We start from the raw sequence: 44,959 nt of genomic DNA on the forward strand, positions 1-44,959 counted from the left end.
GCGGGTTTATCCGGTCATCTTTGATGACCCCAACCCGCCCGCCTTTATTTTCGTAGGGGCGAACCGATGTGTTCGCCCGTCCTTGTTTTTCCTCTTTCGTAGGGGCGTATTGCATACGCCCGCCTTTTTTGTCCCCCTTACCAAGCCTGTCCCGAGCGTAGCCGAGGGAGGGGACGAGGCGCTTTGCGCCGGAGGGGGGATTTCGTAGGGGCGAACCTTGTGTTCATCCATTTTTTTGTTTTTCGTCTTTCGTAGGGGCACAATATATTGTGCCCACTTCCCAATCAGCAAAATCACTACAAAAACGGAGTGAATGGTGCAGGGTGGGCCTATAGTAGAGGGACGTGGGCGGGTTTTAAGGATTTTCACTAATCCATAATCCCCAATCCCTGATCCCTGTATTTGTGAGACGCGGGATTTAGCCTCGGGGAAAGAGCCGGTGTGCACACCGGACTCTCCCCGGGGCCCAAAGGCGTAGCATGATACCCCCCCGGCCGAGTGCCGGGGGCAAGAAACACACCACGCAAGCCCCCTTTGACGAAAGGGGGCGAAAAGCCAAAAAGCCCCTCCCCCATCAGGGCGGGGGAGTCAGGCAGTTCCACCCGGCCCCTGAGGCCAAGCCATTCCATCGGCTTGCCAACCATAAGGCGCGCCCAAAAGGCCCGTCGGCAAAAGCCGCCGCCCGTTCCGGGCTTGGGGCGGACGGCCAACCGTGCATCCTACTTCTCCCCTCCTTACGAAGGAGGGGATTAAGGGGAGGTTGCACTAAGCCGGAATAGAACACCAAAGCGCCGCGTAAACGGCGCAGGGCAGCTGCCTCTTTGAAGGCAGCCAACCCAATAGAGCTGAAGAGGAGGTGGCGCCTCCCCTTCACATGCCGCCCAATCCCGCGAACCCAAAGCCCTAAGACCCAAGGGCAGCCAAAAGGGTCACGAAGCCCCAAACCCGCCAAAAGCGGGTTGAGGGGAAAAAGGAAAGGCAAAAGGGGCGGAACGTACGCTCCGCCCCTCCCTTCCCTTAAAATAATCTTTCTGTCCCCCTGTACTTAAGGGGGACGGAGACGAAGTCCCGGGGGGTGGTTTTCTCTCTTGTCCCCTCCTTACGAAGGAGGGGATTAAGGGGAGGTTACATTTCCGCCTGCAAAATCCCCCCGATTTTGCAGCCCGCCAAAAATTAGAGGGGGTTTTTTTTTCTTTTTTTCGCAAAATCGCAACAACTTCAGAGTGAATATTGCAAGGGCCCTTATTATAGGGGGACTGGGCGCCAAAAAAAGAGGCCCGGACTTCTTCCGGGCCTCCTGCATCCCCTCCCGTAGTTACTCGGCCACCCTCCTCATTTCTCTTTTGATTAGTACGCCTTCCAGGCTACCTTTTCATACTTGATTTTGTTCCGGTTTATTTTCAAAAGAGAGCGATCAAAGTGGATGTGCGCGCCGCCATTTCCTTTGACGCTTTTTCCGATGAAGGAGCCGTACGCGTCGGAGCCCCCGTTGATGGTAATGGCGGCGTTCGGAGCGTAAATAACGGCGTACATGGTCGTCCCGGAATTGAGAGAGACGGACGAACCGGTCGAGTAAATTTGAAAGTTCTCGGCCTTGAGGCTGCTGTTAACAATGTCTCCTTTGGCATCGATGTTACCGTCGGTATAGATGATTACCTTGGCACCCGGCGCAATGATGATATTGGATTTCATACTGATGCTGGAAAAATAGTAGATGCCGGAGCTTAGGGTAACCGTTCCGCTATTGCCGCTTAGGGTCTTTGTGGAGGGATCATAGGAAGCCCCTCCGCTTAGGATCAACCCTCCGGGAGCATTGCTGTTTGCTTTTGCATAATCCATCTCGGCTGTGGTGATAGGGGGGAGGTAGGTGGTTGAGCCGGATGAGGAGACGGTTCCATAAATATTGGCGCTGCCTATGACAACGGTATCCGGGGTGATGACGTCTCCATGCACACTGGAGTTGCCGGAAGCGTCAATCTGGCCGTTGCCGCCCACATTACCGCCCAGCGGGCCGGAGTACATGTTGCCATCAGCGTCCGGGCCGTGGATAGCCTGCGAGATATACGTCCCGGAGTCGGAATCGTAGGAGTCGAAAAAGGCGCCGCCCGTTACTTTCACGGCCGTATCGCCAAAGGCCGCCCACCTGAACTGCCGCAGTTTCACTTTTGCCATAAGCACGTCAATCTGGCTTTCTGTCCCTTTGTCGCGGCCTACGGCACGGAGCATGATGCTGTCCTTAAGGCTGGCGTAGCCCGAAGTTAGGCTGTCAATGACGCGCACGTCATACGTGGCGTTGCCAATGCTCTGATTGGTGAAACCGGCGCGCCACATGGAGTCCACCAACATGCTGGTTGCCCGGATAATGCCGGCCTCGGCCGCATAATAAGATCGGGTCGTGTTCAAATTGTTGGAGGCGATCTGGCGGTCCGTATCCGAGGTATTAAAAGCTACGATGGCCAAACCGGTAACCAAAATCAGAATGCCCAAAACAACAATAAGCGCAAAACCGCTTTGGTTGCGGCAAGTGTACATCTTTCCTCTGTATTGAAAAGTGGTAGTTAAGCGCATAAAAATACCTCCTTCTTTGCGTTACGGCGAATTAGGAACGAAAATTTGGGTCGAAACCGTCCGGCGGCGGTAGTCGTTCAGGCGTTTGTCGATATCCTCCGTGCGCGCGGTCAAGCTTACCGTACAGGTTTTGGTACTGCCGCCTGCCCCGTAAAAGAAGTCAATATCCTCAATGTTTTCAGCATACACTTCTGCGCTTCCGGTATTGAGCTTCTTCATCAAGGCGGGGTGGGCCGCATCGGTGGTGTGGTCCAAAAAGAAACGGATGGAATCGATTGAGTTCGTTCCTGTATAATTGAAACTGTAGATAATCAACGTATCATGCCCGAGCGAGCCGGGTTGTATCCGGTAAACCTTGCCGCCGGCACGGTAGCCGGCATTGCGCACCGCCTTGGTGATTTCTGCCAGGGAAAAGGTGGCCGCCTGCTGAACATCGGAAACCTGTGCTTGCATGTTGCTCGCTTCCTTTTGGCCCAAAAACGCCTGCAGGGTGACGGCGCTGATTAAAGCCAGGATGAAAGCGCCGATTAAAAGCTCGACGATGCTGATGCCATTGGTATTTTTTAGAAGTGCGGGAATTTTTATCATTTTCTCTCTCTGTTCTTATCGGTCTCCTTTTTAAAATCTACAATCGTTTTGAAGAGCAAGGAAGATGCCCGAAAGCCCATTTGAAGGGCAAAGTATTTGCCTGGGAGACAAGGGGTTATTTTTGCAGATTCAAGGCTTGAATGGGAGACGGACGTATTTGTGTGGGAAAAATCCAATAGTTAAAGGGACGGTTGCCAGACATGGATAACTGTTTTCAGAAAAAACGTACCTTTATAAAGAAAAGAGGCCCCAGAACCCGGGGCCTCTTTTGCTTTTTGGTTGTTCTTCTGCCTTAGAACAACTGCCGCCAGCTTAAAATCTCCCAGGCGCCCGCCGAGGATTTCCGTTTGGGAAGCCCCGGAAGTGTCAAGGAACCGTTCTGAAGACGGGAGTCGTAATTAATCGTCATTTTGGCGTGCCCCTTCGGATAGTCCCGTTGAATGTCAAACAGATTTCCGGCGGATATCATCCCGTTCACGCCGAAATCCTGCGGCGTGCCGTCCGTGCCGGTCATATCCTTGGCCTGGAAGTTGTTTTCCGCATACAGAAAGCCGTTGACCATTCCCAACGGGCCGCCGTTCGGGTCGCCGAAAACGATGTTGCCGCTTCCTTCGCTGTTCCCTTCGTAAATGCCGTCGCCGTCATCGTGCAGAATCGGCTCGCCGGCATCGTAGCGGTTGTCCCGGTCCAAATCGGTGTAGCTTTCCCCGTCGCTCATCGCCACAAAGGCAATCCCGTCCTGGGCGGCGTTTTGATAGAAGAGGTTGTCGGAGAAATAAATGTTCCCTCTCACCACGACCGTAATATGGGTGCCGCCGGAGGGGCTGTTGACCAGCCGCTGGTCCGGACCGTCCGGTTCAATCCAGAGATTGCCGTCTATATAGTAGGTTTTGTTGTTTCCGGCCGAGCTTACGGAAACGTTGGAGAGCCCCGAACCTTCCCACGGGTCGCCAAAGAAATAATTGGTGTTGTTGAAAGTGTACCCCAGCGAAGCGGAAAGGTCCCCCCGGAACTCCTTGACGAAAATGTGACGGGGATCGCCGGAGGCAATCCGCCCGCTGGCATCCCAGGGGCTTGAGCTGTTGACAACGTAGTCGGCTATCGAGGCGTAGTTCATGCTCGCCAAGTCCGGCGGCGCCAGATAATCGACGTTCTCGGTGGAGGTGCCGGTGGCCGGGTTGCCGGTAATGTCTCCGCCGGCGTCGATGCTGCCGTTTATGACGGCGTTGCCGGTGACCGCCACGTTTCCGTTCATCCACACATCCCCTTTAACGGTGTCTTTTTTGGAGCCGGTGCCGCCGAAGCTCATCGTATAAGTCCAGGTCTGCGAGTCGGCCGTGGAATCATACTCGTACGAGTTGCCGGCGTAAATGGCATGATTGAAAAGGGGGTGGTAGCCGGTCGGCTTCAGAATGACCTCGATGGCGCTCTGGGTCTGGTCGGAATGGCCGGTGGAGACCATCTCCAGATTCTTCCCCAGCGAGGGTTTGGCCGTGCTGTCCTTGACCGTGAGGCCGAAATACCCTTTGCCGATGGTCGTGGAGGAATAACCGGCCCGCCAGTTCGGGTCGGCTTTAAGCTGGGCCATCGCGAGACGTATGCCCCCTTCGGCGGCGTAGTAAGAGCGGGCCTGCCCCAAATTGTTGGAGGCAATCATCCGGTCGGTGTCCGAGGTGTTGAAGGCGACCAAGGCCAGCCCGGTTACGATCACCAGCACCGCCAGAACGACGATGAAGGCAAACCCCTTCTGGTTTTGAAACGCGTTAGAGTTGAACATAAAAATACCTCCTTTTTTAAAGGGTTGTGTTCGCCATTACGATATTGGAAGAAACCGTCCGGCGGCGGTAGTCGTTCAGGTGCTTGTCAATCGATTCCGTGCGGGCGGTCAAGCTGACGGTAATGGATTTCACGGGCGCTCCTACCGGAATGAAGTCAATGTCCTCGATGTTTTCGGCGAAAACCTCCGCTCCGGCCGTATTTCTTTTCCGTTTCAAAGTCGGGTGTGCGGCGTCCGTGGTGTGATCCAGAAAGTATCGGGTGGAGTCGGTGCTGCCGCCGTTCTGGCAGTAAATGATAAGCGTGTCATGTCCCAGCGTGCCCGGTTTAATACGGTAGGGGGGAGTCCCCATCGGAACCCCGCATCCGGCATTACGGACGGCCACAGTAAGCTCTGTCAAAGAGAATGCGGCGGCCTGTTGAGCTTCCGATACCTCCGCCTGTATGTTGCCGGCCTCCTTTTGACCCACAAAGGCCTGAAGGGTGAAGGCACATACCATGGCCACCAGAAAAGCGGCAACCAGGATTTCTACAATGCTAATACCCTTGGTATTGGATAGAAGTTTAGAAAGTTTTAGCATTTAGGCTCCTTGTTTTTAACCTCCTTATATTTTGTCCGAGTAATTCTAATGCAAACGGAGTGCCTTCAACTGCTTGTTTTAGGCAGCGATTAAGCCATTGACGGACAAACAATTGAAAGAGCAAAACAAATAAACCGGTGGACAAGGTGCGGCGAAAGCATGGATATTTGCCAATAGGGTAGGGGAGTGCAAGGCCTGGATGTTTTTATTGCAAATTGCGAAAGATATATTAGTTTACATAATATTTCTTATAGGACACACATATTCGGCTTGATAAACACTGCATTCTTAGCGAACCACTACGTTTATCAATTTCTCCGGGACATAAATCGATTTGACAACGCTTTTCCCTTCGAAATGCGGCGCCAGCTTCGGCAGCTCCTGCAAATGCTTCAGGATTTCCGGTTCCGGCATCGTTTTGGGCAAAGTCACGGTATGCCGCAGGCGGCCGTTTATCTGGACTGCAAGGGTCATTATGGTTTCTTCCAGGGCCTGCTGGTCGTGGGCTGGCCAGCCGGAGTGAAAAATCGAGGGCTTGTGCCCCAGAATCTGCCAGACCTCCTCACAGAAATGCGGCGCCACGGGGGCCAGAAGCTGGGTGGCCTTGGAAAGCGCGTAATGGGCCACCTTGGAGTCCTTGGGAACCTCCCCAAAAGCGTTTAAAAGCTCCATAACGGCTGAAATTACGGTATTGAACTGATAGTCGGCGTAATCATCGGTGGCCTTTTTGATGGCCCAGTTGAGCTTCTTATACAAGGCCCGGTCGTATTCGGACGAGGTGTGCATATCCACCTTGTAATGCAAAGGCGCCTTAAAGTAATCCTTTAACTCCTGCGCCAGCCGCCAAAAACGGGAAAGAAACCGGGACTGGCCCAGAATCCCGTCCGTGGTCCAGAGCATTTCCTTGTCGCCGGGGGCGGCAAAAAACATCGCCAGCCGTAAAACGTCGGCGCCCTCTTTTTGGATTTCCTCAATGGGAGATACCGTATTGCCAAGCGATTTGGACATTACCCGGCCTTGGGCGTCCAGAACCATCCCATGGTTGAAAAGATTAAGAGCCGGCTCGTCAAAGTTTACATAACCTGCATCCTTCAAGACCTTCGTGAAAAACCGGAAATACAATAAATGCCCGGTGGCGTGTTCAATGCCTCCCACATAATTATCAATCGGCAGCCAGCGGTTTGCCTTGGCCGGCTCAAAGGGGGCCTTTTCGTTTTTCGGGTCGGTATAGCGCAGGAAATACCACGAGGAACAAAGAAAAGTGTCCATCGTATCCGGATCCCGCTTGGCCGGCCCGTGGCACTTGGGGCAGGTGGTGTTGATATACTCCGGCACATCCGCCAAAGGCGAACGTCCTTCCGGAATAAAGCTCTTCACCTTCTTGGGCAAAAGAACCGGCAATTGGTCTTCTGAAACGGGGACGATACCGTCCTTGGGGCAATGAACGACCGGAATCGGGCTTCCCCAGTACCGCTGGCGGGAAATCAGCCAGTCCCGCAACCGGTATTCGGTTTTGCGCCTCCCCTTCCCTTCCGCCTCCACCTTATCCGCAATCTTCTGCCAGCCCGCTTCGCAGGGGAGCTCGGAAAAGTTGCCGGAGTTTATCAGCTTGGCCTTTTCGGTATAAGTGTAGGGCAGTTCGACGTTCCCCTCCATCGGCGCGATGACGGGACGAATTGGCAGGTTATACTTCTTGGCGAACTCGAAATCCCGCTCATCATGCGCCGGCACGGCCATAATCATCCCCGTGCCATAGGTTGCCAGAACGTAATCCGCTATCCAGATGGGGATTTTTTCCCCGTTCAATGGATTTACCGCAAAAGCGCCGGTGAAAACGCCATCCTTTTCCCGTTCCAGAGAGGTACGCTCGATGTCCGATTTCCGCTTTGCCTTTTCCTGATACGCTTTGACCTCTGCTTTCTTTTCTGCCGGAATCGGCAGTTTTTCCAAAACCGTATGCTCCGGAGCAAGGACCATAAAAGTGGCCCCGAAGACGGTATCTGGCCGGGTAGTAAAAACGGTCAGAGGAACGCCATTTTCGGAAGTAAACTGGATTTCCAGTCCGACCGACTTCCCAATCCAGTTCCGCTGCATCGTCTTCAGCCCTTCCGGCCATCCCTCCAGCTTGTCGATATCAGCCAAGAGCCGCTCGGCATAGGCGGTGATTTTGAAATACCACTGCTCCAGTTCCTTGGTCTCCACCGGTGTGTCGCAGCGCCAGCAAAGGCCGCCGACAACCTGCTCGTTGGCCAAAACGGTCTTGTCCTTCGGACACCAGTTCACCTTTCCCATCGCCCGGTAGGCCAGCCCCCGCTTGTACATCAAAAGGAACATCCACTCCGTCCATTTGTAGTAATCCGGCAGGCAGGTCACAACCTCCCGCGTCCAGTCAAAGCTGATGCCGATTCGTTTAAGTGTTTTGCGGGAGGTGTCCACGTTCTTCAGCGTCCATTCTTCGGGATGAATCCCCAGCTTGATGGCGGCGTTTTCGGCCGGCAGCCCGAAGGCGTCGAACCCGAAGGGGTGCATCACGTCATACCCCTCCATCATTTTTTTGCGGGCCAGTGCGTCCGTAATGGTGTAGTTGCGGAAATGCCCCATATGAATGTCGCCGGAGGGATAAATGAACATCGGCATGACCATATATTTTTTCTTGGGCGGCTCGGAAGCAAGGAAAAGCTTTTGCTCCTCCCAAAATTTCTGCCACTTGGGCTCGATTTCCTTAAAGGGATAATTTGCCGGCATGGATTAACAATTTATGAAAATTGGTGGGTTTGACAAGAACGCTAAATCTTCAGCTTCCAATTCTGGAAATAGGACAACGCCGCATAGTCCGTCAAATCCACCTTGAGCGGCGTGATGGAGATTTTGCCGGCGTGGATGGCGGAAAAATCGGATTGCCGTTCGTGGATATAGGTCGGCTCCCCCCCTATCCAGTAATAATGCTTGCCGCGCGGGTCCGTTTTTCGCACCAGAATGTCGTTGTACACCCGGCGCCCCAGCTTGGTAATTTCTGCACCCAAAAACCGGCCTTTTCTCAATTTTGGAAAATTGATATTCAAGAAAGTCCCCGGCGGCAGTTTTTCCTTTGTCAGTTGGCGGACGAATTTCGCTACCCACCGCGCCGCCGGGCCGAACTTCCCCGGCTCCCAGCCGGAATGGGAAACGGCGATGGAAGGAATACCCAAAATCGTCCCCTCGATGGCCGCCGCCACCGTGCCGGAATACGTCACGTCATCCCCCAAATTCGGCCCCATATTGATGCCGGAGATGAGCAAATCCGGCTTTTTCCGTTTCAAAAGCCCGTGAAAGGCGACCATCACGGCATCTGTGGGCGTGCCGTCCACGGCATATCGGTCGGCTTCTATTTTGTTAATCCGCAAAGGCCGGTGCAAAGTCAAGGAATGGCTGGTGGCCGACTGCTCCCGGTCCGGGGCTACGATTAAAACCTTGCCGATTTTTTTGATTTCTTTGGCCAATGTCAAAAGCCCCTCGGCCCAAATCCCGTCATCATTGGTTAAAAGCAAGTTCATCCGGTTGAATATATAGGAGGGATGGCTGCGGTCAATCTAACTACCAAATTCGGCCCGAAGCGGACTCGATGTGGCTCCCGAGGTCGATTACAGTTTCTTTAGCTGTTCCACTTCCACCACACCGCTGCTTGTCGATCCCTCGCGTAGCGCCAGCCATGCGATCATTCCCTGGCCGAGATCTAAGAGGACGTGCAGCGCGATCGCCGGCCAGAGGGAGCCGAAAATCGCCACGACCAGCGTTATGAGGGCGCCGACGATGCCCGTGCGGAGGACGCCATTCCACCCCTGGTAAAGATGCGCAATCGCGAAGAATGCAAGGGAGAGCGCTGCAGCGCCCCACCAGCCGAGCCAGGGGGAGAAGAACCAGATGAAGTAGCCGCGATACAGAAACTCCTCGCAGAACCCCGCGGTCAGCGACACCCCACCCCACCAATACATTTCTGTCCGCGCGTGCGGCGCGATGGCGGTGAGCGTCCCGATCTGTTGCCGCAGGCTCGCCCTTTCCTCGGAACTGCGGACGAGAGTCGCGACCGCAGAGGCGTGGTAGACTGCGAGCAGCAGGACCAGGGCGATGGATATCCACAACCGCCAGCCGTCGGGCACGGAAAATCCGAGCGATGCCCAGGATCGGTCGTTCGCCGCCCACAGTGCCGCCCCGACGGCGACCACCGGCCATGCTCCAAGGATCGTCCATGCCCAGAGCCACGTCCGCGCCCGGGCCGGATCGGCCTGCGACCGGCGGCGAAACGCCGGCCAGAAAACCAAGTAGTCCACCAGTGGCAAGACGACTGCAAACAGCGCCACGTAGAGCAGGTCGGGGAGTGTCGTCATTCCGGATTCTTCGCGACCCGCTCGGCGGTGGGTTGCCAGCCAGCCCGTGTGGTGAAAGGAGTCATTGCCGCAGAATCTTCTCCATCGCTTTTCCTTTTGCGAGCTCATCAATCAGCTTGTCCAAATAGCGAATTTTTTGCATCAGTGGGTCGTCGATTTCTTCTACGCGCACACCGCACACCACGCCCTTGATAAGCGCGCTATTCGGATGAATGCTTGGTGCTTGGGCAAAAAAGGTTTCAAGATCGTTTTCCTGTTCGATTTGCCGCTGTAATCCCGCTTGGTTATAGCCCGTCAACCAGCAAATGATTTTATCAACTTCCTCTTTAGTACGATTCTTGCGTTCCGCCTTTTGAACATACAAGGGATAAACCTTTGCAAATTTTATCGCAAAAATGTGATGCTTAGGCATCGTCATTCCCCCTAGTGAAAATGCACCATAATCTTCCCTTTTCCCATCAACCATTGCCATGCCCCCACCCCTACCACCAAAAGCTCTTCCACAGCAACCGTATGAACCTCATCGTATCCAAAGCCGGGCGCATAAAGGAGCGCTCGCCGTCATAGCGGGTGGGTATCGGCAAAAACTGGGGGATGTAGCCCAACCGGGCGGCTTTCAAAAGCAGTTCGGATTCGGTCTCAAAATGGTCGGTCTCCAGTTCAATTTTTGCGAGAATTTCCCGGCCAATTAGACGGTAACCGGATTGGGAATCCCGCAGCTTTGCTCCGGTGAGCATGGAAAGCATTGACGAAGTGATTGTATTCGACAAAATCCGCGGGAAGGGCATTTTATCCACCCGCACCTCCCGGCAACCGATTATCATAGCGTTTGGCGAGGCCATCTTCAAAAACTCCGGAATCCTTTCCGGGTCATGCTGGCCATCGGCATCCAGCGTCAAAACGGCGGTCGAGCCGTTTTCAAGAGCGGCTTTAAAGCCGGTTCTCAAAGCATTCCCCTTCCCTCTATTCTTTTCAAGCCGAATTACCACAACGCCGGCCTGCCGGGCGACTCCAGCGGTGTTATCGCTGGAGCCGTCATCCACAACCAAAATGTTGGGAAGATGCTTTTTGACCTGCGGCAGAAGATTTGATAGAGATTGACCGGCGTTGTAGGCGGGAATCAGGGCTTGAACGGGCATTGGAAAAAAATGGTCGGGGCGACCCGATTTGAACGGGCGACCACTCGCACCCCAAGCGAGTGCGCTACCAGGCTGCGCCACGCCCCGGCCTCTTAAAAGTTATGGGGCGGAAGGGGCCAAATCAAGGGAAAAGTTTTAACAGCTCCTCGATTTCCGACTTCAGTTCCCGGATGGTCTTGATGATTCGTTCCTTCCGCACATCCTCCGGGGCGTCGCCGTTCATGCTCGTGGCGGCCTTCAAAAAGTTCCGCGCCCCGTCGATGGTGAATTTCCGGTCGTAGAGCAGGTAACGGATTTTCTCCGCCATCTCGATTTCCCGGGTTTGGTACATCCGCGCCCCGGAACGCCCCTTCTTCGGCTTCAGCGCCGGAAACTCCTTTTCCCAAAAACGCAGAACGTACGGCTCCACTCCGATTCGTTTCGCCACTTCCCGGATAGAGTAATAAATTTTGTCTTCCATAGGCCTCCCCTTAGTGCCAGACTTCCGTTTTCAATTCCCGTTCCATCAGTTCCTTCAACGCCAAAATCGCCGGTTTGTTTTCAAAAAGCATTTCGTAAACTTTCTGGGCAATCGGCATTTCCACACCGTGCTTTTTGGCCAGCGCCACGGCCGCCTTGGTGGTGTTCACCCCCTCTGCAACCATTACCATCTTGGCCAAAATCTCCGGCAGTTTCTCCCCTTTTCCAATCCGTTCCCCGACGAAGCGGTTGCGGGAATGCCGCGAAATGCCGGTGGTAATCAAATCCCCCATTCCCGCCAGCCCGGCAAAGGTCTGCGGCTGGGCTCCCATTTTAACGCCGAGCCGGGTGATTTCCGCCAACCCCCGGGTCAAAAGCGCCCCCTTGGTGTTGTCCCCAAATCCCAATCCATCCGCCACCCCACAGGCGATGGCAATGACGTTTTTCAACGCCCCTGCCAGTTCGACACCCAGCGGGTCGGAGTTGGTATAGGTCCTTAAAGTGGAACTTGAAAAGAGGGTTTGAACTTTCTCCGCCGCCACCGGATTTTCAGAAGAAGCCACGATAGCCGTCGGCAATCCCGCCGCAACTTCCTCGGCGTGACTCGGGCCGGAAAGCACCACAATTTGGTCCCGCACGGCCGAAGGCAGCGTTCTCTTCAAGACCTCCGAAATCCGTTCCATTGTTGGGGTCAGCCCTTTCGACAAGCTAACCACAAGCATCTTGGATTTGATAAACGGCGCCACCTTTTTGGCAACTTCCTCGATGGTGTGCGAAGGCAAAACAAAAAGCAGAACTTCACATCCGAGCAGCGCTTCGGCCAAATCGTTGACGATGCGAACGGAGGTTGGCAGGGTAGTCCCCGGAAGGCGCGCTGAATCCTGACGGGACTCTTTCAGCTTCTTAAAATTGGCCTCGACCCCTTCCCAAAGCCAGATATTGGGTTCCTTTTTTGAGAGATAACAGCTAATAGCCATCCCCCAGCTTCCGGCCCCAAGGCAGCTGATTTTAGGCATAAAGCGGCGTTTTAAGCAATGGGCTTATCCTTCTGTCCTATCTTGCGTTCCATTCCGGTTAGAATCCTTTTTATGTTTTGCCTGTGAGTGTAGAATAAAAGCAAAGTTAAAAGAAGGCAAGCAAAAAAAACGGGCATTTCCACTTTTCTTCCAAAGATGTTGGACAGCAACAAGAAAAAAGTGATGGAACTGGCCGCCGCCAGCGATCCGAGCGAAACCATTTTGAATAAAGCAAGTGTAAGGCCAAAGATTACGACGCCAACCAAAAGCGCAAGCGGGTCAAATGCCGCAAGAACTCCTGCGCCGGTCAAAACCCCCTTTCCCCCCTTAAAACCTGCGAAAATCGTATAGATGTGCCCGAGCACGGCCACAAGCCCGCAAGCCAAGCCGAACCAAACCTGATATTCCCCCGGCATTTCAAATATTCTGGGAAAGTAATACGCGGCAACCCATCCCTTCGCAAAATCGATAACGGCGGTGATTAAAGCCGGCACAGGCCCCAAAACGCGATAAACATTGGTCGCCCCTGCATTGCCGGAGCCGTGCTGCCGGATGTCAATCCCTTTCCAAAGTCGCGAAAGCCAAATAGAGGCCGGTATCGAACCGGCCAAGTAACTCAACAAAATGGGTAACAGGTATTTCATTTCTTTCTCGGTTCCCGCCGGGCTTTGAACGAAAGCTTTATCGGCACGCCGTCAAATCCCATCTGCTCCCGCAGTTGATTCAAAATGTATCGTTTGTACGAATCCGCCAGAAGCTTGGGAAAATTGGAAAAGAAAACAATTTCCGGCGGCTTGACGCCGACCTGCGTGCCGTAATACAGTTTGATGTGCCGCCCCAAAGCGGCGGGCGGCGGCTGAACCTGGATGATTTCTTCCAAAAAAGCGTTCAGCTTGGATGTCGTCACCCGCTTGGCCCAGATTTCGTACAGCTCCGCCGCCATCGGCAAAAGCTTGGAGGTGCGCTGTTTGGTCAAGGCCGATATGAAAATGACGGGGGCAAACGAGAACTCCCCGGCCCTTTTCTGGATGGCGTCGGCATACTTTTCCGCCGTCTTCTCATCCTTCTCCACCAAATCCCACTTGTTCACCACCCAGATTAAAATTTTATGCTGGTTCAAAATTTCGCTGGCGATGGACATATCCTGCCCGGTCAGCCCTTCCATCGCGTCAATAACGAGAAAGCAGACCTCGGCCCGGGAAATGCTGGAAAGCGCCCGCAGGGTAGAGTAAAACTCCACATCCTCCTTAACCTTTGCCCTTCGCCGCAAGCCGGCGGTGTCGATAAGGGTGAATGTCTGTCCATCCCGCACAAGTTCAGTATCGATGGCATCCCGTGTGGTGCCGGGTTTGGGAGAAACAAGCACCCGCTGTTTACCCAAGAGGACGTTGACCAGCGATGATTTCCCCACGTTCGGCCTCCCCACTACTGCAATGGGGATGCTTTTCTTTTTCTCTTCCTTGGCCTTAGGAAGTTTCTTGGCGATTTCATCCAGCAGCTCTCCGGTTCCCCGGCCGGTGGCAGCGGAGACAAAAACCGGCTCCCCCAACCCCAGACGGGAAAAATAGGTCGCATCTGCCTCTTCCTTGTCGCTGTCCACCTTGTTGACCGCCAGAATGGCCGGTTTGCCGGAGCGCTGGAGCATCCTCGCCAGATACTGCTCATCCTCCTGCGCCCCAACCTGCACGTCGGTTACCAGCACCACCAAATCCGCCTGCTCAATGGCCGTGTCCACCTGTTCCCGCACCAGTTGGGCAATTTCGCCGGTATCCTGCGGCCCCAGTCCCCTGTCCGGATGGCTGCCGGGAATGTATCCGCCGGAGTCCACCAGATAAAAATTCCGCCGGTTCCAGTTCGCCAGATGGTAGTTCAAATCCCGCGTCACCCCCGGCTGGTCGTGAACGATGGCAATCCGCTTTTTGATGAGCCGGTTGAACAAGGTCGATTTTCCGACATTCGGCCGGCCCACAATGGCTACGATTGGAACGGACATGGAAAAACGAATATACAGGAGGGAAGGGTGTCGTCAAACTGATGAACAAATGCTCGCCTTGACAAAGCATATTGCGCTGTTGACATTTGAATTGTGAAAGTTCTGCTGTTTTTGATAGGACTGTTTTCTTTGGCCATCTTCTCTTCATTTCCCAAACCAACTCCCCGCCTTGAACTTTTGGATTCTACGCCACCGGATTCTGTTTTCCGCTATGAGCTGAACGATGAAGAATTGAAAGAAATAGATTTGATTTGTGGCCGGCTGAATAGAAGCATGAAAGAGAGATTTGAATTTGTTTTTTTCGCCAAATGGAAAATACAAAATGAAATTAAAATTACTTCACCTTCACGAGGAACCGTACTATGAGGATAACAGCTGGGTAGAGGCGGCATATTTTAATGAGAAAGACAAGCAGATTTGGTTTGATACCCTCGAAGATATTAGACCCGACGTTCCACCGAGCACCCTCACAAATGATGGGAAAAACCTAATAACGAACGATAGTTATGGTTGCGGGTTGGTTTTTTATGAAGTCCTACCCTTGCCCAAATATTTGGGAACAACTGACTGTTTTGACGCTGGTTGGGAATTTCTGGAACAAGAAGGTCTCGTCTTTGGCCTGAACGCAACCACTGCGGCTTTGTACAAGCAAGACGGCGCCCTTCTTTGGGAGAAGCCCCCAAGTCCGGATAGTGTGGAGCTTTATGACCCTAAGTTTTCCATATCTAAAAACGAAGAAGCTATCCTTGTAGGTTGGTACGATGGATTTCTTGAGGAAGCATGGCTAAGGTTGTTCACCTTAGATGGTGAAGAAAGAGGTCGAGTCAAATTCTCTACGGAACTCTTCTTTACCGGGTACCTCCGCTCAATTTTTGTTTCCTCTTTGATACGCCCATATGCCATTGCGGTTTCGGACGGCGCTCTGGTCTGCTTCGATATGAAGTCACGACAAGAGCTTTGGGATTACAAGTATCGCAATCCCAATTGGTGGATTGGAGGTCTGGACTTTTCACCAGATGGAAGAACAATGGCAGCTGTAATAAGCCATTGGGACCCGAAAGAAGAAAAGCCGCATATTCAATTGTTTGACACGAAGACCGGGATTCTGCAAGGCAACTACGTCAATTTGGAAGATAGTATGAAACTTTGGCGCGAAACTTCGAAGATAGAATTCACGAAAGACGGCAAATATCTGATAGCTGCCACGCCAAAGCGAAAATATCTGTTTCGTGTCAATTATGAAAAGTAATCTTTAATCCATCCTAAGTTTTTCGTCAACAAAAGAGCAAAAATGAAAAGAATAACCATGATAGCCTTCGTGATACTGCTAATCTCCGATTGGGAGCTATCAATTGCTCAAAACCAATCCTATTTCTGTCAAGAACTCTCCTGGTCGCCGAGGTAAAGATGCCTCATCCCCGGCCCTTCTCCAGTCGTGGAGAAGGGGGGGAAAACACTCGTCCGGCCTTCTCTTTTTGCCTTTCTCCCCTCTCCACTTTGTGGAGAGGGGCCGGGGGTGAGGTGCTTTATCGGCCATTAGTTTATCCCCACCCCTAACCCCTCTCCATAAAATGGAGAGGGGAACAACTCACTGCTTCGCCACTTCCGGAAGCACGGCCTCCAAGGCATCCTTCAGCGTGACAATGCCGGAAAGCACGTTCTTTTTATCCACCACGGGGACGGCCAGGAAATTGTACTTTATAAATAACTGCCCCACTTTTTTGCTGGAATCCTTCAGCTTCACCTTTTTGGGATGCTTGTGCATAACGTCGGCGATTTTGGCCTCCGGCGGATGAATCAACAAGTCCCTCAACGAAAAAACCCCCAACAGCTTTTTTTCCCCATCCACTACATAGGTGTAGTAATTGCTCGCCACCCCTTTGTGATGTGCGCGAAAGTTCGCCATCCCCTCCTGCACGGTCGCCTCCGGCCCGATGGATAAATAGCGCGAGGTCATCAAGCTCCCCGCCGTCCCCTCCTTGAAGGTCAAAAGCTCCTTCAATTCCTGCCGGGTCTGCGGCTCCACTTTTTCGATGATTTCCTTCTGGGTCTCCTTGGGCAAATCCTGCAGCAGATCCGTGGCCTCGTCCGGCTCCATTTTCTCAATCACGTCGGAGGCCTGTTCCTCGGAAAGGGTTTCGATGATGTATTTTTGATACTCCGGCTTCAACTCCTCCATCGTGTCGGCCTGAATCTCCACGTCCAGCGTGTGAAAAACGTGTTCCCGTTTTTGCCGGTCGAGTTCCTCGATGATGTCCGCCAAGTCGGCCGGGTTCAAATCCTTCAGCCCGCGCACGCCGACGTTCAGCTTCAGCCGTTTCTTTTCCGGGTCGGAAGCCAGGGGTTGAATGTATTTCCAGGAGACCATTCGCTCGGGCAAAACGTAGGAAAAAAGCCACTGCGTGGCGGCATCCACCAATCTCGTCCATCCAAGCCGGCGGAGAATGCCGCGGAAACCGACGTCCACGTGCACCAGCCGCAGTTCCCCCTTGTTGATGAGAAAATGCAGGTCGTTGGCCCGTTCAATCTTCGAGCCAAAGGTATCCACCACCTGTTTATCGAGAACCTCGTCCCGCAAAAGCACCTGCGCCGGGTTGACGGAAAGGGGGCGCAAATACTCCGCCGCATCCGCTTTCGCCACGAGCCGGGGGCCGTCCAGTTGCGCAATCTGCTTCCAATCCAGCTCCCAATACCCCTTTTTCCATCGCGACTTCAGCACCACCCGCTCCACATTGGGAAAAAGCTCGTCCAGAACGACCGCCACGTCCATCAGCCGTCCAAGCGTTCGCCCGTTCTCATCCAGAACAGTCCGCCCCAAGAGCTCCGAAAAAAAAATGAACGTCTGTATTTCGCTGTTCATTGCCCTTTTCCGGTCAGGCGAATGTGGTTTGAGTATATCCAGCCCTTGTTCCCTTTCAAAACCTCGATTCGGTACAGCCCCGGCTGGCGGGTCTGGTAAATAAAATCGCTCCCTTCCGCCTCCTTGACCACCTGCCCATCGCAAATCAAACGGAAAGTCCCCCGCTTGGGGGCTTTTGCGGAAAGGTTCACCAGCCCCTCTATTTCCATCTCCTCCCCGATTATCGCCTCGTTCCCCTTTTGCTCCGCCTTGAATTCGAACCCCCGGGCATCCCCCCAGCGAAAATTGGAGCCGTACACGCTGCAGTTGCGAAACGCGTCCAAGAGTTCCTCTTTGGCCAACTCGAACTTCTGGGAAAGCGGCTTGCGCAACATTAAATTTGTCCGCAGCGCCTTGAACTTAACTTCGTACGGAAAAATCCGCACATGAATCGGGCCGAAAATTTTATGCCGAAAAGCATGGGCATCGGCGGACATTATCCCGCAAACTTTTTGTTTTTGACTCAACCGGTCCCAGATTTCCAAAACCTCTTTTTTGGGCGTCACCAAAAACCGCCGCGGGGAAAAAAGCATCAGGGGACGGTTGGCGGGGGTCAGATGCTCCATCCATTCCGACATATGGTTCCACAGCTCGATGCCGTGAAACCCCTCCGCTTTCCAGGCCGTCCAGGGATAAAGCCCGTACTGTGGCAAAACCTGCCGGGTTTCAATCGGATGGGCGATGATGCCGACGCCGCCCCGGCGGGCCACTTCCGCCACATACTCTTCCGCCGAAACGCCGAACGGAATCGTTTCCTTCAAATTAAACGCCAAAAAATGATTCTTATTGTCCCGGTCGTTGATTTCGCAGCCGATGATTGTCAAGGTCTTGTCGTGCCACCCCTCCTTCCCCTCTTTCAATTTCTTCAGCGTATTGTGGTCGGAAAACATCATAAAATCCAGCCCGCTTTCCTGCCCGATTTTGAGCACTTCGTCAAACGGCAAAGTCCCATCCGAATCCGTGGTGTGAATGTGAATGACGCCGGAGTAATGGTAATACATCAGGATTGGCTCTCTTTCGGCATTTTCAAATAGATTAAAAAGCCAAAAAGAACCATCAAGTCAAGCGCCAAAACGGCGGCCCGGTAGGAGCCGCTGCCGGCAAGCGGAAGCTTTACCACCAGCCCCCAGATAATCGGCCCGACGATGGCGGCGGCCCGCCCGGAAAGGGAGTACAGGCCGAAGAACTGTCCAAGTTTTTCTTTTGGGACAAGTTGGGCCAAAAGCGGTCGGGAGCTTGTCCAAGTGGCTCCCAAAAACATACCGACAAAACCACCAAGGACATAGAAGACCCAAACGCTCGGTGCAAAGGCAATGGCCGCCAAGGCCAGAAGCCACCCCAAAAAAACTATTTTCAAAGTTTTTCGCGGCCCGATTTTATCCGTCACCCACCCCGCCAAGAAAGCCCCTGCGATGGCCGCCGTGGTCGCCAGCGCCAGATAATTGGTCTTCACGTTGTCCGGGATGGCATACACTTTTTGCATATAGACGGCCATATAAATGATTATTGTGACGACAGCGTCTTCCAGCAAAAAATCTGCAATCAAAAACCGTGTAAGCCCCGGATACTGCCGGGTTTCTTTCAGGATTTTCCAAAGGTTAAAAGAATATGTCGGCGCCACCAGGCTCCCCTTGGCGTGGCGCGTATGTCGGGCCAGATAAAAAATGGGGGTCGAGAAAAGAAGAAATAGGATAGCCGTCGGAATGAACGCATCCGCCCGTGTCCCGTCCGCCACAAACGGTCGAACCAGATACAATCCGGCAATAGTGCCGAAATATCCCAACCCTACACCGATGCCAGAGGTCTTCCCCATCCCCATCTCTTTGGAAACCTCCGGCAAAAGCGAATTGTAGAAGACGATTCCCCCTTCAAAAAAATAATTTGCGACGCCAAAAAGAACCAAAGCAAATATGGCCATCGTTGCGACCGGTAACGCTGAATTGCCAAGAAATCCCAGCCCTGTTGTGGTGGCGATGCAAATCAAGGTAAAAATTACCAGAAACCGGTGATGGTACAAATGTTTGTCCGCCAGCGAGCCGAGAATGGGAAGCGTCAAAGCCACCGCCAGCATAGAAAGTGAATAGGATAAACTGTACGAAAGCTCCTTCTGCCCCAAGTCAAATATGACCCACTGGGCGAAGTAAAGTGAGACCACGTTCATCGAAAAAATGGTGTTGGCAAAATCGTAGCTCGCCCACGCCCATATTTTCCAGGGCAGTTTCATTCTAATCCCACAAATTCCAGTTGAACCCGAAAAACCACGACCGCCCCGGCTGCGGCATTGACCCCCGCAGGAAGTATCGCCGGTCAAAAACATTTTCTATGGAGTAGAAGAAATTGAAATGTTTGACTGCACCGATGGCCTTGATATGCACCAAGCCAGCCTCCTGCCGAAAGGTGGAAAGGTCGAGGTCTTCATCGAACCCGGAGAAATAATGCAGCATCGGAACGAAGCGAAAGGAAAGCGATTTAATCGGTTTCAACTCCGGCGTTGTCCATCGTAAATAAGCTCGGTGCTCGGCCGAAAGCGGCAGGCCGACTTCATCCAAACGGTCGCGTAAAGCCCGCAAGGCGTACCCGCCTTTCCAATCGCCCAAAAATTTTAATACAAATCCGCTTTCTATTCCACCCCCTTCCACACCCCGAAAGCTCGGTTGCCAATTTCCCGCAACGTTTTCCCAAACCAGATAATCATCACTTCTTTCAGCTATCAGGGAAAAACCACCGGCAAAATGCTTGGTTTCGATTTTATAAGCAAAGTTCAGCCGGTTGCTCCGCTCCGGGGGGCCGGAATTGGGAAGTTCCGAATATGTTCCGACATCAACCGGTTCGAAAAATCGGTCAAAAACCGACGGATAAATCACCTGACTGGATGCCGTGACAAAAACGGTTTGATGGGTACCCAACGAACGGGATAACCCCGCCCACCCCTCCGGTTTGGGAGATTCAAGACGGGTCTCCGAGACCTGCCCGATAACCGAAAAGATGGTTTTATCATCCAATTTGGCCGCCCAAACCGCTCCCAGCCGGACTTGCCAGTCATCCGCCCGGCCCGGATGTTGGTTTAGAATGGTGGCGTTTGCGTTGGCATAAAGCTTGGCAAGCGAGCGACGTGACTCCCGGCTCAAACCAATTCCAAAAAAAGGCCTTCTTTCCTCCACCCGCCGACGCAGAGTGGAATCGGTGGATAGAATCTTCTGGTCTGTGCGCTGATAGCGCAGATCGGCCTCCACTCTCATTTTGGCCGAAAGCCGGCCATCCATTTTGAAAAAGAAGGCGTCCCGCCGGAAGTTTTTCCCCAAATACGGGTCGGGAATACCGGTAAGAGGAACAATCTTCCCCAAATCCCGGTCCAGTTCATAGCCGCCCCGCCAACGGTTCTTGGAACCGTCCGGATTCTCAATGGACAAATGATAGTTCTGCACTTCGGTTTGGTCGTTCAATCCGGTACTGTCACGGTTCCTAAAACCGCCCACTCCCCGGACGAACGCTTTGTTGCCGAGGGGTCGGCGAATATCGAAAATGGCCGTGGACTGGATGGTGGATGAAAACGGATTGGCGTTCTCGTTGCGCTTGTTGTACCGCGCCGAAACCAGCGGCTGTTTGATATCTGCCGGAGCGCTGTGAATGTAAATGGAGGCCGGCGCTTGCGCACCAAAAAGGAATGAGGCCAGCGGATGGTCGAAAAAGCTGACCGAATCCGCCTGCTCGAACTGCATTGGTGTCAAATCGGTCTCGGAGGATTGCGGGTAGTTCAAATAAATCGGCGCGCGGCTCTGCCCCTCATACAAAATCTCCTCCCCCTTCCCAATCCGTCCCCAGTTGGAAAACCCCCGTTTCTGGCCGAAGGGCCCAAGTGAAAAAATGTCTATGGAGGGCTTGAAAAAAAGTAGCGCCGCCAAGTCTTCGGGATTGTAGAAATTGGTTTCCTCCCGGCCAAGCTGGATGGGGCTGGAAAAAGCCGAAAGCAGTTCCTCTTGAATAAACTTCGATTGGGCGGTATCGTCCTCCGAAGCCAAACAAAAAGCCGCTCCAAAATAAAGGCACCCCGCAAGAATAAGAGCGGCTTTCAAACCAATCAGCGGATTAAAGCGATTTTGGAAACCTTCTCAACCTTTCGGGAAGTCCCTTTTTCCTTCATGATAATCTTGCAGAAATACACCCCGGACGACACCGGCTCGTTGCTCCCGTTCCGCCCGGCCCAGTTGACCGTCTCCGAATAGGGAAATCCCCCCTGTAGTTCGTAATCCTTTTGATAGACGATTTCTCCGGAGGTCGAAAAGATCAAAAGTGAGATATCCCACGTGCCGGAAAGCGAATCCAAGTCGATGGGGAACTTCACGTAGGGATCGATTTGCGTCCGGAATGGGTTCGGGCGCCCTTCAACAATCTGCGTAACACCCGGCGGGGCGGCGCTGTCCACATTGGCCGAATAGGCATAGGCGGAGTTCTGCCGGATGGAACCCGCGGGCAAAAGCTCGCTGTTGGTCACCATTACCACGATTTCGGTATAGTTGCCGAAGTCCCCAAAAAAGACCTCCGGTATTTTCCCGGAAGGATCGGTGGCCTGGTTGCTCAAAAAAGTGTAGGTGCGGCTGCCCGTGTTGTATCCCACGGCGCTTGCAAACCATGGCGCCGCCCGCGAGGTGTCCGAAACAAGGGCAAATTCCATGAACGAACCGCCCCCGGGATTCTGCAAATTCAAATACGAAGCGCCAAGATCTTCCAAATCGTTCACGCAGTTTATCACGCTAATGCTGGTCGGCTGGTAGGGCACAAACCGGCAAGGCGGGCATTTGGTACTGCAGGGAAACCCCACCGTGTTTACGTTGCAGGGGGCGCAGAAAAATTTTATGACGTTGGGATGGCACTGATTGCATGGGATAAAAACTTCCGGATGTTGGGTCGGATAATTGGAGGTGGAATCAACCTCGTCATACAATTCAAACGTCGGCCAGGCGGCGGCCTCACTGCCGTATAGCGTATCCGGGGCGTTCAGGGGGACTTTTCCCCCTACAAAATAATTCCAGCGGTAAAATTCCTGCAGGGAGGAAATGAAATTGGAACCTTCGGAACCCAGCGCATAGTCAAGTGCGGCAAAAAGGTTGAATCCGGTAACGGTGGCCATCCGCTCCCAAGCACGCCGCACGACAGAGTAGCCGTAGGAGGGGTTTGGGAACCGCTTGGACAAATAAATTCCGTAAATCCCCAGAGCATACGGCCGAAAGGCCCGGTACGGGTCCCCCCCGAAATTCTGCGAAAAGCTTCGGAAAGAAAGCTGCGGTGCATCAAACCAAAACGGCAAATACTGGATGTAATCGTTGATTTCGTTGTACATCTGTTCTTCCATCCAGACCGCCGAGGCCTCGTACCAGTACGGTTTTACATCTCCTCCCACTGCTTCCGCGCCATAAACCGTATAAGCGAACTGGATGGCGTGAAAAAACTCGTGCGCCGCCGTAACTCGGATGGCCCGGCGCGGCCCGTCCGGGTCGGTATAGCCCGGAATACCTGCATAATCATTGTCCAAAACAATAAAGGCTGTAGCGCGCCTTCCCAGAAACGGCCCACCAACTGAATCAGGAGCTGTGTAACCCAAAATCGAACCGCCGAGTTCATCTAAATAGACGTCAAATAAGCCATTTCCACCGTTTGGGGTGTAGAAGTTGTCACTCACCGGAGGAAAAAAGCCCAACTGGATTACCTCCTTGTTCCAAATGGAATCCAGAACAAACCCGAGCGTGTCCACCCAGTCCGGAACCCCGTTCAAGTTTGCATCGATGAGCGCGTTGCGCACCGCTCCGGAGCCGGTGGTATCATAATGAATTCGGAATCGGCCGGAAGGGGGATCGTAGCTTTTCTGCAGAACGGGCCGGGCAAAAAGTGCGGGGCTCAAGGTCCTTTGCGCCTGCGGCGAAAGTTCGCTGAAACGCTGTTTGGCCTCCATCAAGGTCGGCGTACCGCAGATGCGATGAACGGGGATGGTGTCGGGTAATTCCAGTACAGTTTGCCCCAAAACGGCCTGCACATTTTCGACGATTAACTGCTCTTGCTGGGTTGTTATGGCGGAAGCAGATATGACCAATAAAAAAAACAAAGCGGCAGTGGAAAACAGTCGTTTCATAAGCTCCTCGAATTTAAGCCCGTTCAATCCCCTAAAGATAATAGCTTCTCGGAAATTTGCCGCATTTTTTCTTTTTCCGCCATCGCTTCCTGCAGGTAATTTTTGGCCTTCCAATGAGTTTCGGAAACGTATGTTTTGTCGGAAATCCCTTTCAAATTGATAAGCACGTTGAAATACGCCCCCTCGGCGGCGGCATAGGCCAAAGCCCCCGCTGTGGCGGCATCGGAGACGGCATTGACGTTACCTTTTTCCGCTGCCGTATTGGCCAAACGCAAAAGCTTCGGCACACGCTCCAGGACGGCGAGCGGAACCACGTTAGCTGCTTTCGACCCCTCCTCCATCTTCTGTGCCCGGGCCCCCTTCTGCTCCTCCGTCTCTTTGGGCATCCCCAAGGCCTGCATCACCACGTTGAACGCCCGGGTATCCTCCTCCACGGCGTTCTCAAAGTACTTGCGGAGCGTTTCGGCGGTCTCGAGCGTCTGTTTCATTTCTTGTTCTACACCGGCATACTTCTTTTTGCCGATGGTCAACCGGCATACCATCGCCACCAGGGCGCAAGCCAAAGCCGCCGTATGCGCCGCGGATGCCCCCCCACCCGGAGCAGGGGAAGAGGACGCTACCTCGTCAAGAAAAGAGGGAGTACCGACGCCGATTCCGGCCTTGCGCAATTTCTCTTCCAAAATCTGGTTGGCCGAAAAGTTTTCCAGTTTCAAATAATGAATGCCGGCCACATCCAAAGCCGGCTGCGGAATCAAACCCACTACTTCGCTTGAAACCGCCTGGACACCCATCTTCTCCGCCTCCTTCTTGACTGCCTCGAAAGCGACGTGCGGTGGGGTTTTCAGATAATTAGTCAGATTCATAGAGACCTGTACCTGCCTTCTTGCTTTGATTTCAAAACCGAGCGCCTTCACCGCCGGCAGCCCGCCCCCCGCTTCCCGGACGACTTTGGCAATCTGCTTGGCGATGTTTATGTCTTCCGTGTTCAGATAAACGTTGTAGGCAATCAAAGGCATCCGTGCGCCGATAATGCACCCTCCGGCTTTGGGATGCACCTTCTCCGGGCCAAAATCCGGTTTCCGCTCCGGATTTTTCCCCAACTCTTCCTTCAACCCCTCGTATTCCCCCTTGCGCACGGCGGCCAAATTCACCCGCTCCGGCTTTGTTGCCGCCGCTTCGTAGAGATACACCGGAATTTTGAGTTCCTCCCCCACCTGTTTTCCTAATCGCCGCGCCAATTCGACACATTCTTCCAGTGTCACGCCGGAAATCGGCACGAACGGCACCACGTCGGCGGCGCCGAGGCGGGGATGTTCCCCCTTGTGTTTTTCCATATCAATAAGCTCCGAAGCGCGGGCAATGCCGGCAAATGCGGCGGAAACACACTCCTCCGGCTCACCGGCAAAGGTGATGACCGAACGGTTGTGGTCCGCATCCGCCTCCCAATCCAGCATTTTGACTTTGCCGCCCCTCTGGATGGCGGCAATCAGTTCCTGAATGACTTCTTTGTTCCTTCCCTCGGAAAAATTGGGGACGCATTCTACAATTTTCATTTTCTTTTGAACCTTTCATAGCTTTTCAAACTTGCCGCCAAAAGCGGGAGCATAATCTCATGATGCCCCGTAAAGGCAAACGCCTGCCCCGATTTCAACGTCGGACGCAAAAGCACGTTCTGGCTCGGCCGGTAATGCTGAATCATGTCAAAATTAGCCGCGGTGAAATTCTTCACCGAGCCGGCAATATTGCGCGCAACAGCAAGTGTTTTAAGAAAAACCTCCGGCAGAATCACCGCCGAACCAAAATTGGCGACGATTCCTCCGTTATGCAAACCGGCAACGGCCGCCGCCATTATCTTGAAGTCCCGCCAGCTTGCATCCCCCGTTTCCCCCGCCGGAAAATTGGGATGCTGGTGCACGGTGTCCGTGCCGAAAGCGACGTGAACGGTTGCAGGAAGCTTTAGCCGGTAAAAATTATAAAGCAGCGAATATTTCCGGTATGGCGCTCTGGCCTTTTCGATGTGCGCCCCGAACGCTTCTCCCAAACCGATGTTCCGCCGCGCCGCCAAATAAACCGCCGCCGCAAAGAGCTCCGCCGTTTCCTTCACCATTCCAAACTTTCCCTCTTCAAGGGTGTCCGCCACTTCTTCCGACGTCTGTCCAAAAAAGGCGATTTCCAAATCATGAATGGCTCCCGCCCCGTGCAGGGCCAGGGCGGAAATAAACCCCTTCTCGGCCAAGTCGATAAGCGCGGGGGAAAGCCCGCATTTCAAAACATGCGCCCCGGACATCACCAACCGGGTTTTCATTTTTTTCTTGGACGAAAGCCAGAACCGAAGGAGCTTCCGCCATTCCTCCCCTTTCAGAATCTGCGGCAGTCCCTCGACAAACTTCACAATTTTTTTGGAGGGCGGTGGAATGGAAGCAAAGGAACCGATCGTCGATTTGTGGGAACGGCGGTCGATGGAATACGTTTTAAGCTTGGATAAATCCAGGGACGGAAAACTACTCGGCAGGAACTTTTTCCCCTTCCACTCGGTCTTTAAGCCCGTACTCCGCCAGTTTGTTGTGCAGCGTGCGCGCCGTCACCCCCAGCATCTGCGCCGCCTTGGTTTTGTTACCGTCCACGGCTTCGAGCGTCTTCAGAATCAGCCGTTTTTCCACTTCCTCGATGGTCACCCCCGGCCGCAGTCGGTCCTCCCCGCCGGCGGAAATCCCCAGAATCAATTCCTTGGGAAAATCGGAGGGTAAAAGAATGTTGGACTGCGCCACCACCACGGCCCGCTCCATAAAGTTCACCAGTTCTCGCACATTCCCCGGCCAGGGGTAATCGCATAAAAGCGAAAGCGCCTTGGGGGCTATGCCGTCGATTTTTTTTCCGTTCTCGGCGGCATACTTCTGCATAAAATGGGCCGCCAAAAGCGGAATATCGTCGCGGCGGTCGCGCAAGGGGGGCATTTCCACTTTCACGACGTTTAGGCGATAATACAAATCCTCCCGGAAGCGCCCCTTTTTGACCTCTTCGTCCAGGTTCCGATTGGTGGTGGCGACGACGCGGACATCCACTTTCAGCGTATAACCGGAGCCGACCCGCTCAAACTCCCTTTCTTGAAGCACGCGCAAAAGCTTGGCTTGCAACCCGAGCGGGATTTCGGATATTTCATCCAAAAGCAAGGTCCCGCCGTCCGCCATTTCGAACCGTCCCCGCGTCTGCCGTAACGCGCCGGTAAAAGCCCCTTTTTCATGGCCAAAAAGCTCTGACTCAATCAATCCCTCCGGCAAAGCGGCACAGTTGGTGCGGACGAAGGCGGCCTCCTTGCGCGGCGAAAGATGGTGGATGGCGTGGGCGATCAATTCCTTGCCGGTTCCGGATTCCCCGACGATTAAAACCGTCGCCCGGCTGGGGGCCACCGACTCGACCAAATCAAAAACCTTCTTCATCGCCGGCGTCCGGCCGATGATGTTTTCAAACTTCCCCGCCAGTTCTTTTTTCAGCCGCCGGTTTTCCAAAAGCAAGCGTCGGTATTCGAGCGCCTTTTTGGCCGTGACTTCGATATGCTCCGGCGTGAACGGCTTGGGTAGATAGTCGAACGCCCCCAGCTTCATCGCCTCCACGGCGTCCGCCACCGTGCCGTAGGCGGTGATGACGACCACCGAGGTGAAAGGGGAACTCTGGCGCACGGCTTTCAATAGCTCGATGCCGGAAAGCTGCGGCATTTTGACGTCGGTGAAAATGAGGTCAAACTCCCGGTCGGCAATTTCCTTTAATGCCGCCTCCCCGTTTTCCGCCGTGCGCACGGCATGGCCGGCCTGGTTTAAGGTCTCGGCAAGAAAATCCCGCACCAGCTTTTCGTCGTCAACGATTAAAAGTTCGGCCATCCTATCTCCACAAAGGGAGTTCAATATAAAAGGTCGCCCCGCTTTGCGGTAGGGATTCCACCCAGACCCGCCCCCGGTGCGCCTCCACGATTTTTTTGACGATCGCCAGCCCCAATCCCGTTCCCTCCTCCCGCGTGGTGTAAAACGGGGTGAAAATCTTTTTTTGTATTTCGGGGGGAATGCCGGGACCGTTGTCGGAAACCGAAAGCCGCGCCGTCTTTCCCTGCTGGCCGGAGGTGAGGGTGATTTTCACGTTTCCTCCGTTGCCGCAGGCCTGGAAGGCGTTTTCGACCAAATTGCGCAAGGCCATCTTCAAGTACTGCCCGTCTCCCCGCACAATCAGATCTTTTTGCTCCAAATTTCTTTCCAAATTCCCCTGGAGGTCCCGCGTGGTGAGTTCAACAAGTTCCTTGAGCGGCAACGGTTCCTGGTTTAGCTCCAGCCGGTTCGTGTAGCTCAAAAGAGAGGAAACCAGCCGCTCCAAATCGGCCGCCCCTTGTAAAATCTTTTCCACCATGGTTACGAGGTTGGGGTCTTTCAGCTCACGTTTCAAAAGCCCGGCAAAACCCGAAATACCCGCCAGCGGGTTGCGCACTTCGTGAGCAACAAGCGCCGCCATTTCTCCGAGCGCAGCCATCGTCTTGCTTTGCTCCAGTTCGGTTTCCAGGGTTTTATAGGCCGATAGGTCGGTCATCACTTCCAGGGCACCGGAAAGGTTGCCGTCCCGGTCGTAAAGCAGCGCGGTGGAAACGCCAAGCGGAATCTTTCTCCCCTCCGTATTCATCAAATGCTTTTCCCGCCCGGTAATGACTTTGCCGACCGCCAAAGTTTCGAGCACGGAAAGCGGGACGGGAAAAAACTTTTCATACTTCTGGCCGAGCACCTCGTTGGCCGTAAGGCCGGAGATCCGCTCCGCTTCTTTATTGAAAAGGGTGATTACGCCGACCGGATCCACGGCCACGATTCCGGTCTGCACGGTCTCCAGGATGTTGTCCAGGAAAAGGGAAAGCGCCTCCTCCTCCGCCAGACTTTTCCGGTGGGCGAGGTGGTTCCGCTCCAGAACGGCGGCCAGTTCCCCGAAGCGCAGATGCAGTTCTTCCTGTTCCCGGGTGAGTTTCTGGACGGAGTGGCTTAAGGATGCAAAGGACTGGGAAAAAAGCTTGACCCGCTCGGCAAGTTCTTTCTCCATTTGGCCGCAAATATAGAGGCCGGCCGGGGTTTTGGCAATTGAATTAAGAAGCGCTGGATGGTTTGGCGCCGTCCGCCGCGCGGCGAACCGTGGCAAAAAGCTGGTTGATGTTGAAAGGTTTGATGATGTAATCATGCACCCGCTGGCGCAACGCCTCCAGGGCTGTTTCCAGGCTGGGGAAGCCGGTGATGATGACCACGGGCGTTTCAATTTTCTTTTTGCGCACCTCCTTGATAAACTCGATGCCGTCCATCGACGGCATCTTTAAGTCCACCAAAAGCGCGTCGAAGCTCTGCTTGCCCAATTTTTCCAGCGCCACCGGCCCGGAATCGGCCACCGAGACCTTGTATCCTTTTTCCAGAAAAAAATCGTACAGCAAATCGCGGATTAAAAGCTCGTCATCGACGACCAGAACGGACTTTTCCAACACCCTTTTTCCCCCTATTGGCCTTAAACTTCCCTGTGTAACTTTTCGGCATTTTGAAGGATAACTCCACCCAGAAAAACCCGTTTTCCCGGCGGATGGAAAGCTCGTCCGCCAGCTTGTGCATCAGTTCCCAACCCCGCCCGGAAGTGTCGAAAAGCCCGCTTTTTTTGGAGGCATGGGGCGGGGAACCCGGTCCTTCATCCCCGATTCGCACCCGGAGGCGCAAGCCGGCCAGACTGACCTCCACCGCCACTTTTTTTTGAGGGTTGGCCCGGTTGCCGTGCTGCAACGCGTTCGAAAACGCCTCTCCCGAGGCGATCACCACCCGGTCGGCCTCCTTTTTCCCAAACGCAAGCCTCCCGAGCGCCTCCTCCAGCCAGGTGTAAAAATCCTCCAGCACCGCCGGATCGGAGGGAAAACTTTTGGAAAGGAAGGTTTTGGCCCGGGTTGTCATGCTGCGCGTCGTTTCATCGATTGGGCGAAGATATGCATCCTCTCCTTTTAACGAAAGACAAAAAGAGCCGGTCTTGTCATTTTTACCCCTTGAAAAGATCGGAAAATCGAGGGTGGTCTGGACGGTTTCACCCTTCCAAAAAAAGGTTGCTTTTTCGGTTTTTGGCCTTACCTTTAATGAGTAGAAAGGGTGGTTGACAAGAATGCGGGGCGGGATGTATTATACCGTCGATTTCTCGCCTGCCTGAGGGGGCAGACGGGGCAATGATAAAAGCTCGGATTGAATTGAAAGGATAAAAACGGTATGCGGAAATCGCTTTTGGCCATCCCCCTTTTTGTTTTGATCTCCTTGGTTGCCGCCTCTGCCCAGCAAACGGCAATAATTTCCCTTTCCCCGGATTCCTTTGTTTTTAATGCCGTGCAGGGAGGGGCCAATCCGGCGCCCGAAACCTTGCAAATTCGCAATGCTGGCACCGGCACCATGGGCTGGGCCTTTGGATCAGGAATTCCCTCCTGGCTTTCGGTGATTCCGCCCGGCCCCTCCACGGCGCCGACGGACGTGCAGTTGACCGCCCTCACCGGCAGCCGGGTTCCCGGCACGTACCTCTTTTGGCTCAAGGTCTATTCCAATCAGGCGACCAATTCCCCCGATTCCGTAAAGGTTCGTTTCACCATCAGTTCCCCCCAGACGGCCGTCCTTTCCCTTTCTCCGGACACCTTTAATTTCTTTGCTGTCGAGGGGGGCTCTTCCCCGCCTCCCCAGATTTTGCAAATTCGCAACACTGGAACCGGCACAATGGGATGGTCGCTCGGATCGGGTATTCCCTCTTGGCTTTCGGTCATCCCGGCGGGTCCTTCCACGGCCCCCAGCGACCTACAGTTGACCGCCATGACCGGAAATCTGGCGCCCGGCACCTACAGTCACACACTCAAGGTTTTCTCGAACGAAGCCACGAACTCTCCGGATTCCGTGCGAGTCAACTTTACCGTCGCCCCGAACCAGTCGGCTTTTATTTCCCTTTCGCCGGATTCCTTCCATTTTACCGCCCAACAGGGGGGTTCGCCCCCGCCGCCGCAAATTTTGGAAATCCGCAACACGGGCAGCGGGACGATGGGTTGGGCTTTTGGCGTCGGCCATCCCTCTTGGCTCTCTGTTTTGCCGATCGGACCGGGGACGGCTCCCGCGGACGTGCAGATAACCGCGCTCCCCGGCAATTTGATTCCGGGCACCTACAGCTACTACTTGAAAGTGTATTCCAATCAGGCCACCAATTCCCCCGATTCAGTGCGGATTTCTTTAACCATTACTTCTGCGCAAACGGCCGTCATCTCCCTGAACCCGGATGATACGATTAACTTTTCCGCCAGTCAGGGGGGAAGCTCCAGTGCGCCGCAGACGCTGGAGATTCGCAACGTGGGGAGCGGCGACATGACTTGGTCTTTCGGCTCCGGTATCCCTTCTTGGCTTTCGGTTATCCCGCCCGGTCCGGCTCTGGCCCCCACGGATGTGCAGTTGACCGCCGTGCCCGGAAGTCTGGTTCCGGGTTTCTACAGCCACACCCTGCAGGTCTATTCCAATCAGGCTACGAATTCCCCGCAGGCTGTTGTGATAAACTTTCTAATTACTGCCCCACCGGTGCCGGTGCTTCAGGTTTCCGAAAACATTTTGAACTTCGAGGCCACCGAGGGGCAGGCCGATCCCCCGTCCCAACCCTTGGCCATCTATAACGGCGGCGGCGGGGATTTGAACTGGAATCTTGTCTCCGACCAGCCCTGGCTCTCTCCCGCCAGCGCTTCCGGCACGAACGCGGGGAGCGTAAACGTTTCGGTCTCCATTGCCGGTTTGTCCGCCGGCCCCCATACGGGGCATTTGACCATCACGGCCTCCGGCGCCTCCGGCTCTCCCGCCACGGTCACCGTGAATTTGAACATTGCGCCGGTTTTGACCCCCGCCTCGCTGCAGATTTCGCAAACGTCGCTCGATTTCAACGCCCAAAGAAATCAATCGATTCCGCCGCAGTTTATCGACATCTCCAACGGCGGCCAGTTGCCCTTGAACTGGACGGCGACCATTCTGCACGCTGCTCCCTGGCTTTCCATCAACCCTCCTTCCGGCACCAACGATGGAACCATCACCGTTTCCGTGAACACCGACTTGAACCCGCTGACCTATGTGGACACGATAAGAATCGAGGCCGCCGGTGCGCTTAATTCCCCCCGTTTCATACCGGTGCGGTTGAACGTCACCACCGACGTGGGGGATGAGCCGGGCAACCGCCCCCGCTCCTTCCGGCTATCCCAGAACTACCCCAACCCGTTCAACCCGACGACAAAGATTGACTTTGCCCTCCCCCGTTCTGGACATGCCGTATTGGAGGTGTTCAACGTGGTCGGGCAAAAGATTCGGGTTTTGGTGGATGGGGAACTTCCGGCCGGGGCGCATTCCGCGGTTTGGGACGGCCGAACTTCTTCCGGACAGTTGGTCGGTTCGGGAATTTACTTCTACCGCTTAAAATCGCATGATTTCTCCGACATCAAGCGGGCGGTGTTCTTAAAGTAACACTTTAATAAGCTTTAAAACTTATGGTCGTTTAGCCAGAGTAAGCGGCCTTAGTTTTTACTAATCTCAAATCTCCAATCTCTAATCTCTAATCTCTGTATTTCATGCCGGAGGCCGGACTCGAACCGGCACTCCGCAGAAACGGAGAGGGATTTTAAGTCCCTTGCGTCTACCATTCCGCCACTCCGGCGCTTGAATTTTCCGTTTGAAGATACCATTTGCACCGTCAAGGGGCAACGAAACCCTTTAACGATACACCTCTTTGCGATGCGCGATGGTCAAAACCAGAACAACTATTTGCTTGGCCTGGATTTGGTAAACGATGCGGTAATTCCCCATCCGGTGGGAAAAGCAACCCTTCATCTCCCCTTTCAGCGGTTTGCCCTCCTTGAAGGGCGCCCGGGCGATTTCATCCAGCGCCGCCAGAATCCGGGGTTTAACGGCTTCCGAAAGGGTCTCGTAGTCCTTGTTAGCCCGCCGGGTGAAAAGAATCCGGTAGGTCAAATCTATTTTTTCTGCTTTTTACCGGTCACTTTTTCATAGGAATAAATTCGCCCGGCGCGCACATCCGCTTTGGCTTCCTTCAGCGCCTTGCTGAACTCCGGATCGGAGGCCAGCTCCAGGGTCTCCAGCCATCCTTCATACTCCTCGGCGCTCATCAAAACCGCCACCGGTTTTCCCTTCTTGGTCAGCAAATACCGCTTGTAGGCCCTCCCCGCTTTATCCACCATCTCCAGCAGGTTTTTCCGGGCTTCCGTGGTGCTCAAAATCGATACGGACATCTCCTCTCCTTATATGTACACTTTAGTGCACATCCCAATCTAATACCAATATCGGCCGTGTCAACGGAAAAATTGATTTATGGGTGGTTGCGCCTATATTCTCGCCGTGCGCGACAGCCAACCCGCTCTCGTAATCCACGGCCATTTCTACCAGCCCCCAAGGGGGAACCCTTGGACGGGGGAAATTGAAGCCGAGCCCTCCGCCCATCCTTTCCCCAACTGGAACGAGCGGATTTTTCAGGAATGCTATCGCTCCAACGCGTTTGCTGAAATTCTCGATGAGGGCGGAAGAGTTCTCAAAGTCGTCAACAACTACTCCGGCATCAGCTTCAACTTCGGCCCCACACTCTTTTCCTGGCTGGAACGGTTTCATTCGGAAACGTACGAAAAAATAATCGACGCCGACCGCCAAAGCGCCCGGTCGCGCGGCGGACACGGCAATGCCATCGCGCAGGCCTACGTCCACGCCATTCTGCCCCTCTGCAACGACCGCGACCGGCGGACCCTCGTGCGCTGGGGAATGGCCGAGTTCAAACACCGATTCGGCCGCAAACCGGAGGCCCTTTGGCTGCCGGAAACCGCCTGCAACGAGGAAACATTGGGGGTTTTAATCGATGCGGGCCTCAAATACGTAATCCTTTCCCCCGCCCAAGCTGCCGCCGTTAAAACAGTTCCCGCACTATCCGTTAGGAATCCCAAAGCATCACCCTTGGGTAGCCCCGGAGCCCCCGCTTCGGGGGGAACGGACGTTGGCAATGGAAACCTTGACACAAGCATTCCCTACCGTTGCCTTCATCCGGACGGCTCCGGCCGCTCGATTGCCGTTTTCTTTTACAATGACGCAGTTTCTAAAGCCATCGCCTTCGAGGGTGTTCTCATTTCCAGCCAAACTCTAATCGACCGGTTCGAAGCGCAGCTTGCCCCCGGACGGCGGCTCGTTTCCGCCGCCGTGGACGGCGAATCGTTCGGCCACCACTTCCGCTACGGCGAGCGCGGTCTGGCCTATGCGCTTGAGGAAGAAGCCCCCAGACGGGGGTTTTGGATAACCAACTTTTCCGAGTATTTGGAGCACCATCCCCCGGCAATGGAAGTCGAAATCAAAAAAGGGCCGGACGGCAAAGGCACGGCCTGGAGCTGCCCGCACGGCTTGGGACGCTGGTACGCCGACTGCGGCTGCCGGGTGTACCAAAAAGAGGGCTGGAACCAGGCCTGGAGGGGCCCTTTGCGGCAGGCCCTCGACTTGTTGCGCGACCAAGCCGCACATTTCTTTGAGGACGCCGGACTTTTTACCGATCCTTGGAAAGCCCGCGACGCTTATGTGGAGGTAATCCTGAACCCCAAAACGCTTCCAAAATTCTTGGCGGAGCATGTAAAAACCTCCTCGAAAAACGCCAAGACAAAAGCGGCTTCGCATTTGGAGCTTCAAAAAAATGCGCTTTTGATGTATTCGAGCTGCGGCTGGTTTTTTGACGATATTTCCGGCCTGGAATCGGTGTTGATTTTAAAATTTGCCGGCCGGGTGCTCGATTATTTTGAAGAGTTAGGAATTAAATCCCCCAAAAAGGGGTTTTTAGAAATTTTAGCGGAATCCAAAAGCAACTTGCCCGAAATGGGGAACGGCGCGGATATTTTCAACCGGAAAGTCGAACCCTATCTTCGCGGCTGAAACTTCTACCCGCCGATTTGCACCATCGGAAAACCCATGACGATGGTTCCGCCATGGGCGGTCGAATCCCCCATCCGGGCGGCCGGCATCCCGCCAATCAGCACCGTGGCGGAGCCCTTCACGATGGAGTCCGGCGGTCCCACGCAGACGCACATTCCCCCAACGACGGCCGCCGGCACTCCGCCGATGAGCACGGTCGGGACTCCGGGAGGAAGAATCGGCCCTCCCACGTGCGGTATGGGGGGCGTTCCCGGGGTCTGCATCGGGCAGACATGCATATCCCCTACTCGTGCGGCCGGAGGCATCGCTAACGCCTCTTGGCCGGGAGCGGGCTCCCGTCCAGTTTAATCATCTCAAACCCCATCTGATTCCGCCCCCCGATGAGCACCGGCTCCGTTCCTCCCAAAAAGGCGATGTCAAACGGCAGCTTGGTCTGGGCATAAGCCCCCGGCAGGGGGGCCGGTTTTTCCTCGCCGGTGAAAACCGACCAGTTGCCGTCGCCATCCCGCAACACCGCCACGGGAACTCCCCTGGAATTCACCCGCACAAATGCGGAGTCCAGTTTTTTTCCGTACTCCCATTCCACTTTCTGCTTCTCTCCTTCGGCAAACGAACCCTTCGCGTCCCAGCTCCAGTTCACCAGTTCCAAGGTTTCACCCTTTCCCGTCCAGAGTAAAACCGCCCCCAGAACCGCGTCGGCGGCGTCGATGGTTGCTCCCGCCGCGGCGAACTTCCCCCTCCATTCAAAAAGCTTGGCGGGCAGCGTCCCCCCCCTTTCCTTGTCCGGCCAGGGAAGGGAGGAGAGAACCACTTTCTCGCCCGAGGATTGCGCAAGGAGGACAAAGGGAGTCCCGTTGGAACGTTCAAAGCTTGCAATCCAGCCCGGCCGCGCCCCCGGCAGATTGACGGTCCCTCCCGCGGTTGCCTTGTTGGGCGCCAGTTCGACGACCTGCAATCCGGAGCGCGTCCCGTCCGGATCCCCCATCCAGATTAAGGCCGCCGCATTCGGGCGCACCCGCGTGTCCGTTACCGGATCGGAATGGAGCGGGGTGATTATTTCCAGCTCCAGTTTGGGAAGCTCGAATTTGCCGGCCGGGGAGGGCCCCATGTTCTCGTCAAAATGGGCGAACCGCAAATAGTTTTCATCCAGCCAGCCGACCCAGTGGCTTTTGGCCGTGGAGCGGTTGGGAGGGGCGGAAAGCACCGGCCGGGCCTCCACTTCCGCTTTGGCAATCGCGTGGGTAGCCCGCACTCCTCCCCCCGGCAGCGACTCAAAGTGCGTCCGCATGATTTGCGGCGGGTCGGCGGCCAAATTGACCCACGCGCCGTACTGTACGGCGATGCTCCCCCAAGGGCCGTTGCCGATGAGCGAAAGATTTTTCGGCGTCGCGGGCAAGACGTTTAATTTAAGGGGGGGCGATTCCGCCCTTTTTCCGGCATCATACTCGTAGAGAACCGAGAGACGGTAGCTCCCCGGCGCGGCGATTTTAATCTCGTCCAAAAGGAAAAATCCCCGCTCCAAAGATTTTCCCGGCGGCAGGGGCTCCCGGATATCCTCCTCCCATTCGGAGGGCTTTTTCTGAAAAACACTCTCCTCCCCCGTGCGGGAATCCGTCAGGCGGTAAACCGGCATGGTCAAACTGGAGACCGGGTTGGAGATTTGGATGGTGTCCTTTCCGCTGTTGGTCAGAACAAGCAGACAGCGCGGGCTTTCCTGGAACAGAAACTCCGTTTTTTCGACCGTCAGTTTAACGTCCAAAGCCATTGCTGTCTCCTCCGCCGGCCGGCAAGCCCCGGCCAGGCCCAAGATAACCAAAGTTCCGATTTTCCACACGTTTTCTCCTTCACACTTGGGTCATTCCCGCTATGTTCCATCCTCGGAAAGCGAACAAACACTTGGCGCAGAACTGCCCCTCGCAACTCCGGTAACTCATCACGCAGATGTTGTCGGCCAAAGGATCGTGCACCGTGGCGTTGGCCCCCCCGCCGGCGCTGCGGCCCGGGTCGTTCCCCGGCCCGTGCTGCCGGTAGATGGTATGTCCGATCTCGTGGCAGGTGTTGCTGGTGAAATCGTAGGTCATCGCCGGTTGCGGAACGTTGAGGGCGGTGGGATAGGCCGCCTGCCCCAGCCAGACGAACGCCCCGCGGTACTCCACCGCCACGCCGCTGTTGCGTGCCAGCTGCCCCCGCAATACCTGCCAGGTGGCGCCAAAACCGCCGGTGATTACGGTAATCCCCGGCAGGTAGCCGTTTTTGGAAAGGGAGCGCAGAAAACCGGCCATCAATACGTCCCAGAAAAGGGTGTCGATGTTGTTTCGGTCCGCCTGCGAAGCCCCGCCGCCGGCTTGAATGGTCATCGCCCGCGGGGAACCGGCCGGCAGCTGCGCGTTGTAGGCCTCCGCCGTTCGCATCGGCACGTGGCAAACGGCGTTGTTCACGTTCACCGGCGAGCCGGCCTCCATGCAGAAAAGAATGGTCAAGTCGTAATTCGTGTTCAAGGCCGGCTGGGCGGCCGAGGCGTCCGTCACCGCCTGCTGACGGGCGGCGGCCCAGTCCGCCTGCGATAAGGTCTCCGGCAGCTGCGCCGCCCGGTCGATCTCCACCTCGCAGAACCCGCGGGCAAACTGCTTGACGACTCCGTCGAAAACGTTGGATGCGTTCCCCTGGGCCGAAAAATCGGCCGTCGGCAGCCCCACGTTGTTGCCGCCGCCGTCCACCACCCGCACGGAGCGGAGATAATCGTTTACCGTGGCCAGGTTGTACGGCGCCGGGTTGGCCTGCGCCAAAAGCCCCGCTTCCGGGGCGTTCGCCGGCTGCCGGATGTAACGGCTGATGCGGATGTTGCGCCAGATGACCAAAGTTCCCGTATCGACCCGCACCCCTTCCATCCCGGTGCCGTCGGAGGGCAGGGTCTTGGGGCCGATGTAGGCCCGCAGCCGGTAACGGTCCCCCCCTGCGCGGGAAGGCATGAAAATCACCCCCGCCTCTCCATCCTCGTTGCTTACGGCTTTGACGGCATGGGCGTGGCTGGCGCCGGCCGGGTTTACCGACTGGGCCACCGGATACGGCTTGTGGGGCAAATCCCGCCCGGAGTGCGGCTCGTTAAACCCCTTTTGGCTCGTGGTTTCAAAAATATTTCCCGCCACCGGCTTTCCCCGTTTCCCCCCTCGGTCGGAAGGGCAGTTGCCGCTCTGCGGGTCGGAGGGAACGGCGGCGATGCGGGACTCCTCCGCGTCGTTCAATTTTTTGGGGCCCCGTCCGGTCGCCACCGCGGGGGGCCCGACGGTCGATTCCCGAAGCGGCGGGCGGTTCAACTGCTGGTTGCACCCCCGGTTCGGGTCAAAGGCGGGCAGGTCGTACGGGGGCAGGAGCTGGAAATAAACGTGCACCCCCTCCGCGGGACGCCACTGCCCCTGGTCGTCGGCCCGTTTTTCCACCTTCGCCACGAGCGGAATTTTTCCCAAAACCGGGTTGTCCTTGTAGTAAAAATCCTCCACCCGGTGCATGTTGGCGCCGAAATCGAGAGGGTATTTGGAGTCGCGGTTCAAATTGATCGCCGCCGCCCCGCCGAGCGTGTTGACAAAGGTGTATCCCCCCGGCAGCCGCAGCTTGGCAAAGTTCGCCTCCCCCGGCGTCGCTCCCTCCCCGGCCGGAGCGGGTAGCGCACCGCCGGCGATGACCCACTTTTTCAGCCGGTCTTGAATATCGGCGTCCGCCTGCGCGTCGGAGGCGTTGTTCAAAATTTTGTTCTTGTAATGATCCCAGGCGACCGGCAGGGCGGTTGCGGCCTTCTTATGCTTAAGCGGCAGGTAAAAAAGCCCCAAGACCTGCATCCGCTCCATTCGTCCCTTGTCCGTATCCGGTTTGTTCGGAAACAAATCCTCGATTTCCCCCAAACGGAGCGTGATGCGGTACTGCGGGCGGATGACCAGCGTGTTGAAATGCTTGCGGTCGTCGAAATCGGGCGCGACCTGGCCGATGTCGGTCGGCTTGGTGGGGAGCCGTTCCGATGGCGGCAGGGGCGCGGTAGGATCCGGAGGCATTCGTTAAGCAGTGGCGGCCGGCGCCGGCCCCTTGATGGAGTCCGGCTTGTCGTGAACCTCTTCCAACTTTTGCTGGGTGGGCTGGTCGGCGTTCCCCGACTCGGAAAGGCCGAAAAGTTTCTGGAACGCCTTGATGGCGGCGGTGGTGTTCGGCCCCTTGATGCCGTCGATCGGGCCGGTATTCAACCCCAAATTGTTCAGCCGCTGCTGCACCCCCGAGATGCAGGGGGCGTCCGGCGCTTTTTCCAGAATCGGGTTCATCGCCCCGACTTGCAGATTCCAAACCACCGGAACATCCCCCCGTTGCGCGCCGTTTGGCGGCGGACTGGAGGTGCCGGCCGACTCCGACATGGGAAACGGAACCCGCAGCCGCAGCTGACCCATTCGCACCGTACGGGGAACTTCCACTTCAATCTGCCCGTTGCCGTCCGTTTTCCCCGTAAACGGTTTGGCCCAAAACTCGTCCCCCTCCGTCCAGCCGACGAAAAGTTCGTAGTCGGCGTTCGGCAGGGCGGTGAAATCATCCTTCAAAATCCGCAGCCGCAAAAAAAGTTTCTGCCCGACCAGTTCGAATGATAAAGTCGAGCCGGTGGAGCCGGAGTCGCTGCCCGCTTTGGGGTCGGGGATTTTGACCACGTCCCCTTGATGCAGTTTGTCCCCCTTGAAGAGCAAATTGGGGTTTTTGCGCTTCGATTGGAGTTCGCCGTTGGCGTCCCAAACCGTTTTCCAGTCGGCAAAGCCGTGCTGGGCGGCGATTTTGGAGATGTGGTCGGTGTCCTTGCAGCGATGCTGGGTGGCCATTTATCCTATGCTTTTTTCCATTCCTTCTTGTCGATTTTCGGAAAGCGCACCTCGCAGCTTCCCGGCTTGACTCCCGCCAGCCGGGCCTTGCCGTCTTTGTCCAGTTTCCCCGTGCGGACGCTGCCGTCTGCCAGCTTCACTTCGTAGCTTTCGTTCGGCACCGGCTTCCCGTCCTTGTCCTTCAACTCCAAGGCCACCCAGGTGATTTCCTCATCCTTTTTCTTTTCCGATTCCCCTCCGGAAGCGGCGGAAGAGGAGCTTTCCGATCCGCTCCCCGCGGGGGATTCCGGTTTTTCCCCCGGGTCGGAGGCGGTCGCCTCTTCCGGCTCGGCCGGTTCCACCGGCGCTTCCGCCTTGCAAGCGGTTCCGTCCTTTGGATTCATTTTGGCACCTTCAATTGATTTTTACAATCCCCCCCTGCACGGTCACCATCCCGCTCCCCTTGACGTCGGTCTTGGCCCCTTCCAAGGCAAGGGAGGCATCCCCTTTGACTGAAACCGTCTTCCCTTTAAGGTCCACCGAGGCGTCCGACTCCAGGGCCAGGGACTGCGCCCCTTTCAAACTGCTGTTACCGGCCGAGGACTCCATCGAAACATCCCCGTCCGCCTTCACGGTCACGTTGCCGGAGCATTCGATTATGAGCTGCCCGCCGGTTCCCAGCTTGATACCCTCCTTGTCGATGGCCAGAAGGGAACCGCCGACCTTCAAGGTGATGTTTTCGTCGGCGTTCAAAATTATTTCCTTGGCTTTCAAAAAATGCTGTTCGGTGGTCTCCTCGGAGTGGTTTGCCTTGAACACCTCCGCCACGTCCCCGGTCACCGTGATGGAGTGGGTGCCGGTGATGTCGATCGCCTCTTTTCCCTCCACCTTCAAACTTCGGTCCCCTTGGATCGCCTCCATATGGTTTCCCGCCACGCTCTCGTGGCGGTCCTTTTCCACTTTTTCAATCTTGTCCTCGTGGACGATTAAATGCCGGTTTTTGCCGATCCATTCCCGCCGGTCGTTTTTGATGCGGATGTCCAAATCCTTTTCCCCGTGGATGAAAATCTGCTCCTTCCCCTTGGCGTCTTCAAAGCGGATTTCGTTGAACCCGTCCCCCCCCTTGGAGCTGTCCGATTTCAGCGTGCTTTTGGTCTTTTCATCCGGCAGCTTGTAAGGCGGCAGGTTGGCGCCGTTGTAAACCCGGCCGACGATAATCGGCCGGTTGGGATCCCCTTCGAGGAAATCGACTAAAACCTCCTGTCCGATTCTTGGGATGTACATCGCCCCCCACCCCTTGCCGGCCCAGAGACTGGAGACCCGCACCCAGCAGGAGGTCTTGTCATCCTTCTTCCCCTGCCGGTCCCAGGGGAACTGCACCTTCACCCGGCCGTAGGAATCGGTGTAAATCTCCTCCCCCTTCGGCCCCGTGACCCAGGCGTTCTGCACCCCCTTCACCACCGGTCTGGGGGTTATGCGGGCCGGGCGGAAGACGACCTCCTTGGGGATGCAGGTGAATTGATTCTGATAGGTGACTTTCGGGGCGCCGGCGGCGGGGACGGCGGGCTGGGAGCCGGTGTGCGTGACGGAAGTCAATAAATATTTGCCGCCGAAGCGGGAGTGGTCGGCCAGCTCAAAGAAAAACCCCGGCAAAAAGCGCCGGCAAAGGGCCAGCCCCTCCGCCCGGCAGCGGGTGGCCTGTTCCTCCTCCAGCCGGATTTGGGCGATATCCTTTCCCAGAGAAGTCAAATCCCCGCTTTTGAATTTCTCCGCGTCCGAGACGCCGCCCGATTCCGCCACGACATAGTAGCCGGGATAGTCGTAAATCTCCAGTTTGTCATCCCGCTTGGCCTTCGCCTCCCCCTCGACCAAAACGTCCGGCCGGGTGAAGTTGTAATCCTTTAAGGCATACTTGCCGCTTTTCAGCTCCTGGGCAAAGCGGAACTCGTACACCGCCTCCTTGGCGGCGCCGGTGGCGGAGGGCTCCCGAAAGGGGATTTTCTCCGGTTTGCCGATCGCCACGTTGGCATCCACCGAATCCCCCATCACCAAAACCGTTTCTTTATCCTTCTGCTCGAAGAAGTAGAAAATCCCCTCCTCTTCCAAAAGGCGGGAGACGAAATCCCAGTCCGTCTCCCGGTACTGCACGCAGTACTCGCGGGCCGGGAGCGCCCGCTTCAAGGCGAAGCGGAAGCGGCTGGTGGGGATGCCGGCCCCTTTAAACACCTCCTGCACGATATCCTTGACGGTGATTTTTTGGAAAATCCGGGAGCGGTACAAACGGGAAAGAAGCCAGAACTCCGGCACCAAGGTGGCCTTGTACGGGGCGAACTTTTCCCCTTTGCCGCCCCCCTCCATCCAGGAAACGATGCCGTGGATTACCCGTTCCCCCTCCACGCTTTTGATGGTGAGCGAGGCGGGCTGGCCCACGACGGCATTCAAATCGATTTCCCAGTCCTCGCTGGCGAGCTCCAGTTGGAAATTGAACAAGCGGGAAAGCTCCTCTTTGCCGGTGAAGCCGACCACCCGCAAATCGCCGGAGTATCCCTTGGATTCAAAAAGAAAATCGGCCTCGAGGCCCCTCCGCAGTATCGCCACTTAGCCAGCCATCCCGACCGTTTCGGCCTCCGTTGCGGAGGCCGCCGGCGCCCCCTCCGAAAAGCGGAAGGTGAATTCCCCGCCGCCGTCGATTCCCAAAGTCAATTTTTCCGGCAGGGGGCCCAAACTCATCCGCTGCAAAAGCTCGGTGGATATTTTCGGCAGAAGCGTCCCCTGCATGATATGGTCGATGTTGCGCGCCCCGGTTTCCACCTCCCGGCAGCGGTTGGTGATTTGCTCCACCACCGAATCCTCGTATACCAGCTTCATTTTGTGGCTGTCGAAAAGGCGGGCAACCAGCCGGTTCAGTTTCAAGCGGACGATTTCCGCCAAGGCCTCCGGCGGCAAGGGGAAGAACGGAATCACCGTCATCCGCCCGACTAAAGCCGGCTTAAAGTGTTTGTTTAAGGTAGGGCGGATGGCCGTTGTAATCTCTTCGGCTGTGGGACGCGGCTTGGCAAACCCCATCTGCGTGATTAAGTCCGTCGCCAGATTGGAGGTCATAAAGACCACCGTGTTTTTGAAGTCGATCAGCCGCCCCTCCCCGTCCGAAAGCATCCCCTTGTCGAAAACCTGATAGAACAGATTCATCACTTCCGGGTCGGCCTTTTCCACTTCGTCGAGAAGCACCACGGAGTAGGGGCGCTGGCGCACCGCTTCCGTCAGAACCCCCCCCTCCCCGTAGCCGACGTAACCGGGTGGGGAGCCGATAAGGCGGGATACCGTATGCTTTTCCTGAAACTCCGACATATTGATGGTGGTGATGAACCGCTCCCCGCCGAAAAGCAAATCCGCCACGCCGAGGGCGCATTCGGTTTTGCCCACGCCGGAGGGGCCGACGAAAAGAAAAACCCCGATCGGCTTGGAGGGGTCGTTGATGCCCGCCTTGGAGGCCCGGATTCCCTTCGCCACCATCTCCACGGCATAATCCTGGCCCTTGATGCGCTCCTTCAGTTTGGAATCGAAGTTCAAAACCGCCGAGGCGTCGTCCGCCACCATTTTGCCGACCGGGATGCCGGTCCAGTCGGAAACCACGCGGGCGATCACTTCCGGGTTCACTTCCACCGGAATCAAGACATCCTTGCCGCGCACTTTTTCCAATTTATCCCGCTCCGCTTTCAGCTTTTGCGACAAATCCCCGTTCCCCTCGGCGCCGGTTTTTTTGGCCTCTTCGACTAATTTTTTGCAGGTGGCCAAAAATTCATCCACCAGTTTTTTCTCGTTCTGCCAGCGGTCGACAAGCCCCTTCAAATTTTCGCGGTGCTTTTCGATTTCCGGGGCGATTTCGGAAAGCCGTTTGCCGTCCACCTCCGCCCCCACGGACTGGTCTTTCAGATAAGCCGAGCGCTCCCGTTCGAGGGCTTGAATCTTCCGTTCCAAATCGTCGATGTTGGCGGGCTTGGAGGAGAGCGCGATTTTTACCCGCGCGGCGCAGGTATCCACCAAGTCCACCGCCTTGTCCGGAAGCTGCCGGCCGGAGATGTAGCGGGAGGAAAGCTGCGCGGCGGAAACCAAGGCCTCGTCCAAAAGGGTGACGTTGTGATATTTTTCGTATTTCTCCCGCAGCCCCCGCAGCATCAAGACGGTCGAATCCACCGAGGGTTCATCTAACTTTACCAGCTGGAAGCGGCGGGCCAGGGCGGCATCCTTTTCAAAATATTTTTTGTACTCCGACCAGGTGGTGGCGGCAATCGTCCGCAGTTCCCCCCGCGCCAAAGCCGGTTTCAAAAGATTCGAAGCGTCCGAGCCCCCCGCTCCCGCGCCGGCGCCGATTAGAGTATGCGCTTCGTCAATGAACAAAATTATCGGCTTGGGGGAGCCCTTTACCTCCGAAATCACCGATTTCAAACGGTTTTCAAATTCACCTTTCACCCCCGCCCCGGCCTGCAAAAGCCCCATATCCAGCCCCAGAAGCGAAACGTTTTTCAGCAAATCGGGAACGTCCGCTTCGGCAATGCGCAGGGCCAGTCCTTCGACCACGGCGGTTTTGCCCACGCCCGGGTCGCCGACGACGATGGGGTTATTCTTTCTGCGCCCGGCGAGGATGTCGATAATCTGGCGAATCTCCACGTCCCGGCCGAAGACCGGGTCGATTTCCCCTTTTTTGGCGCGGGCGGTGAAGTCGGTGGTAAAGCGGGCCAAAGCCGTATCCCCGGCGGGCGCCCCCTCCTCCCCCGGCTTGGCCGGCTTGGGGGTGTCCTTTTCCTCGGCGGAGGAGACCACAATGTCGAAAAATTCCTTCTTCAACTGCTCCTTGGAAATTTCGTCAATCAAATCCCCGGCCCGGCCGGTCAAATATCTATGCGGGTTTTCCAAAAGCCCGGCAAAAAGGGCGCCGGTGCGCAGTTCGGTCAAGCCGAAATCGACCGAGCCGACCAGCCAGGATTCCTGAAACCATTCCGGCACCAAAGGCGAAAAAACCGGCTTGCCGGGGTTGCCGGATTTCATATCGTCCAAATCCCTTTGCAAAGCGGAAACCAATCGCGGGGTTTCGATTTCGAAGCGGCGCAAAATCAAGGCGACGTCGCCGGTCAAATCCTCCACCATTTTGGAAAAAAGATGTTCGGGGGTGATTTCGTAGTGGGCGCGCGAGACGCAAAGCCCGGCGGCGGCTTCCAAAATCTTGTGGCAGGGGTTGTTCAGTTTGCGGATAAGCGACTTCAACTCGACTTTGGCCATAGCCGTCCTTTCAAAAATTTTTAAACTAATTTAACCCTATAAAGATAAGGCCGGATTGGGGGGGAAGCAAGCGGAAATAAAACAGGGATCAGGGATTGGGGATTAGGGATTAGTGAAAGGCAAAAACAGTGGGGAAAAAGTTGTGAATTTGGAAAAATGGGCAAAAAAAGGGTAATCTTTTGGAGGGCCTGCAAAATCGGGGGGATTTTGCAGGGGAAAATGCAACCTCCCCTTAATCCCCTCCTTCGTAAGGAGGGGAGAAAAGGCAACCTCTCCCTGACCCTCTCCTAAAAGGAGAGGGGACAAGAAAGACGGAGATTAGAGATCAGAGATTAGTGATTCGTCCGCTCGTCACCTCCATTTTAAAGACGATTATTTAAGGGAAGGGAGGGGCGGAGCG

Annotated in this window: 37 protein-coding genes and 2 tRNA genes; 4 read left to right on the forward strand and 35 right to left on the reverse strand. The window is 55.4% G+C overall.

Going from position 1 to position 44,959, the window contains the following annotated elements:
* Positions 1–1,347 precede the first annotated feature (1,347 nt).
* From VNL73_06765 to der, 14 genes are all read right to left on the reverse strand, one after another.
* Positions 1,348–2,568: a hypothetical protein gene (locus VNL73_06765; protein HXF49110.1), complete on the reverse strand. Its 1,221-nt coding sequence runs from the start codon at positions 2,566–2,568 to the stop codon at positions 1,348–1,350.
* 21 nt (positions 2,569–2,589) lie between these two features.
* Positions 2,590–3,156, reverse strand: a complete 567-nt coding sequence (locus VNL73_06770) for a hypothetical protein (protein HXF49111.1) — start codon at positions 3,154–3,156, stop codon at positions 2,590–2,592.
* A gap of 292 nt (positions 3,157–3,448) precedes the next feature.
* A complete protein-coding gene (locus VNL73_06775; GenBank protein ID HXF49112.1) occupies positions 3,449–4,933 on the reverse strand; it encodes a hypothetical protein in 1,485 nt (494 codons plus the stop codon).
* A gap of 16 nt (positions 4,934–4,949) precedes the next feature.
* Positions 4,950–5,513 (reverse strand): hypothetical protein, encoded by a 564-nt coding sequence (locus VNL73_06780; GenBank protein ID HXF49113.1) that lies wholly within the window; start codon positions 5,511–5,513, stop codon positions 4,950–4,952.
* Positions 5,514–5,801: 288 nt separating this feature from the next.
* Positions 5,802–8,258, reverse strand: coding sequence for a leucine--tRNA ligase (gene leuS, locus VNL73_06785; GenBank protein HXF49114.1), 2,457 nt, complete (start codon positions 8,256–8,258; stop codon positions 5,802–5,804).
* A gap of 41 nt (positions 8,259–8,299) precedes the next feature.
* A complete protein-coding gene (gene surE, locus VNL73_06790; protein ID HXF49115.1) occupies positions 8,300–9,046 on the reverse strand; it encodes a 5'/3'-nucleotidase SurE in 747 nt (248 codons plus the stop codon).
* Between the two features lie 87 nt (positions 9,047–9,133).
* The gene (locus VNL73_06795; GenBank protein ID HXF49116.1) at positions 9,134–9,877 is read right to left on the reverse strand and encodes a CPBP family intramembrane glutamic endopeptidase; all 744 of its coding nucleotides are present in this window, start codon (positions 9,875–9,877) and stop codon (positions 9,134–9,136) included.
* 61 nt (positions 9,878–9,938) lie between these two features.
* The gene (locus tag VNL73_06800) at positions 9,939–10,289 is read right to left on the reverse strand and encodes a DUF2200 domain-containing protein (GenBank protein HXF49117.1); all 351 of its coding nucleotides are present in this window, start codon (positions 10,287–10,289) and stop codon (positions 9,939–9,941) included.
* Between the two features lie 70 nt (positions 10,290–10,359).
* Positions 10,360–11,016, reverse strand: a complete 657-nt coding sequence (locus tag VNL73_06805) for a glycosyltransferase family 2 protein (protein HXF49118.1) — start codon at positions 11,014–11,016, stop codon at positions 10,360–10,362.
* Between the two features lie 10 nt (positions 11,017–11,026).
* Positions 11,027–11,103 (reverse strand) — tRNA-Pro (locus VNL73_06810).
* A 34-nt stretch (positions 11,104–11,137) separates the two neighbouring features.
* Complete coding sequence (locus tag VNL73_06815; GenBank protein HXF49119.1) at positions 11,138–11,476, reverse strand: MerR family transcriptional regulator; 339 nt, start codon at positions 11,474–11,476, stop codon at positions 11,138–11,140.
* Between the two features lie 10 nt (positions 11,477–11,486).
* A complete protein-coding gene (locus VNL73_06820; protein ID HXF49120.1) occupies positions 11,487–12,491 on the reverse strand; it encodes an NAD(P)H-dependent glycerol-3-phosphate dehydrogenase in 1,005 nt (334 codons plus the stop codon).
* Between the two features lie 11 nt (positions 12,492–12,502).
* Positions 12,503–13,135 (reverse strand): glycerol-3-phosphate 1-O-acyltransferase PlsY, encoded by a 633-nt coding sequence (gene plsY, locus VNL73_06825; GenBank protein ID HXF49121.1) that lies wholly within the window; start codon positions 13,133–13,135, stop codon positions 12,503–12,505.
* Positions 13,132–14,484: a ribosome biogenesis GTPase Der gene (gene der / locus VNL73_06830; GenBank protein ID HXF49122.1), complete on the reverse strand. Its 1,353-nt coding sequence runs from the start codon at positions 14,482–14,484 to the stop codon at positions 13,132–13,134. Before der ends, plsY begins: the two co-directional genes overlap by 4 nt.
* A 93-nt stretch (positions 14,485–14,577) precedes the next feature.
* Between der and VNL73_06835 the strand changes: the two genes are divergently transcribed.
* Together VNL73_06835 and VNL73_06840 are read left to right on the forward strand one after the other, a co-directional pair.
* Positions 14,578–14,850: a hypothetical protein gene (locus tag VNL73_06835; protein HXF49123.1), complete on the forward strand. Its 273-nt coding sequence runs from the start codon at positions 14,578–14,580 to the stop codon at positions 14,848–14,850.
* Positions 14,807–15,733, forward strand: coding sequence for a WD40 repeat domain-containing protein (locus tag VNL73_06840; protein ID HXF49124.1), 927 nt, complete (start codon positions 14,807–14,809; stop codon positions 15,731–15,733). Before VNL73_06835 ends, VNL73_06840 begins: the two co-directional genes overlap by 44 nt.
* Before the next feature lie 339 nt (positions 15,734–16,072).
* Here VNL73_06840 and VNL73_06845 read toward each other — a convergent pair whose 3' ends face one another.
* From VNL73_06845 to VNL73_06895, 11 genes are all read right to left on the reverse strand, one after another.
* Positions 16,073–17,344 carry a CBS domain-containing protein gene (locus VNL73_06845; protein HXF49125.1) on the reverse strand — a complete coding sequence of 424 codons (1,272 nt, stop codon included), beginning with the start codon at positions 17,342–17,344 and terminating at the stop codon, positions 16,073–16,075.
* Positions 17,341–18,384, reverse strand: a complete 1,044-nt coding sequence (locus VNL73_06850; protein HXF49126.1) for a histidinol-phosphatase — start codon at positions 18,382–18,384, stop codon at positions 17,341–17,343. The genes VNL73_06845 and VNL73_06850 overlap by 4 nt, the downstream gene beginning before the upstream one ends.
* Positions 18,384–19,607 carry an MFS transporter gene (locus VNL73_06855; GenBank protein ID HXF49127.1) on the reverse strand — a complete coding sequence of 408 codons (1,224 nt, stop codon included), beginning with the start codon at positions 19,605–19,607 and terminating at the stop codon, positions 18,384–18,386. The genes VNL73_06850 and VNL73_06855 overlap by 1 nt, the downstream gene beginning before the upstream one ends.
* Before the next feature lies 1 nt (position 19,608).
* Entirely contained in the window at positions 19,609–21,402 is a 1,794-nt protein-coding gene (locus tag VNL73_06860; protein HXF49128.1) for a hypothetical protein, read from the reverse strand.
* A 59-nt stretch (positions 21,403–21,461) separates the two neighbouring features.
* Positions 21,462–23,507, reverse strand: a complete 2,046-nt coding sequence (locus tag VNL73_06865) for an MXAN_6640 family putative metalloprotease (protein ID HXF49129.1) — start codon at positions 23,505–23,507, stop codon at positions 21,462–21,464.
* Between the two features lie 23 nt (positions 23,508–23,530).
* Complete coding sequence (gene ftcD, locus VNL73_06870; GenBank protein ID HXF49130.1) at positions 23,531–25,060, reverse strand: glutamate formimidoyltransferase; 1,530 nt, start codon at positions 25,058–25,060, stop codon at positions 23,531–23,533.
* A complete protein-coding gene (locus VNL73_06875) occupies positions 25,057–25,899 on the reverse strand; it encodes a hypothetical protein (protein HXF49131.1) in 843 nt (280 codons plus the stop codon). Before VNL73_06875 ends, ftcD begins: the two co-directional genes overlap by 4 nt.
* A gap of 109 nt (positions 25,900–26,008) precedes the next feature.
* Positions 26,009–27,382, reverse strand: coding sequence for a sigma-54 dependent transcriptional regulator (locus VNL73_06880; GenBank protein ID HXF49132.1), 1,374 nt, complete (start codon positions 27,380–27,382; stop codon positions 26,009–26,011).
* 1 nt (position 27,383) lies between these two features.
* Complete coding sequence (locus VNL73_06885) at positions 27,384–28,571, reverse strand: ATP-binding protein (GenBank protein HXF49133.1); 1,188 nt, start codon at positions 28,569–28,571, stop codon at positions 27,384–27,386.
* A 43-nt stretch (positions 28,572–28,614) separates the two neighbouring features.
* On the reverse strand, positions 28,615–29,001 hold the full coding sequence (locus VNL73_06890) for a response regulator (GenBank protein ID HXF49134.1): 387 nt from the start codon (positions 28,999–29,001) through the stop codon (positions 28,615–28,617).
* Positions 28,970–29,452 carry an ATP-binding protein gene (locus tag VNL73_06895; protein ID HXF49135.1) on the reverse strand — a complete coding sequence of 161 codons (483 nt, stop codon included), beginning with the start codon at positions 29,450–29,452 and terminating at the stop codon, positions 28,970–28,972. The genes VNL73_06890 and VNL73_06895 overlap by 32 nt, the downstream gene beginning before the upstream one ends.
* Before the next feature lie 303 nt (positions 29,453–29,755).
* Here VNL73_06895 and VNL73_06900 point away from each other — a divergent pair, with 303 nt between their 5' ends.
* Entirely contained in the window at positions 29,756–32,011 is a 2,256-nt protein-coding gene (locus VNL73_06900; GenBank protein HXF49136.1) for a FlgD immunoglobulin-like domain containing protein, read from the forward strand.
* A gap of 105 nt (positions 32,012–32,116) precedes the next feature.
* Here VNL73_06900 and VNL73_06905 read toward each other — a convergent pair.
* The 3 genes from VNL73_06905 to VNL73_06915 all read right to left on the reverse strand — a co-directional run bounded on the left by VNL73_06905 (position 32,117) and on the right by VNL73_06915 (position 32,793).
* A tRNA-Leu gene (locus VNL73_06905) sits at positions 32,117–32,201 on the reverse strand.
* A gap of 56 nt (positions 32,202–32,257) precedes the next feature.
* Complete coding sequence (locus VNL73_06910) at positions 32,258–32,515, reverse strand: type II toxin-antitoxin system RelE/ParE family toxin (GenBank protein HXF49137.1); 258 nt, start codon at positions 32,513–32,515, stop codon at positions 32,258–32,260.
* A 2-nt stretch (positions 32,516–32,517) separates the two neighbouring features.
* Positions 32,518–32,793 carry a type II toxin-antitoxin system Phd/YefM family antitoxin gene (locus tag VNL73_06915; protein ID HXF49138.1) on the reverse strand — a complete coding sequence of 92 codons (276 nt, stop codon included), beginning with the start codon at positions 32,791–32,793 and terminating at the stop codon, positions 32,518–32,520.
* Positions 32,794–32,872: 79 nt separating this feature from the next.
* Between VNL73_06915 and VNL73_06920 the strand changes: the two genes are divergently transcribed.
* Entirely contained in the window at positions 32,873–34,459 is a 1,587-nt protein-coding gene (locus VNL73_06920) for a DUF3536 domain-containing protein (GenBank protein ID HXF49139.1), read from the forward strand.
* 5 nt (positions 34,460–34,464) lie between these two features.
* On the opposite strand, the gene VNL73_06925 is transcribed toward VNL73_06920, so the two are convergent.
* The 7 genes from VNL73_06925 to tssH are packed head-to-tail and all read right to left on the reverse strand — an operon-like array spanning position 34,465 to position 44,559.
* Complete coding sequence (locus VNL73_06925; protein ID HXF49140.1) at positions 34,465–34,764, reverse strand: PAAR domain-containing protein; 300 nt, start codon at positions 34,762–34,764, stop codon at positions 34,465–34,467.
* A 2-nt stretch (positions 34,765–34,766) separates the two neighbouring features.
* Entirely contained in the window at positions 34,767–36,293 is a 1,527-nt protein-coding gene (locus VNL73_06930; protein ID HXF49141.1) for a hypothetical protein, read from the reverse strand.
* A gap of 10 nt (positions 36,294–36,303) precedes the next feature.
* Positions 36,304–38,502 (reverse strand): hypothetical protein, encoded by a 2,199-nt coding sequence (locus VNL73_06935; GenBank protein ID HXF49142.1) that lies wholly within the window; start codon positions 38,500–38,502, stop codon positions 36,304–36,306.
* A gap of 3 nt (positions 38,503–38,505) precedes the next feature.
* The gene (locus tag VNL73_06940) at positions 38,506–39,303 is read right to left on the reverse strand and encodes a peptidoglycan-binding domain-containing protein (GenBank protein HXF49143.1); all 798 of its coding nucleotides are present in this window, start codon (positions 39,301–39,303) and stop codon (positions 38,506–38,508) included.
* 5 nt (positions 39,304–39,308) lie between these two features.
* Complete coding sequence (locus tag VNL73_06945) at positions 39,309–39,686, reverse strand: carboxypeptidase-like regulatory domain-containing protein (GenBank protein HXF49144.1); 378 nt, start codon at positions 39,684–39,686, stop codon at positions 39,309–39,311.
* A gap of 10 nt (positions 39,687–39,696) precedes the next feature.
* Positions 39,697–41,880 (reverse strand): type VI secretion system tip protein TssI/VgrG, encoded by a 2,184-nt coding sequence (tssI, locus tag VNL73_06950; GenBank protein HXF49145.1) that lies wholly within the window; start codon positions 41,878–41,880, stop codon positions 39,697–39,699.
* Positions 41,881–44,559 (reverse strand): type VI secretion system ATPase TssH, encoded by a 2,679-nt coding sequence (gene tssH, locus VNL73_06955; protein ID HXF49146.1) that lies wholly within the window; start codon positions 44,557–44,559, stop codon positions 41,881–41,883.
* Between the last annotated feature and the right edge of the window lie 400 nt (positions 44,560–44,959).

This window comes from Verrucomicrobiia bacterium (assembly GCA_035574275.1).
Lineage (GTDB): Bacteria > Zixibacteria > MSB-5A5 > DSPP01 > DSPP01 > DSPP01.

Excerpts from the sequence above, each read along its gene's own strand:
- leuS (HXF49114.1), bottom strand. The coding sequence starts at position 8,258 with ATGCCGGCAAATTATCCCTTTAAGGAAATCGAGCCCAAGTGGCAGAAA.
- VNL73_06915 (HXF49138.1), bottom strand. The coding sequence starts at position 32,793 with ATGTCCGTATCGATTTTGAGCACCACGGAAGCCCGGAAAAACCTGCTG.
- VNL73_06880 (HXF49132.1), bottom strand. The coding sequence starts at position 27,382 with ATGGCCGAACTTTTAATCGTTGACGACGAAAAGCTGGTGCGGGATTTT.
- VNL73_06940 (HXF49143.1), bottom strand. The coding sequence starts at position 39,303 with ATGGCCACCCAGCATCGCTGCAAGGACACCGACCACATCTCCAAAATC.
- VNL73_06820 (HXF49120.1), bottom strand. The coding sequence starts at position 12,491 with ATGCCTAAAATCAGCTGCCTTGGGGCCGGAAGCTGGGGGATGGCTATT.
- plsY (HXF49121.1), bottom strand. The coding sequence starts at position 13,135 with ATGAAATACCTGTTACCCATTTTGTTGAGTTACTTGGCCGGTTCGATA.
- VNL73_06805 (HXF49118.1), bottom strand. The coding sequence starts at position 11,016 with ATGCCCGTTCAAGCCCTGATTCCCGCCTACAACGCCGGTCAATCTCTA.
- VNL73_06800 (HXF49117.1), bottom strand. The coding sequence starts at position 10,289 with ATGCCTAAGCATCACATTTTTGCGATAAAATTTGCAAAGGTTTATCCC.
- VNL73_06850 (HXF49126.1), bottom strand. The coding sequence starts at position 18,384 with ATGTATTACCATTACTCCGGCGTCATTCACATTCACACCACGGATTCG.
- VNL73_06840 (HXF49124.1), top strand. The coding sequence starts at position 14,807 with ATGAAATTAAAATTACTTCACCTTCACGAGGAACCGTACTATGAGGAT.
- tssH (HXF49146.1), bottom strand. The coding sequence starts at position 44,559 with ATGGCCAAAGTCGAGTTGAAGTCGCTTATCCGCAAACTGAACAACCCC.
- VNL73_06865 (HXF49129.1), bottom strand. The coding sequence starts at position 23,507 with ATGAAACGACTGTTTTCCACTGCCGCTTTGTTTTTTTTATTGGTCATA.
- VNL73_06845 (HXF49125.1), bottom strand. The coding sequence starts at position 17,344 with ATGAACAGCGAAATACAGACGTTCATTTTTTTTTCGGAGCTCTTGGGG.
- VNL73_06895 (HXF49135.1), bottom strand. The coding sequence starts at position 29,452 with ATGACAACCCGGGCCAAAACCTTCCTTTCCAAAAGTTTTCCCTCCGAT.
- VNL73_06855 (HXF49127.1), bottom strand. The coding sequence starts at position 19,607 with ATGAAACTGCCCTGGAAAATATGGGCGTGGGCGAGCTACGATTTTGCC.
- VNL73_06765 (HXF49110.1), bottom strand. The coding sequence starts at position 2,568 with ATGCGCTTAACTACCACTTTTCAATACAGAGGAAAGATGTACACTTGC.
- VNL73_06900 (HXF49136.1), top strand. The coding sequence starts at position 29,756 with ATGCGGAAATCGCTTTTGGCCATCCCCCTTTTTGTTTTGATCTCCTTG.
- VNL73_06935 (HXF49142.1), bottom strand. The coding sequence starts at position 38,502 with ATGCCTCCGGATCCTACCGCGCCCCTGCCGCCATCGGAACGGCTCCCC.
- VNL73_06775 (HXF49112.1), bottom strand. The coding sequence starts at position 4,933 with ATGTTCAACTCTAACGCGTTTCAAAACCAGAAGGGGTTTGCCTTCATC.
- VNL73_06920 (HXF49139.1), top strand. The coding sequence starts at position 32,873 with ATGGGTGGTTGCGCCTATATTCTCGCCGTGCGCGACAGCCAACCCGCT.
- VNL73_06770 (HXF49111.1), bottom strand. The coding sequence starts at position 3,156 with ATGATAAAAATTCCCGCACTTCTAAAAAATACCAATGGCATCAGCATC.
- VNL73_06925 (HXF49140.1), bottom strand. The coding sequence starts at position 34,764 with ATGCCTCCGGCCGCACGAGTAGGGGATATGCATGTCTGCCCGATGCAG.
- VNL73_06945 (HXF49144.1), bottom strand. The coding sequence starts at position 39,686 with ATGAATCCAAAGGACGGAACCGCTTGCAAGGCGGAAGCGCCGGTGGAA.
- VNL73_06795 (HXF49116.1), bottom strand. The coding sequence starts at position 9,877 with ATGACGACACTCCCCGACCTGCTCTACGTGGCGCTGTTTGCAGTCGTC.
- surE (HXF49115.1), bottom strand. The coding sequence starts at position 9,046 with ATGAACTTGCTTTTAACCAATGATGACGGGATTTGGGCCGAGGGGCTT.
- ftcD (HXF49130.1), bottom strand. The coding sequence starts at position 25,060 with ATGAAAATTGTAGAATGCGTCCCCAATTTTTCCGAGGGAAGGAACAAA.
- VNL73_06815 (HXF49119.1), bottom strand. The coding sequence starts at position 11,476 with ATGGAAGACAAAATTTATTACTCTATCCGGGAAGTGGCGAAACGAATC.
- VNL73_06780 (HXF49113.1), bottom strand. The coding sequence starts at position 5,513 with ATGCTAAAACTTTCTAAACTTCTATCCAATACCAAGGGTATTAGCATT.
- der (HXF49122.1), bottom strand. The coding sequence starts at position 14,484 with ATGTCCGTTCCAATCGTAGCCATTGTGGGCCGGCCGAATGTCGGAAAA.
- VNL73_06885 (HXF49133.1), bottom strand. The coding sequence starts at position 28,571 with ATGGAGAAAGAACTTGCCGAGCGGGTCAAGCTTTTTTCCCAGTCCTTT.